Source organism: Oerskovia sp. PE-21s (assembly GCF_056158145.1).
Map to the genome: position 1 here is coordinate 563,155 of NZ_JBUXJM010000002.1, position 57,485 is coordinate 620,639.

The 57,485-nt window shown below is 72.7% G+C and carries 52 protein-coding genes (2 of these 52 only partly in view); 48 read left to right on the forward strand and 4 right to left on the reverse strand.

All coding sequences use genetic code 11. The features are described from left to right. From ACZDYF_RS05570 to ACZDYF_RS05580, 3 genes are all read left to right on the forward strand, one after another. A protein-coding gene (locus tag ACZDYF_RS05570; RefSeq protein WP_475054481.1) for a molybdopterin-dependent oxidoreductase crosses the window boundary here: on the forward strand, positions 1–744 show its final stretch. 918 nt of this gene lie to the left of the window's left edge; 744 of the gene's 1,662 nt are visible here — the last part of the coding sequence; the start codon falls outside the window, past its left edge; the stop codon is at positions 742–744. 157 nt (positions 745–901) lie between these two features. Next, positions 902–1,654, forward strand: a complete 753-nt coding sequence (locus ACZDYF_RS05575) for an SDR family oxidoreductase (RefSeq protein WP_475054485.1) — start codon at positions 902–904, stop codon at positions 1,652–1,654. A gap of 291 nt (positions 1,655–1,945) precedes the next feature. Continuing rightward, entirely contained in the window at positions 1,946–2,197 is a 252-nt protein-coding gene (locus ACZDYF_RS05580; protein WP_475054487.1) for a hypothetical protein, read from the forward strand. 56 nt (positions 2,198–2,253) lie between these two features. Here ACZDYF_RS05580 and ACZDYF_RS05585 read toward each other — a convergent pair whose 3' ends face one another. Continuing rightward, the gene (locus tag ACZDYF_RS05585; RefSeq protein WP_475054493.1) at positions 2,254–3,090 is read right to left on the reverse strand and encodes a DUF2306 domain-containing protein; all 837 of its coding nucleotides are present in this window, start codon (positions 3,088–3,090) and stop codon (positions 2,254–2,256) included. Positions 3,091–3,569: 479 nt separating this feature from the next. Between ACZDYF_RS05585 and ileS the strand changes: the two genes are divergently transcribed. From ileS to ACZDYF_RS05730, 29 genes are all read left to right on the forward strand, one after another. Beyond that, entirely contained in the window at positions 3,570–6,953 is a 3,384-nt protein-coding gene (gene ileS / locus ACZDYF_RS05590) for an isoleucine--tRNA ligase (protein WP_475054498.1), read from the forward strand. After that, a complete protein-coding gene (locus ACZDYF_RS05595) occupies positions 6,950–8,398 on the forward strand; it encodes a bifunctional folylpolyglutamate synthase/dihydrofolate synthase (RefSeq protein WP_475054501.1) in 1,449 nt (482 codons plus the stop codon). The genes ileS and ACZDYF_RS05595 overlap by 4 nt, the downstream gene beginning before the upstream one ends. A 222-nt stretch (positions 8,399–8,620) precedes the next feature. Next, entirely contained in the window at positions 8,621–9,616 is a 996-nt protein-coding gene (gene dhaK / locus ACZDYF_RS05600; protein ID WP_191790569.1) for a dihydroxyacetone kinase subunit DhaK, read from the forward strand. A gap of 85 nt (positions 9,617–9,701) precedes the next feature. Then, complete coding sequence (gene dhaL, locus ACZDYF_RS05605) at positions 9,702–10,346, forward strand: dihydroxyacetone kinase subunit DhaL (protein ID WP_364073739.1); 645 nt, start codon at positions 9,702–9,704, stop codon at positions 10,344–10,346. 7 nt (positions 10,347–10,353) lie between these two features. Next, complete coding sequence (dhaM, locus tag ACZDYF_RS05610; protein WP_475054506.1) at positions 10,354–11,115, forward strand: dihydroxyacetone kinase phosphoryl donor subunit DhaM; 762 nt, start codon at positions 10,354–10,356, stop codon at positions 11,113–11,115. A gap of 111 nt (positions 11,116–11,226) precedes the next feature. Continuing rightward, positions 11,227–11,859, forward strand: a complete 633-nt coding sequence (locus tag ACZDYF_RS05615) for a TetR/AcrR family transcriptional regulator (RefSeq protein WP_191790572.1) — start codon at positions 11,227–11,229, stop codon at positions 11,857–11,859. A gap of 93 nt (positions 11,860–11,952) precedes the next feature. Further along, positions 11,953–13,692 (forward strand): MDR family MFS transporter, encoded by a 1,740-nt coding sequence (locus ACZDYF_RS05620; RefSeq protein ID WP_475054509.1) that lies wholly within the window; start codon positions 11,953–11,955, stop codon positions 13,690–13,692. A gap of 5 nt (positions 13,693–13,697) precedes the next feature. Continuing rightward, positions 13,698–14,204, forward strand: a complete 507-nt coding sequence (locus tag ACZDYF_RS05625; RefSeq protein WP_307824042.1) for a DUF4233 domain-containing protein — start codon at positions 13,698–13,700, stop codon at positions 14,202–14,204. Positions 14,205–14,227: 23 nt separating this feature from the next. Continuing rightward, positions 14,228–14,692, forward strand: a complete 465-nt coding sequence (ndk, locus tag ACZDYF_RS05630; protein ID WP_138824817.1) for a nucleoside-diphosphate kinase — start codon at positions 14,228–14,230, stop codon at positions 14,690–14,692. A 228-nt stretch (positions 14,693–14,920) separates the two neighbouring features. Continuing rightward, a complete protein-coding gene (gene smc, locus ACZDYF_RS05635; RefSeq protein ID WP_475054513.1) occupies positions 14,921–18,505 on the forward strand; it encodes a chromosome segregation protein SMC in 3,585 nt (1,194 codons plus the stop codon). 168 nt (positions 18,506–18,673) lie between these two features. Beyond that, positions 18,674–19,093, forward strand: coding sequence for a hypothetical protein (locus tag ACZDYF_RS05640; protein ID WP_191790575.1), 420 nt, complete (start codon positions 18,674–18,676; stop codon positions 19,091–19,093). Between the two features lie 108 nt (positions 19,094–19,201). Continuing rightward, complete coding sequence (ftsY, locus tag ACZDYF_RS05645) at positions 19,202–20,371, forward strand: signal recognition particle-docking protein FtsY (protein WP_475054516.1); 1,170 nt, start codon at positions 19,202–19,204, stop codon at positions 20,369–20,371. A 193-nt stretch (positions 20,372–20,564) separates the two neighbouring features. Further along, a complete protein-coding gene (locus ACZDYF_RS05650; RefSeq protein WP_191790577.1) occupies positions 20,565–21,872 on the forward strand; it encodes an ammonium transporter in 1,308 nt (435 codons plus the stop codon). Further along, positions 21,869–22,207 carry a P-II family nitrogen regulator gene (locus tag ACZDYF_RS05655; protein ID WP_191790578.1) on the forward strand — a complete coding sequence of 113 codons (339 nt, stop codon included), beginning with the start codon at positions 21,869–21,871 and terminating at the stop codon, positions 22,205–22,207. Before ACZDYF_RS05650 ends, ACZDYF_RS05655 begins: the two co-directional genes overlap by 4 nt. A 69-nt stretch (positions 22,208–22,276) precedes the next feature. Further along, positions 22,277–24,061 (forward strand): [protein-PII] uridylyltransferase, encoded by a 1,785-nt coding sequence (locus ACZDYF_RS05660; protein ID WP_364073724.1) that lies wholly within the window; start codon positions 22,277–22,279, stop codon positions 24,059–24,061. Positions 24,062–24,119: 58 nt separating this feature from the next. After that, positions 24,120–25,742: a signal recognition particle protein gene (gene ffh, locus ACZDYF_RS05665; protein ID WP_400274836.1), complete on the forward strand. Its 1,623-nt coding sequence runs from the start codon at positions 24,120–24,122 to the stop codon at positions 25,740–25,742. 117 nt (positions 25,743–25,859) lie between these two features. After that, positions 25,860–26,978, forward strand: coding sequence for an amidohydrolase family protein (locus ACZDYF_RS05670; RefSeq protein ID WP_191790581.1), 1,119 nt, complete (start codon positions 25,860–25,862; stop codon positions 26,976–26,978). Positions 26,979–27,488: 510 nt separating this feature from the next. Further along, on the forward strand, positions 27,489–27,923 hold the full coding sequence (gene rpsP / locus ACZDYF_RS05675; RefSeq protein WP_030150614.1) for a 30S ribosomal protein S16: 435 nt from the start codon (positions 27,489–27,491) through the stop codon (positions 27,921–27,923). Continuing rightward, positions 27,923–28,162 (forward strand): RNA-binding protein, encoded by a 240-nt coding sequence (locus ACZDYF_RS05680; RefSeq protein ID WP_030150613.1) that lies wholly within the window; start codon positions 27,923–27,925, stop codon positions 28,160–28,162. The genes rpsP and ACZDYF_RS05680 overlap by 1 nt, the downstream gene beginning before the upstream one ends. A gap of 260 nt (positions 28,163–28,422) precedes the next feature. Next, on the forward strand, positions 28,423–29,037 hold the full coding sequence (rimM, locus tag ACZDYF_RS05685; protein ID WP_475054525.1) for a ribosome maturation factor RimM: 615 nt from the start codon (positions 28,423–28,425) through the stop codon (positions 29,035–29,037). A gap of 1 nt (position 29,038) precedes the next feature. Further along, the gene (trmD, locus tag ACZDYF_RS05690) at positions 29,039–29,866 is read left to right on the forward strand and encodes a tRNA (guanosine(37)-N1)-methyltransferase TrmD (protein WP_475054528.1); all 828 of its coding nucleotides are present in this window, start codon (positions 29,039–29,041) and stop codon (positions 29,864–29,866) included. A gap of 162 nt (positions 29,867–30,028) precedes the next feature. After that, a complete protein-coding gene (gene rplS / locus ACZDYF_RS05695; RefSeq protein WP_191790584.1) occupies positions 30,029–30,388 on the forward strand; it encodes a 50S ribosomal protein L19 in 360 nt (119 codons plus the stop codon). Between the two features lie 236 nt (positions 30,389–30,624). Continuing rightward, entirely contained in the window at positions 30,625–31,326 is a 702-nt protein-coding gene (gene lepB / locus ACZDYF_RS05700; protein ID WP_475054529.1) for a signal peptidase I, read from the forward strand. Next, positions 31,323–32,111, forward strand: a complete 789-nt coding sequence (locus ACZDYF_RS05705; RefSeq protein ID WP_475054530.1) for a ribonuclease HII — start codon at positions 31,323–31,325, stop codon at positions 32,109–32,111. Before lepB ends, ACZDYF_RS05705 begins: the two co-directional genes overlap by 4 nt. Positions 32,112–32,178: 67 nt before the next feature. Beyond that, positions 32,179–32,478 (forward strand): DUF2469 domain-containing protein, encoded by a 300-nt coding sequence (locus tag ACZDYF_RS05710; protein ID WP_024840525.1) that lies wholly within the window; start codon positions 32,179–32,181, stop codon positions 32,476–32,478. A 172-nt stretch (positions 32,479–32,650) separates the two neighbouring features. Continuing rightward, positions 32,651–33,007, forward strand: coding sequence for a YraN family protein (locus ACZDYF_RS05715; RefSeq protein ID WP_191790587.1), 357 nt, complete (start codon positions 32,651–32,653; stop codon positions 33,005–33,007). Beyond that, positions 33,007–34,545 (forward strand): YifB family Mg chelatase-like AAA ATPase, encoded by a 1,539-nt coding sequence (locus ACZDYF_RS05720; protein WP_475054531.1) that lies wholly within the window; start codon positions 33,007–33,009, stop codon positions 34,543–34,545. Before ACZDYF_RS05715 ends, ACZDYF_RS05720 begins: the two co-directional genes overlap by 1 nt. Then, positions 34,538–35,761: a DNA-processing protein DprA gene (gene dprA, locus ACZDYF_RS05725; protein WP_475054532.1), complete on the forward strand. Its 1,224-nt coding sequence runs from the start codon at positions 34,538–34,540 to the stop codon at positions 35,759–35,761. Before ACZDYF_RS05720 ends, dprA begins: the two co-directional genes overlap by 8 nt. Positions 35,762–35,778: 17 nt before the next feature. Next, entirely contained in the window at positions 35,779–36,720 is a 942-nt protein-coding gene (locus ACZDYF_RS05730) for a tyrosine-type recombinase/integrase (RefSeq protein WP_191790590.1), read from the forward strand. 156 nt (positions 36,721–36,876) lie between these two features. Here ACZDYF_RS05730 and ACZDYF_RS05735 read toward each other — a convergent pair whose 3' ends face one another. Beyond that, positions 36,877–37,407, reverse strand: coding sequence for a peptidoglycan DD-metalloendopeptidase family protein (locus tag ACZDYF_RS05735; RefSeq protein WP_475054535.1), 531 nt, complete (start codon positions 37,405–37,407; stop codon positions 36,877–36,879). 659 nt (positions 37,408–38,066) lie between these two features. On the opposite strand from ACZDYF_RS05735, the gene rpsB reads away from it, so the two are divergent. The 11 genes from rpsB (at position 38,067) to ACZDYF_RS05790 (ending at position 49,192) form a co-directional block, all read left to right on the forward strand. After that, positions 38,067–39,041, forward strand: coding sequence for a 30S ribosomal protein S2 (rpsB, locus tag ACZDYF_RS05740; protein WP_475054537.1), 975 nt, complete (start codon positions 38,067–38,069; stop codon positions 39,039–39,041). A 105-nt stretch (positions 39,042–39,146) separates the two neighbouring features. Continuing rightward, complete coding sequence (gene tsf, locus ACZDYF_RS05745; protein ID WP_191790592.1) at positions 39,147–39,986, forward strand: translation elongation factor Ts; 840 nt, start codon at positions 39,147–39,149, stop codon at positions 39,984–39,986. 173 nt (positions 39,987–40,159) lie between these two features. Further along, complete coding sequence (pyrH, locus tag ACZDYF_RS05750) at positions 40,160–40,894, forward strand: UMP kinase (RefSeq protein ID WP_475054538.1); 735 nt, start codon at positions 40,160–40,162, stop codon at positions 40,892–40,894. 102 nt (positions 40,895–40,996) lie between these two features. After that, positions 40,997–41,554, forward strand: coding sequence for a ribosome recycling factor (gene frr / locus ACZDYF_RS05755; protein ID WP_030150600.1), 558 nt, complete (start codon positions 40,997–40,999; stop codon positions 41,552–41,554). Between the two features lie 21 nt (positions 41,555–41,575). Beyond that, positions 41,576–42,421, forward strand: coding sequence for a phosphatidate cytidylyltransferase (locus ACZDYF_RS05760; RefSeq protein WP_191790594.1), 846 nt, complete (start codon positions 41,576–41,578; stop codon positions 42,419–42,421). 156 nt (positions 42,422–42,577) lie between these two features. Then, complete coding sequence (gene rlmN / locus ACZDYF_RS05765; RefSeq protein ID WP_475054540.1) at positions 42,578–43,714, forward strand: dual-specificity RNA methyltransferase RlmN; 1,137 nt, start codon at positions 42,578–42,580, stop codon at positions 43,712–43,714. Then, positions 43,711–44,262, forward strand: coding sequence for a DivIVA domain-containing protein (locus ACZDYF_RS05770; RefSeq protein ID WP_191790596.1), 552 nt, complete (start codon positions 43,711–43,713; stop codon positions 44,260–44,262). Before rlmN ends, ACZDYF_RS05770 begins: the two co-directional genes overlap by 4 nt. A 70-nt stretch (positions 44,263–44,332) precedes the next feature. After that, positions 44,333–45,517, forward strand: a complete 1,185-nt coding sequence (gene dxr, locus ACZDYF_RS05775; RefSeq protein ID WP_475054546.1) for a 1-deoxy-D-xylulose-5-phosphate reductoisomerase — start codon at positions 44,333–44,335, stop codon at positions 45,515–45,517. Between the two features lie 131 nt (positions 45,518–45,648). Beyond that, a complete protein-coding gene (locus ACZDYF_RS05780; RefSeq protein WP_475054548.1) occupies positions 45,649–46,959 on the forward strand; it encodes a M50 family metallopeptidase in 1,311 nt (436 codons plus the stop codon). Positions 46,960–47,088: 129 nt separating this feature from the next. After that, entirely contained in the window at positions 47,089–48,228 is a 1,140-nt protein-coding gene (gene ispG / locus ACZDYF_RS05785) for a flavodoxin-dependent (E)-4-hydroxy-3-methylbut-2-enyl-diphosphate synthase (RefSeq protein ID WP_030150594.1), read from the forward strand. Positions 48,229–48,238: 10 nt separating this feature from the next. Next, positions 48,239–49,192, forward strand: a complete 954-nt coding sequence (locus ACZDYF_RS05790) for a GNAT family N-acetyltransferase (RefSeq protein ID WP_204808500.1) — start codon at positions 48,239–48,241, stop codon at positions 49,190–49,192. A gap of 3 nt (positions 49,193–49,195) precedes the next feature. Here the strand turns inward: ACZDYF_RS05790 and ACZDYF_RS05795 are convergent, their stop codons facing one another. Then, positions 49,196–50,086, reverse strand: a complete 891-nt coding sequence (locus ACZDYF_RS05795; protein WP_475054550.1) for an Fpg/Nei family DNA glycosylase — start codon at positions 50,084–50,086, stop codon at positions 49,196–49,198. Between the two features lie 125 nt (positions 50,087–50,211). On the opposite strand from ACZDYF_RS05795, the gene ACZDYF_RS05800 reads away from it, so the two are divergent. Beyond that, a complete protein-coding gene (locus tag ACZDYF_RS05800; RefSeq protein WP_475054552.1) occupies positions 50,212–52,065 on the forward strand; it encodes a proline--tRNA ligase in 1,854 nt (617 codons plus the stop codon). Between the two features lie 105 nt (positions 52,066–52,170). Here the strand turns inward: ACZDYF_RS05800 and ACZDYF_RS05805 are convergent, their stop codons facing one another. Beyond that, positions 52,171–53,169 carry a DUF4439 domain-containing protein gene (locus tag ACZDYF_RS05805; RefSeq protein WP_475054553.1) on the reverse strand — a complete coding sequence of 333 codons (999 nt, stop codon included), beginning with the start codon at positions 53,167–53,169 and terminating at the stop codon, positions 52,171–52,173. A 222-nt stretch (positions 53,170–53,391) separates the two neighbouring features. Here ACZDYF_RS05805 and ACZDYF_RS05810 point away from each other — a divergent pair, with 222 nt between their 5' ends. From ACZDYF_RS05810 to infB, 4 genes are all read left to right on the forward strand, one after another. Further along, positions 53,392–53,940, forward strand: a complete 549-nt coding sequence (locus ACZDYF_RS05810; RefSeq protein ID WP_475054556.1) for a ribosome maturation factor RimP — start codon at positions 53,392–53,394, stop codon at positions 53,938–53,940. Between the two features lie 3 nt (positions 53,941–53,943). Continuing rightward, complete coding sequence (nusA, locus tag ACZDYF_RS05815; protein WP_475054558.1) at positions 53,944–55,050, forward strand: transcription termination factor NusA; 1,107 nt, start codon at positions 53,944–53,946, stop codon at positions 55,048–55,050. Positions 55,051–55,197: 147 nt separating this feature from the next. Further along, positions 55,198–55,395 carry a YlxR family protein gene (locus ACZDYF_RS05820; protein WP_307824288.1) on the forward strand — a complete coding sequence of 66 codons (198 nt, stop codon included), beginning with the start codon at positions 55,198–55,200 and terminating at the stop codon, positions 55,393–55,395. A 221-nt stretch (positions 55,396–55,616) separates the two neighbouring features. Continuing rightward, a protein-coding gene (gene infB / locus ACZDYF_RS05825) for a translation initiation factor IF-2 (protein ID WP_475054560.1) crosses the window boundary here: on the forward strand, positions 55,617–57,485 show its 5' portion. 1,056 nt of this gene lie beyond the right edge of the window; only the first 1,869 of its 2,925 coding nucleotides appear in the window; its start codon is at positions 55,617–55,619; its stop codon lies off the right edge, out of view.

Consider the following 57,485-nt stretch of genomic DNA (forward strand, 5'->3'; position numbering starts at 1 on the left):
CCCCTCGTGGAGCACGCCACGACCCTGACGTGCGTGTCCAACCAGGTGGGCGGGGACCTCGTCGGCAACGCGGTGTGGCTCGGCCACCCGGTGCGCGACCTGCTCGCTCGCGCCCGGCCGCACGCCGACGCCGACATGGTCCTCTCGCGCAGCGCGGACGGCTGGACGGCGAGCACGCCGCTCGACGTGCTGACGGACCCGGGCCGGGAGTCGCTGCTCGCGGTCGGCATGAACGGCGAGCCGCTGCCGCTCGCCCACGGCTTCCCCGTGCGCATGGTCGTGCCGGGCCTCTACGGGTACGTGTCGGCGACCAAGTGGGTCGTCGAGCTCAAGGTCACACGCTTCGCCGACGACGTCGCGTACTGGTCGACGCGCGGCTGGTCGCAGCGGGGACCGATCAAGATGTCGTCCCGCATCGACGTGCCGCGCTCCGGTGCGTCGGTCTCCCCGGGGGCCGACGGGGACGTGGTCGTCGCGGGAGTCGCCTGGTCGCAGCACACCGGGATCGCGGGCGTCGAGGTGCGGGTCGACGACGGGGAGTGGGAGCAGGCTGACCTCGCCGAGACGGTCTCGGCCGACACGTGGCGGCAGTGGTCCTGGAGGTGGGCGGCGCCCGAGAAGGGCCGCCACGACCTCGCGGTGCGGGCGACCGACGCGGACGGGGCCGTCCAGACGTCCGTCAAGGCCCCGCCCGCGCCCGACGGGTCGAGCGGCCTTTACTCGATCGGCGTGACCGTGGCCTGAGCGTGGCCGTCCAGCATGCGAGAGGCCGCAGGGTCGGCGCCGGCCGCGCCGTCGGGCGTGGCAAGGTAGGGGCGTGACGACCTCGCCGACCGCGCCCGTGCCCACCTCTTCGACAACCTCGTCCGCCGCTGCTGACGCACCCGCGCAGAGGCGCGCCGTGGTCACCGGTGCCTCGTCGGGTATCGGTGCGGCGGCCGTGCGCCGCCTGCGTGCGCAGGGATGGGACGTCGTCGCGTTCGCGCGGCGCGCGGCCCTGCTCGACGCCCTCGCGGTCGAGACGGGCGCGCACCCCGTGGTCGGGGACGTCACGAGCGACGACGACGTCGCGCACCTCGTGCGCGAGGCCGAGGCCCGCGGCCCGGTCCACGCGGTGCTCAACATCGCGGGCTTCGCGAGCGGCACGGACCCGATCGACGCGAGCGACCTGGACCGCTGGCGGGCGATGTTCGAGACGAACGTGCTGGGCACCGTGCGCGTGACCAAGGCGTTCCTGCCCGCGATCCGTCGCGCGGGCTTCGGCACGGTCCTCGTGCTGACGTCGACCGCGGGGCACGACGCGTACAGCGGCGGGTCCGGCTACGTCGCGACCAAGCACGCCCAGGCCGCGGTCGCCGAGACCCTGCGGCTCGAGCTCAACGGCGAGCCCGTCCGGGTCCTGGAGGTCGCGCCCGGCATGGTCCGCACCGAGGGGTTCTCCCTGACCCGGTTCGACGGCGACCAGGCCCGGGCCGACGCGGTCTACGACGGCGTCGAGGCGCCGCTGACCGCCGACGACGTGGCCGACGTCGTGACGTTCGCCGTGACCCGGCCCCAGCACGTCGCGATCGACACGCTCGTGCTGCGTCCCGTCGCGCAGTCGTCGACGACGCTGCTGGCTCGCGGCCCGCTCGTGACCCGCACCGACAGGTGATCCCGCCCAGGCTGGGACGCGCTTGTCGGCGTGGGCACGGCCTGGCATGATGACGCCCGTGATCCCTGCCGCGCACCCCCTGAGCACCTGCGTGCTCCCGGTGCGCCCGTGGGCGGTCCGTGCGTCGAGCTGTTGTTGAGGGCTCGCTGACGCTCCAGCAGCGCGCGACCTGGTGTCAGCGAGCAGTGCCACGCCCCTCCCTCTGAAGAGAGGGCGTGATGGTCACCGATCAGTTCTCCGGTACTGGTCGGTCTGCCCTCGTGAGCACCCGCCTCGACTCCAGGACCTCCCATGAACCTCGCTCTGATCTCCCACCCGTTCGCCGTGACCGGGGACGTCGACCCCCTCGGCCACCTGGTCGCCCACGACCCGTGGTTCGCCGCGGCCGCACACGGCGGCGCGCCGTCGACGTCCCCCGGCCCGACGGCGCAGCCCGGCCCGGGCAGCGCGCTCACCATCGAGTGGCTCGTCGCACGCGACATCGACACCTATCGGTCGCGGCGCGGCGAGGCCCCGCTCGGTCGGTCGGCGACCGGGCGCTGACGCGGCGGCCTCTCCCCGCGGTGTCTCGCGTCGCCCCGGGCCCTCGCGGCGCGGGCTCATGTCGCGGCGCGCACCGCGACGGGTGAGGTCATGCGCAGCCCGGGCAGGTTCCGACGGGCGATCAGCCACTCCGCGATCACGACGTTCGGCAGCCAGCACAGGAACGCGACGGGGGCGTACGCGGTCTCGAACAGTGTTCCCGGGTCGGCGTCAGGGCCGGCGAACGGCGTCTGGACGGCCACGAGGACCCCGACCCACAGGCGCAGCGTCACGGCCGCGTAGGTCAGGGCGAAGCAGCGGATCATCCACGCCTGGTGCTCGGCGACGCGCCCCGCACGGATCGCGCGGTACGCCTTCCAGCCCGTCCACGCCCACAGGACCGCGAGCGTCCCGAACCCGAAGAACCCGAGGAAGGCGACCGAGCTCGCGGTCGAGATGACGAAGCCCGTGAGCGCGCCCACCCCGACCCCGACCAGGTACACCCTGCCCAGCACGCGGTGCACGCGCGGGGCACGGCGGCGCCAGCGGGAGACGAACTGCAGCGGTCCCACCAGCAGCGCGAGCCCGGCGAACGCGATGTGCAGGTAGAACGCGAGCTGGATCGCCGGCGAGCGGTTCGCGAACGTCGAGGCGAGGCCGGTGTCGTCCTGGGCGAGCTCGTCGAGCGTCGCGCCCGTGTAGGAGGTGAGGAGGATCGCGGCCATGGCGATCGAGCTGAGCACGACCCAGACGAGGCCCGGCCGGAAGCGACGGGTGCGTCCGGTCGGTCGCTCGGGGTCGGCCGGTCGAGCGTGGCCGGCCGGCCCCGAGGGGCGGTCGGGACGGGAGGTGCTCGTGCGGCCGGGCACGGTGGTGGCGCCGGGCGAGGCCGTCGCCTCGGAGGGAGTGGGCATCGTCGCCTCGTTCTCGGGTCGGGGTGCGGGGCAGGGGGCCAGGTGGACGGGCGAGCCGTCGCCCTTCGTCTCCAGCGTCCCGTCCTGCGCGACCTCGGCGACAGGGGGGAGGCCCCCCGGAAACCTGGTGGCCCGCCCCCGGCTCGTGCGCGACCGGTCCGGTACCCCGGTCCAGCATCGGCCTCGGCGCGCTCGCGGGGGGCGGCGCGTTATCATGGGGCCACAGGCGTCGACCCGGCCATCACCGGTGAGCCTCCGGAAGAACAGGTCCCGCGGCGCGGGACCCCAGTAGAACCGGACGGGTAGGCCCGTCACAGCCGTGTCGAGCGGTCGCCGCTCGGGTGCCCACAGCGCCCGACGACGGCAAGCGGGGTGGTACCGCGGCTCGCCTTCTCCCTCGGGAACCAGGGAGGGGTGGTCGTCCTCGCACGAGCACGTCCCGGACCACCGCCTGCCACTCACGATGGAGCCACTGAGCCATGGCCTACCCTCTGCACCGCACCGACGACACCGCCCCTGACGGTCAGGGCCACCAGATCCCCGCCAGCCCCCACCTGCCCGCGCTCGAGCGTGGCGTGCTGTCGTACTGGTCCAAGGACGACACGTTCCGAGCGTCGATCGAGCACCGTGAGGCGGGCCAGGACGGCGACAACGAGTTCGTCTTCTACGACGGCCCGCCGTTCGCGAACGGCCTGCCGCACTACGGCCACCTCCTGACCGGATACGCCAAGGACGTCGTGCCGCGCTACATGACGATGCGCGGCAAGCGCGTCGAGCGCAGGTTCGGCTGGGACACGCACGGCCTGCCGGCCGAGCTCGAGGCCGAGCGCGTGCTGGGCATCACCGACAAGTCCCAGATCGAGGCCATGGGCATCGCCGCGTTCAACGAGGCCTGCCGCGAGTCCGTGCTCAAGTACACGGACGAGTGGAAGGAGTACGTGACGCGCCAGGCGCGCTGGGTCGACTTCGCGAACGACTACAAGACGCTCGACATCACCTTCATGGAGTCGGTGATCTGGGCGTTCAAGCGCCTGTACGACAAGGGGCTCGCGTACGAGGGCTACCGCGTGCTGCCGTACTGCTGGCGCGACGAGACGCCGCTGTCGAACCACGAGCTGCGCATGGACGACGACGTGTACCAGTCGCGCCAGGACCCGGCGCTCACGGTCGGGTTCCGGCTCTCCGCCGACGTCACGGACGGCGTCGCCGCAGCCGCAGCCGGTGCCCTCGTCCTCGTGTGGACCACGACCCCCTGGACGCTGCCCTCGAACCTGGCGGTCGCCGTCGGGCCGGACGTCGACTACGTCGTGGTGCGCGCCGGTGCCAGCTCGGCCGTGGCCGGTGACACGGTCGTGCTCGCGGCCGCCCGGCTGGGCGCCTACACCAAGGAGCTCGGGGAGGACGCCGAGGTCCTGGCGACCGTCAAGGGCGCCGACCTCGCCGGGCTGCGCTACACGCCGGCCTTCGACTACTTCACGGACCGTTCGGCCGAGGGCTGGCCGAACGCGCACCAGGTTCTCGTGGCCGACTTCGTGACGACCGAGGACGGCACCGGTGTGGTCCACCTGGCTCCGGCCTTCGGTGAGGACGACATGGCCGTGTGCGACGCCGCGGGCATCGTGCCCGTCGTGCCCGTCGACGCCCGGGGGCGCTTCACCAACGCGGTCCCGGACTACGCGGGCGAGCAGGTCTTCGACGCCAACCCCAAGGTCATCAAGGACCTCAAGGAGGGCACGGGCCCGCTCGCACGCGTCGCGGTCGCCTCGCGTGCCGTCGTGCTGCGCCACGAGACCTACCAGCACTCCTACCCGCACTGCTGGCGCTGCCGGAACCCCCTGATCTACAAGGCGGTCTCGAGCTGGTTCGTGCGCGTGACCGAGTTCCGCGACCGCATGGTCGAGCTCAACCAGGACATCACCTGGACGCCCGAGCACATCCGTGACGGCCAGTTCGGCAAGTGGCTCGCGGGTGCTCGCGACTGGTCCATCTCGCGCAACCGCTACTGGGGCACGCCCATCCCCGTGTGGGTCTCGGACGACGCGAACTACCCGCGCATCGACGTCTACGGCTCGCTCGCCGAGCTCGAGGCCGACTTCGGCGTGCCCGTCACGGACCTGCACCGCCCGTTCATCGACGACCTGACGCGCCCCAACCCGGACGACCCGACCGGGAAGTCCGTCATGCGCCGCATCCCCGACGTCCTGGACGTGTGGTTCGACTCGGGCTCCATGCCGTTCGCGCAGGTGCACTACCCGTTCGAGAACGCGGACTGGTTCGAGCACCACTACCCGGGCGACTTCATCGTCGAGTACATCGGCCAGACCCGCGGCTGGTTCTACACGCTGCACGTCCTGGCCACGGCCCTGTTCGACCGCCCGGCGTTCCGTTCGGCCGTCTCGCACGGGATCGTGCTCGGCTCGGACGGGCGCAAGATGAGCAAGTCGCTGCGCAACTACCCGGACGTCTCCGAGGTCCTGGACCGGGACGGCTCCGACGCGATGCGCTGGTTCCTCATGAGCTCGCCCATCCTGCGCGGCGGGAACCTCATCGTGACCGAGGAGGGCATCCGCGACTCGGTGCGCCAGGTGCTGCTGCCGCTGTGGAGCACGTACTACTTCTTCACGCTCTACTCGAACAACGCGAACGGCGGCGCGGGATACACCGCGCAGCGCGTGGCACCGGAGCGCGTCGCGGACCTCCCGGCCCTCGACCGCTACCTGCTGGCCCGCACGCACGACCTGGTCGACGCCGTGACGACCCAGCTCGACGCCTACGACATCGCGGGCGCGTGCGAGAGCGTCCGTGAGCACCTCGACGTGCTGACGAACTGGTACGTCCGCACGCAGCGCGACCGCTTCTGGGACGAGGACGCGGACGCGTTCGACACGCTGTGGACGGCCCTCGAGGTCCTCACGCGCGTCATGGCGCCGCTCGCGCCCCTGCTCTCCGAGGAGGTCTGGCGCGGGCTCACGGGCGGGCGCAGCGTGCACCTGACCGACTGGCCGAGCGTCACGGCGCAGGAGACGGCCGAGACCCCCGCCGACTCGCTCGCGGGCGTCCTGGTCGCCGACGACGCGCTCGTCGCCTCGATGGACCTGGTCCGCTCGGTGGCGTCCCTCTCGCTCGGGCTGCGCAAGGCGCACTCGCTGCGCGTGCGTCAGCCGCTGAGCACGCTGACCGTCGTGACCGAGGACCCTGCCGCGCTCACGCCCTACGCCGACCTCCTGGCTCGCGAGCTCAACGTCAAGACGGTGCGCTTCCTCGACCTGGAGTCGGGCGCGGCCGACGAGTTCGGCGTCTCGCAGAAGCTCACGGTCAACGCGCGGGCCGCCGGACCGCGCCTGGGCCGCGGTGTCCAGGCGGTCATCAAGGCCGCCAAGGCGGGTTCGTGGCGCGTGGGCGACGACGGCTTCGTCGTCGTAGATACGCCCGACGGCGACGTGCCGCTGCTCGGCTCGGAGTACGAGCTGACGACCGTCGTGCTCGCCGAGCAGGGCCACGACGAGGTCGACCCGGCGGCGCCGTCGATCGCGGCGGCCGTGCTGCCCACGGGCGGGTTCGTGGTCCTCGACCTCGAGCTGAACGACGCGCTCCTGGCCGAGGGGTACGCACGCGACATCGTGCGCGAGGTCCAGGACGCCCGCAAGGCCGCCGGCCTCGAGGTCTCCGACCGGATCGACCTGTCGCTCTCGGTGCCGGGGCCCTGGCAGGGCGCGGTCGAGGACCACCGCGAGCTCATCGCGGGCGAGACCCTCGCCGTGAGCGTCACGATCGACCTGTCGCCGACCGACGAGCGCAGCGTGCTCGTCGCCAAGGCGTCGCCCACCGCGTCGTCCGACCAGACCGACGGGGCGCAGGCATGAGCGGCCTCCGCGTGGGCCGGGGTGCCGGCGAGCGCCCCGGCGACAAGGACGCCCGGCGCCCGGGCGGCGCCGCACACCAGCGCACCGCCGAGGAGACCGCCGCGCTCGAGGACCTGGCCACGGTGTACGCGCACATCATGGACCGGGCCCCCGAGCACGACATCGACCCGACGCTCGACCGCGTGCAGCGGGTCCTCGAGCTCCTGGGCGACCCCCAGAAGGCGTACCGGACCGTCCACATCACGGGGACCAACGGCAAGACCTCGACCTCGCGCATGGTCGAGCGGCTCGTGCGCGAGCACGGCCTGCGGACCGGTCGCTTCACGAGCCCGCACCTGACGTCGGTCACCGAGCGCATCGCGATCGACGGCGAGCCCGTGAGCCCCGCGCGCTTCGTCGAGATCTGGGAGGACGTCGCGCCCTACGTCGGCGTGGTCGACCGGGAGTCGCAGGAGGCTGGCGGGCCGCGGCTGAGCTTCTTCGAGGTACTCACGGTCATGGCCTTCGCCGCGTTCGCCGACGCCCCCGTGGACGTCGCGATCGTCGAGGTGGGCATGGGCGGCAGCTGGGACTCGACCAACGTCGTGGACGGCGACGTCGCGATCGTGACCCCCATCTCGATCGACCACACGCGCTGGCTCGGCCACACGATCGAGGAGATCGCGACCGAGAAGGCCGGGATCGTCAAGGAGGGCGCGGTCGTCGTGCTCGCCGAGCAGAGCGACGTGGCCGAGGCCATCGTGATCGAGAGGGCCGCCGCCAAGGACGCCCGCGTCCTGCGCGAGGGGCAGGACATCGCGGTCGCGGGACGGACACCGGCGGTCGGGGGACAGGTCGTCGACCTGCGCACCCCGGCGGGTCTGTACACACAGATCTTCATGCCCATGATCGGCGAGCACCAGGCGCACAACGCCCTGCTCGCGCTGTCCGCGACCGAGGCGCTGCTCTCGGGCGGCCGTGCGCTCGACGGAGGGGTTGTCGAGGCCGCGTTCGGCGACGTGTCGTCGCCCGGTCGGCTCGAGGTCCTGCGGTCGAGCCCGACCGTGATCGTCGACGCGGCCCACAACCCTGCAGGGGCCGAGGCGCTCGTCGCGGCCGTCGACGAGGCGTTCGAGTTCGAGCGCCTCATCGGGGTCGTCGCGATCATGGGGGACAAGGACTCCGAGCAGATCCTCTCGGTGCTCGAGCCCGTCCTCGCCGAGATCGTCGTCACGCGCAACTCGGCCGAACGGTCGGCCGACCCGACCGACCTCGCCGAGATCGCGATCGACGTCTTCGGCGAGGACCGCGTCCACACCGCGGAGCGCCTCGACGAGGCGCTCGCGATCGCGGTCGACCTGGCCGAGCGCGACGACTCGGTCGGCGTGGGCGTCGGGACAGGGGTCCTCGTGACCGGGTCCGTGATCACCGCGGCCGACGTGCGGATCCTGCTCGGGCGCGGCTGAGGTCTTCTGCACGACCACCGCGCAGGGCGCCCCTCGAGCGAGGGGCGCCCTGCGTCGTCGGGAGACCGGAGGCACCCGGGACCACGGGACGCCCCGCCCTGCGTGCCGGGCGCCGCGCGGAGGTGTTTGATGGGGGGACGGGCACCGGGGGCACGCGTCACCGGTGCGCGAGCAGTGCACGCGGCCGCCCGGTGCCGCAGCAGTCCGACGAAGGGATGCGCCATGAAGAAGCTGCTCAACGACCCGCAGGACGCGGTCACGGAGTCGCTCGACGGGTTCGAGCTGGCTCACGCCGACCTGGTCGAGGTCCACCGCGCGCCGCTGTACGTCTCGCGCGCGGGTGGTGCGGTGCCCGGCAAGGTCGGCCTCGTCAGCGGGGGCGGCGCAGGGCACGAACCCCTGCACGCGGGCTTCGTGGGCGCCGGGATGCTCGACGCCGCCGTGCCCGGCGCGGTGTTCACCTCGCCCACGCCGGACCAGATCGTGCCCGCGATCCTGGGGGCGGACTCGGGGGCGGGCGTGCTCGCGATCGTCAAGAACTACACGGGCGACGTGCTCAACTTCGAGACCGCGCTCGAGCTCGTCGAGGCCGAGGGAACGCAGGCAGCGAGCATCCTCGTCAACGACGACGTCGCCGTCGAGGACTCGCTCTACACGGCCGGGCGGCGCGGGGTGGCCGGGACCGTCGCGGTCGAGAAGATCGCCGGGGCCGCCGCGGACCGCGGTGACGACCTGGGCAAGGTCACCGAGATCGCCGGCCGGGTCGTCGCGAACGTCCGGTCCATGGGGGTCGCGCTGAGCGCCTGCACCGTGCCGCACGTGGGCAAGCCCAGCTTCGACCTCGGTGACGACGAGATCGAGATCGGGATCGGGATCCACGGTGAACCGGGCAGACACCGCATCCCTCTGGCCTCCGCGGACGAGATCACGGGCATGCTCGTCGACGCCGTGGCGGAGGACCTGCGGCTCGAGGGCGGCGAGCGAGTGTTGCTGTTCGTTAACGGTATGGGTGGTACGCCCCAGTCCGAGCTCTACGTCGTCTATCGTCAGGCGAGGAGGCTGCTCGAGGCGCGCGGCGTGGCGGTCACCCGCTCGCTCGTGGGCAACTACGTCACCTCGCTGGAGATGCAGGGGGCCTCGGTCACCGTGCTCCGGCTGGACGACGAGCTGACCGCGCTCTGGGACGCGCCCGTGCACACCGCCGCTCTGCGGTGGTGACTCCGGCCGACCCCCGAGAGCCGGGGGACGGCGCCCCGGGGCGATTCTCGCGAACCGCCCCGGGCCAGTAGGGAAAGGGCGATTGATGACGCTGGACGTTGCGTGGGCTGTGCGCTGGATGAGGGACGCTGCGACGATGATCGTGTCGGCGCGGGACGAGCTCACCGAGCTGGACCGTCAGATCGGCGACGGCGACCACGGCGAGAACCTGAACCGGGGGTTCCAGGCGGTCGTCGCCAAGCTCGACGGGCTGGAGGCCGAGCCGGCGCAGATCGGTGACGTGCTCAAGCTCGTGGCGACGACGCTCATGTCCTCGGTCGGCGGCGCGTCGGGGCCGCTCTACGGCACCGCCTTCCTGCGCGCGGCCAAGGTCACGGGGCTGGCGGAGCTCGACTCCTCGGCCGTCGTCGCCCTGCTCGAGGGGGCGCTCGAGGGCATCACGGCGCGCGGCAAGGCCGCGCCCGGGGAGAAGACCATGGTCGACGCCTGGCAGCCCGCGGTCGACGCCGCGGTCGCCGCCGCGGACTCCGGAGCGGATCCCGTCGGCGTCCTCGAGGCGGCGCTCGCCGCAGCCGAGGCGGGGGCTCTCGCGACGGTCCCCCTGCTCGCGACCAAGGGGCGCGCGAGCTACCTGGGCGAACGCAGCATCGGGCACCAGGACCCGGGTGCGACGTCGACCGTCGTGATCCTGCGGGCTGCGGTCGCGGCGGCCACCGCTCCCGGTGAATGATTGCCCGATGACTACCCCACAGGTCGGCGATCGCGCACGGATCGCCCTGGTGCTCGTGTCCCACTCGGCCCGTCTCGCACAGGGAGCCGCCGAGCTCGCGGCCCAGATGGCTCCCGGCGTGCTGCTCCTGCCCGCAGGCGGCACGGACGACGGCAGCCTGGGCACGAGCTACGACGTGGTGGCGACCGCGGTCGGTGAAGGCCTCGTGGGGACCGAGGGGGTCGTGGTGCTCGCCGACCTGGGGTCGGCGGTCATGACGATCGAGTCGGTCATCGAGCTCGACGACACTCTCGACGGTCGGGTCGTCCTCGCGGACGCCCCGTTCGTCGAGGGGGCCGTCGCCGCGGCCGTGACGGCGCACGGCGGAGGCAGTCTCGCCGAGGTGCTCGCCTCGGCCGAGGCCGCTGGGAGCACGTTCGCACAGAGCGCGCCCGGAGCCGGGGGGCAGTTCGTCCCGGCCGCCGGGCCGGCCGACCAGCTCGCGGGCGCTGCGGGAATCGAGGACGACTCGCCGGGCGCCCCGCGGGCGGTCACCCTGCGCAACCCGCTCGGCCTGCACGCCCGTCCGGCGGCGATCCTCGCCCGGCTCGTCGCGGGCTACGACGCGAAGGTCACCATCAACGGTGTCAACGCCGCGAGCGTGCTCGAGATGATGAAGCTGGGTGCGACCGGCGGACGGGAGCTCGTGATCGCGGCCGAGGGTCCGCAGGCGAACGAGGCCCGGGACGCGGCCCTCGCCGCGGTCGAGGGGGGCTTCGGCGAGGTCTGACGCCCCGGTTCGTCCCTCGCCCGGTCGTGGGTCAGGAGCGCCCCGTCCGTGACCGGCGTCACGCAAATACTGCATTGCCTGCAAAGTTGCACGACGTGTAACGTTTCGGCTGTGCAGAACCTTGTCGAGCCCTCCGCGGTCCCCACCGGGCTGCGTGAGCGCAAGAAGCGCGAGCGCCGCGAGGCGCTCATCGACGCCGCCCAGACCCTCGTGCTCGAGCGGGGCCTGGACGAGGTCACGGTCGAGGACGTCTGCACCTCGATCGGCGTCTCGACACGGACCTTCTTCAACTACTTCGCGTCGAAGGACGACGCGGTGCTCGGGGTCGAGGACTTCTCCCCGTCCCCCGACGCCGTCGCCGCCTTCGTCGCGGGCGGCCCCACGGGGGACCTGCTGGACGACCTCCAGGCGCTCGTCACCGACCTGCTCGCCCACCAGGTCATGTCCCTCGACCGGGTGCACCGGGCGATCACGCTCGTCGAGCGCGAGCCCCGGCTCCTCGCCCGCCACATGTGGTGGATCGAGAACCTGCGCACGGGCCTCATCGACGTGTTCGACCGCCGCCGTGCCGACCACCCGTTCGTCCCCGAGCCCGAGCTTCTCGCCATGGTCGTGATGAGCCTCCTGCGCACCACGACCCTCGAGTGGGAGCGCCTCGGGCGCACGGGCGAACCGGTCGACCACCTCGGCTCGGTCGTCGCCCAGCTCCGCGCGCTCGTCTGCCCGGGGTCCGCTCCGGGCTGACGCGCGCGCACCTCGCACGACCCCTCTCGCTCTCCTTCGCACCCGCGGTCCGCGTCCGCCGGGTGACTGTCCACCGACCTGAACGGATACCTCATGTCCTCCTCCCGCTCCACGACGCCGGCCCCGCCGGCCGGGGCCGGCGCGTCTCCCGCGGAGAGCGGCAAGCCGCTCATCGTGCTGACGCAGCGCACCGTCTGGCTCATCTTCGGTGCGCTCATGGCCTCGATGTTCCTGTCCTCGCTCGACCAGTCGATCGTCGGCACCGCGATGCCGACCATCGTCGGTGAGCTGCACGGGGTCGAGCACCAGGGCTGGGTCATCACGGCCTACATCCTGGCCATCGCGATCGTCATGCCGCTCTACGGCAAGTTCGGCGACCTGTGGGGTCGTCGCTGGCCGTTCCTCGTCGCGATCGGCCTGTTCACCGTCGCGTCCGCGGGTGCGGGCTTCGCGCAGACCTTCCCGGAGCTCGTCGCGTGGCGCGCCGTCCAGGGCCTGGGCGGCGGTGGCCTCATGATCCTGTCGCAGGCGATCATCGCCGACATCGTCCCCGCCAAGGACCGCGGGAAGTACATGGGCCCCATGGGAGCCCTGTTCGGCATCGCGGCCGTCATCGGCCCGCTCCTGGGTGGATGGTTCACCGAGGGACCCGGCTGGCGCTGGGCCTTCTGGATCAACGTCCCGATCGGCATCGCGGCGTTCCTGGTCGCATGGTTCACGCTCAAGCTCCCGAGCCACCGTTCGGGGCGCAAGATCGACGTCGCCGGCATCTTCTTCCTCGTCGTCGGTACGTCCGGGATCGTCCTGCTCACGAGCTGGGAGTCGCTCACCACGAGCACGGGCTACGACTGGTCCGACCCCAAGCTCCTGGGCATGGTCGTCGCGACGCTCGCGTCGATCGCGCTGTTCGTCGTGGTCGAGAACCGCGCGCAGGAGCCGCTGCTCCCGCTGCACCTGTTCAAGAACCGCACGTTCACGATCGCGACCCTCATCGGCCTCGTGCTCGGGATGGGCATGTTCTCCGCGCTCGCGTTCCTGCCGACGTTCCTGCAGATGTCGACCGGCGCCGGAGTGACCGAGTCCGGCTTCCTCATGCTGCCCATGATGGTCGGTGTCATGATCACCGCGATCGGTTCAGGTTTCGCGATCACCAAGACCGGGCGCTACAAGATCTACCCCGTCGCCGGGCTCGCCATCACGACCGCGGGCATCATCTGGCTCACCACCATCACGGGTGACATGTCCATGGTGCTGTTCGGCGCCATGATCTTCGTCATGGGTGCCGGCATGGGGCTGGTCATGCAGACGATCGTGCTGGCCGTCCAGAACTCCGTGGACCCCCACGAGATCGGGACCGCGACGAGCGCGAACAACTTCTTCCGCGAGATCGGCGCGGCCGTCGGTACGGCCCTGTTCAGCACGATCTTCACGACCCGGCTGTCGGCGAACCTCGCCGACGTCATCCCCGGTGGTGCGGCCACGGGCGGGGGAGAGGCCTCGAGCCTGACCCCCGCCGCCGTCCAGGCGCTCCCGGAGCCGGTCAAGACGGGCGTCATCGACGCGTTCACGAACGCTCTCGCCCCGGCGTTCTGGTACCTGGTCCCGCTCGTCGTCGTGGGCTTCGTGCTCGCGCTGTTCCTCAAGGAGGTCAAGCTCTCGGGCGAGGCCGGCATGGTCGCTCGTGGCGAGGCGATCGCGGACCCGAAGGGCGGGCCCGCCGACGAGGCGCAGGACGCCCCGGTGCGTGACGCCGTCGGGCCGGACGGGGCGAGCATCCCGCCGGGAGAGGACCCGACGGGCGCCCCCGGCCGGCAGGGCGCCCCGGTAAACTGAAGCGCGTGAGCTCCAGCATCGAACCGGCCGACAAGCCGGCAGAGCAGGCCCGGCCCGCCGCGTCCTCCGCCCCCTCGGGCGAGGACGCGGCGGCCCCGCCCCGCATCAAGGCCAAGAAGTCCGCGAAGGTCCAGTTCACGTCGACGACGCTGCTGCTGGAGGCGTTCCTCGTGCTGTTCGCGACCCTCGTCGCGTACGGCCTGCGGACCGTGCCCTACGCGTGGCCGGACCGGATGCAGGTGCCCTCGGGCCCGGCGATCTGGATCGTGGGCGGGACGCTCATGGTCGTGCTGATCCTCCTCAGCCGCATGGTCGGCGGGCCGGGCGGGTACGTCGCGGGCTCGGTCGTGCAGCTCCCCGTGATCGCGTGCGGCTTCGCGGTGCCGCTGATGTTCCTGGTCGGGGGCATCTTCGTGGTCCTGTGGATCGTGTCGCTGCGGCTCGGCGGACGGATCGACCGCGAGCGTGCGGCCTACGACGCCGAGCACCCGGAGACCGCACCGAACATGTGAGGACGCCCGGTAGGGTCGTGCGCATGACTGATGTTGCAGCCCCCGTCGTCGCCGACGCGCTCTCCGAGACCATCGAGCGCACCCTCGTCCTCGTCAAGCCCGACGGCGTCCGTCGCGGCCTGTCGGGAGAGATCCTCCGCCGCGTCGAGGCCAAGGGGTACACCCTGGCCGCCGTCCAGCTCCTGGACGCCACCCCCGAGCTCCTCGCGGCGCACTACGCCGAGCACGAGGGCAAGCCGTTCTTCGCCCCGCTCGTCGACTTCATGCTCTCCGGCCCGATCCTCGCGGTCGTGGCCGAGGGGCAGGGCGTCATCCCGGGCTTCCGCTCGCTCGCCGGCACGACCGACCCCACCGCGGCCGCCCCCGGCACCATCCGTGGTGACCTGGGTCGCGACTGGGGCCTGAAGGTCCAGCAGAACCTGGTCCACGGCTCGGACTCCCCGGAGTCCGCGGCCCGCGAGATCGCGCTCTGGTTCCCCGGTCTCTGAGCCCCCTCGCACCGCTCGCAGGCGCCCCCGTCGACGGACGGGGGCGCCTGTCTTCGTCGGCGTGGAGCGCGGGGAGGGACGAGGGTGGGGGCGCGGGTCGTGGCGGGCCTGGCGGGAGGTCGCGAGGGACGAGCGGTCGGGTGGAAGAACCGCGGCCCCACCCCCGTCCTCGCCCTCAGCACCACCGCCTCCCCGTCTCACCCGCAGATCCGCACTAGGCTCTGACCCGTGCACCTCAAGACCCTGACCCTCCGCGGGTTCAAGTCGTTCGCGTCGGCGACGACCCTGCGCTTCGAGCCCGGGGTGACGTGCGTCGTCGGGCCGAACGGTTCGGGCAAGTCGAACGTGGTCGACGCCCTGTCCTGGGTCATGGGGGAGCAGGGCGCCAAGTCCCTGCGTGGCGGCAAGATGGAGGACGTCATCTTCGCGGGCACGGCGGGGCGCCCGCCGCTCGGCCGCGCCGAGGTGTCGCTGACGATCGACAACACGGACGGCGCGCTGCCGATCGACTACTCCGAGGTGACGATCTCTCGGACGCTGTTCCGCAACGGCGGGTCGGAGTACGCGATCAACGGCTCGTCGTGCCGGCTGCTGGACATCCAGGAGCTCCTCTCGGACTCTGGCATCGGGCGAGAGATGCACGTGATCGTGGGGCAGGGGCAGCTCGACGCGGTGCTGCGTGCGACGCCCGAGGAGCGACGCGGCTTCATCGAGGAGGCCGCCGGGGTCCTCAAGCACCGCAAGCGCAAGGAGAAGGCGCTGCGCAAGCTCGACGCGATGCAGGCGAACCTCACGCGGCTCGGGGACCTGACGGCGGAGATCCGGCGTCAGCTCGGGCCGCTCGGACGCCAGGCGCAGATCGCGCGCAAGGCGCAGGTCGTGCAGCGGGACCTGCGCGACGCGCGGGCGCGGCTGCTCGCGGACGACCTCGCGCAGCTCACGGCGACCCTCGAGCAGGAGATCGCGGACGAGTCGGCGCTGCGGGCGCGGCAGGCCGAGGTCGAGCGATCGCTCGCCACGGCACGCGAGGCGCTGGGAACGCTCGAGGCGCAGGCCGCGGCGGCGGCCCCGGCCCTGGCCCGGGCGAGCGACGTCTGGTACCGGTTGTCGTCGCTCCAGGAGCGCCTGGGCGGGACCCGGACGCTCGCGGCGGAGCGGCTGCGCTTGCTGGGGCGGCCGGAGACCGTCCAGCGAGGCCAGGACCCGAACGACCTCGACGCCCAGGCGGCGCGAGCGCGGGCCGCGGAGCAGGAGCTCGAGTCGGAGGTCGCCGTCGCACGGGCGACGCTCGAGTCGGCCGTGGCCGAGCGGACCGCGGTCGAGGCGCAGGCGCAGACGGCGGAGCGGGCGCTCGCGACGCTGCTGCGCGGTGCGGCGGACCGTCGCGAGGGACTGGCCCGGCTGGCCGGCCAGGTCGCGGCGCGCCGGTCCCGCGTCGAGGCGACCGAGGCCGAGATCGGGCGTCTGCGGGAGAGCCTCGCGGAGACCGAGCGACGCGGGAACCAAGCGAACCTCGAGTTCGCGTCCCTCGAGACGCAGGTCGTGGGCGTCGAGGAGGGCGAGGAGGGCCTGGACGCCGAGCACGAGGAGGCGGCCGACGCCGTCGAGCGGACCGCGGCCGTGGTCACGGGGCTGCGTGCCGAGGAGCAGACCGCCGACCGTGACCGGGCGACGTGGAGCGCGCGCGTCGAGGCGCTCGAGATGAGCCTGGTCCGCAAGGACGGGGCGGGCGCGCTGCTGGCGGCAGACGGTGTGGCCGCGCTCGGGTCGTTGGCGGCGCTGCTGAGCATCGACGCGGGGTACGAGGACGCGATCGCGGCGGCGCTCGGCCCGGCCGCGGACGCGGTCGCGGTCGAGAGCCTCGAGGCGGCGGTCGACGCGCTGCGTCACCTGCGGCAGGAGGACGCGGGGCGGGCGAGCCTCGTGGTCGGCGGGGGAGCGGGCCCTGCGTCGGCGGCGAGGAGCGGCGCGGCCGCGACGAGCCTGCCCGACGGCGCCGCGTGGGCCGCGCAGGTGGTGACGCCCGCGCGCTCGGTCGCCGTGGCGGTCGAGCTCCTGCTCGACGGGGTGGTCGTCGTCGAGGACCTGGCCCAGGCACGTGCTCTCGTGGCGGTGTCGCCCGAGGTCACGGCGGTCACGAAGAGCGGGGACCTGCTCGGCGCGCACGGCGCGTGGGGCGGCTCGGCGACCGCGCCGAGCGTGCTGCACCTGCAGTCGGCCCTGGACGAGGCCCAGGCGGCCCGCGACGACGCGATCGCTCGCGGTGAGCGGACACGGTTCGCGCTCGTGGGGGCGCTCGAGGACGCCGAGGAGGCGCAGCAGCGCTACGACGCGACCCTGGAACGGCTCAACGAGTCCGATGCAGCGCTCGCCGCGGTCGCCGAGCAGCTCGGGCACCTGGGAGCCACGGCCCGTGCGGCCGCTGCCGAGTCGGCCCGGGTCCGGGCGAACCTCGAGAAGGCCCAGGTCACGCTCGTGGCCGAGCAGGCCGAGCTCGAGACCCTGGTCGCTCGGCACGACGAGGCCGAGGCGGCACCGGAGCAGACCGAGGAGTCGGTCGCGGCGGCGACCGCCGCCCGGGACGAGGCCAACGGCCTGGCGACCGCCGCACGCGCGGCCGAGACCGAGGCACGCCTCGCGCTGCGTACGAGCGAGGAGCGGGCCCGTGCACTGACCGGGCGGGCTCAGTCACTGGCCCGGGCGGCGGCGACCGAGCGGGCAGCGCGCGAGCGGGCCGCGGCGCGCGAGGCCGCCCGGGTGCGTCAGGCGGCCCGTGCGGAGGCCGTGCGCGACGGAGCCGAGACGGCGCTGGCGGCGATCGAGCGGTCGCTCGCACGCGCTCGTGACGAGCGGGACGCTGCCGAGGTCGCCCGGGGAGAGCTCGACGCGGCAGTGACCGCCCGTCGCTCCGAGGTCGACGTGCTCGCGGCACAGCTACGGGAGCTGACCGACGTCGCGCACCGCGACGAGGTGGCCCGGACGCAGCAGCAGCTGCGGATCGAGCAGCTCCAGGAGCGCAGCGTCACCGAACTCGGCCTGGACCCGGAGGTCCTGCTCGACGAGTTCGGTCCCGACCGGCCCGTCCCCGTCCTCGCGGAGGACGGCACCGTGCGCGAGGACGAGGACGGCGAGCCCGTGAGCGAGCCCTACGTCCGGGCGGCGCAGGAGAAGCGCCTGCGCTCGGCCGAGCGTGCCCTCGGGCAGCTCGGGAAGGTCAACCCCCTCGCGCTCGAGGAGTTCGCCGCGCTCGAGGAGCGTCACACGTTCCTCACGACCCAGCTCGCGGACCTCAAGAAGTCCCGGGCCGACCTGCTGGAGATCGTCCGCGAGATCGACGAGCGCGTCGAGCAGGTCTTCACCGAGGCCTACCACGACACCGCGGAGCAGTTCGTGCACGTCTTCGGGCGGATGTTCCCCGGGGGCGAGGGGCGCCTGGTGCTGACCGACCCCGCGAACATGCTCACGACCGGCATCGAGGTCGAGGCCCGCCCGGCGGGAAAGAAGGTCAAGCGGCTGTCGCTGCTGTCCGGCGGCGAGCGCTCGTTGACCGCGGTCGCGCTCCTCGTCGCGATCTTCAAGGCCCGCCCGAGCCCGTTCTACGTCATGGACGAGGTCGAGGCCGCGCTCGACGACGTCAACCTGGGGCGTCTGCTCGAGATCTTCCGTGAGCTCCAGGAGGACTCGCAGCTCATCGTCATCACGCACCAGAAGCGGACCATGGAGATCGCGGACGCGCTGTACGGGGTCACGATGCGAGGCGACGGCGTCACGACCGTCATCAGCCAACGGCTGCGCGACGAGGTCGGCGTGTGACCGACGTCTCGGGTGGCCCGGCGCTCGGCCCCCGTGCCGACCGCTCGGGGCCCACGATTCGTGAACCGCACGATCTCGCGGGTCCTGCGGTGTGAAGATGCTGTATCGATCATCGGACTCGCCGGGCTCGGTCGGTGCTCACCCGGTCGTCCCGGTGATACTTGACGGATGCTCTGGATGTTCGTGTTCCTCGGGATCGCGCTCGTGGCGGCCGTCGTGGTCTTCCTGTTCGCGAGCGTCGTCACGCGCATCGACGACCGCAACGAGCGCCAGGGACCTCCGGTCGGCATCAAGGGGTTCTGGCGCGACTTCCGCTCGGGGCTGTCGAGCTGGCGCCGACGGTCGGACGAGGACCGCGAGGCAGCCTCGGCGACACCCGTCGACACCGGCATGGAAGAGTTCTTCGCCGCGACCGAGGTCGTCGACCCGGCCTACATGGACGCCGACGAGATCACCGACGCACTGCACCGGGCTCGTGAGCGGGCCACGCACACGCTCCACGTGGCCACCGTCCGGCGTCCGCACACCGGCGCCGTGCGTTCGGTCCCTGCGACGCCCCCTCCGGGACCGGCCGCTCCCCAGGACTGAGCGTGCCACCCGGGCGCGGTGAACGCTCGGCCCGCCGTCCGGCGCCGCCGCCCGACTCCGCTGACCCCGCCGCCCGCACGTCGCGCTCGGATTTGAGAGACTGCGACGGTGAACGATCTCCTCTGGCTCTGGATCACCCTCGCCGTCCTCGTCGTCGCCTCGGTCGGCTTCGTCGGATTCCGCCGTCGCCCAGGTGCGCGCGCCACCCTTCCGCCCCCCACGCCGGGCAGCAGCCCCGACGAGCTCCCTACGACCGAGGGAGAGCCCCTGCCAGGGGCCGTGGCCACGGTCGAGGCACCGGCCGACCTGGAGGCCCCGCCCGCGGTCGAGGTCCCCGAGGCAGTCGGGGGCCGGCTCGCCCGGCTGCGCGGCCGCCTGGCCCGGTCGGGTTCGCCGCTCGGCTCCAAGCTGCTCGCGGTGCTCTCGCGCGACCACCTGACCGAGGACGACTGGGACGAGCTCGAGGAGACGCTGCTGCTGGCCGACGTCGGGGCCGGCCCGGCGGGAGAGCTCATCGAGTCTCTGCGCACGCGCGTGCGGGTCCTGGGCGTCCGTGACCCCGCGAGCGTCCGCGCGCTGCTGCGCGAGGAGCTCGTCGCCCTCGTCGACCCGAGCCTGGACCGCTCGCTCGCCACGGACCCGCAGACGGCCGACGACGGTTCCCGGCTCCCCGCCGTCGTGCTCGTCGTCGGGGTCAACGGCACGGGCAAGACGACGACCGTGGGCAAGCTCGCCCGCGTCCTGGTGGCGGAGGACCGCACGGTCGTGCTCGGCGCGGCCGACACGTTCCGCGCTGCGGCCGCCGACCAGCTCGAGACGTGGGGCGCCCGCGTCGGCGTGCGCACGGTGCGCTCCGACCGCGACGGGGCGGACCCGGCCGCGGTCGCGTTCGACGCGGTCCGCACGGGCCGGTCAGAGGGAGTCGACGTCGTGCTCGTCGACACGGCCGGCCGCCTCCAGAACAAGGCGGGTCTCATGGACGAGCTCGGCAAGATCCGGCGCGTGATCACCAAGGAGGCACCGCTCTCCGAGGTCCTGCTGGTCCTGGACGCCACGACGGGCCAGAACGGCCTCAACCAGGCACGGGTCTTCGGCGAGATCGCGGGCGTCACGGGCATCGTGCTGACCAAGCTCGACGGCACGGCCAAGGGCGGCATCGTCGTCGCGGTCCAGCGTGAGCTGGGCGTGCCGGTCAAGCTCGTGGGCCTGGGGGAGGGCCCGGACGACCTGGCGCCGTTCGACCCGCAGGAGTTCATCGACGGGCTGCTGGGCGACTGACGTCGCCCGTGGCGACCACGTCCCGGGGGCGGGCGGCCCCCGGGACGGCCCCGGACCCGCCGGGAAACGCAACGTTTACACACGAGTGCTCCCCGTTACACCTCCGTCACCCCGCGCGCGTCGCGGGGAAACCCCGCTGTCCGAGTCTTGACCTGTCCGGCCGCCCGGCTGGCGAGGTGAGAGGCGACAGCGCATGCCCTTCGAACTTGACACTGGAAACACGGCCTGGCTCCTGACGTCGGCCGCCCTGGTGCTGCTGATGACCCCGGCCCTGGCGTTCTTCTACGGCGGCATGGTCCGCGGCAAGAGCGTCCTGAACATGATGATGATGAGCTTCGGCGCGATCGCCGTCGTCGGGATCATCTGGGTGCTGTGGGGCTACTCGATGACCTTCGGGTCCGACGTGGCGGGGGTCTTCGGCAACCCGACGGAGTTCTTCGGACTGGCCCCCCTGACAGACGACGCGAACAGCCTCCTGGCGGGCAGCGGCGTCCCGGCCCTCGTGGCGGCGGGGTTCCAGGCCACCTTCGCGATCATCACGGTCGCTCTGATCAGCGGTGCGATCGCCGACCGCGCCCGCTTCGGCGCCTGGCTCGTCTTCGCGGGCGTCTGGGTGACCCTGGTCTACTTCCCGCTCGCCCACATGGTGTGGGGCGGCGGCCTCCTCGGTGCCGGCGAGAACGGCATCGCGGCGGCGATCTACGGCGTGACCGACGGGATCGCCAACGTGGCCCCCATCGACTTCGCCGGTGGCACGGTCGTCCACATCAACGCCGGTGTCGCGGGCCTGGTGCTCGCGCTGATCATCGGCAAGCGCAAGGGCTTCGGCAAGGAGCCCATGCGTCCGCACAACCTCCCGTTCGTGATGCTGGGCGCAGCGCTCCTGTGGTTCGGCTGGTTCGGGTTCAACGCCGGCTCCGCAGGTGCCGCCAACGAGGTCGCCGGCCTGGCCTGGGTCAACACGACGGTCGCGACGTGCGCGGCGATGGGGGCCTGGCTCGTCACCGAGCGCCTGCGTGACGGGCACGCCACGAGCCTGGGTGCCGCGTCGGGCGTCGTCGCGGGCCTGGTCGCCATCACGCCGGCCGCCGCCGCGGTCAACCCGATCGGTGCGATCGCCCTGGGTGCCGTCGCCGGTGTCCTGTGCGCCCTCGCGGTCGGCCTCAAGTACCGCTTCGGCTACGACGACTCGCTCGACGTCGTCGGGGTCCACCTGGTCGGTGGCCTGGTCGGTACCGTCCTGATCGGCCTGCTGGGCACCGACACGGGCCTGCTCTACGGCGGCGGGATCGACCAGCTGGTGATCCAGGTCGTCATCGCGCTGGCCGCCGTGATCTTCTCCGGTGCGCTCACGTTCGTCATCGGGTTCGTCATCAAGGTGACGATGGGCTGGCGGATCAGCGAGGAGGCCGAGGTCGGCGGCATCGACCTGGCTGAGCACGGAGAGACCGCATACGAGACCATCGCACAGGGTCGTGTCATCCAGGAGGTCAGGGCATGAAGCTCGTCACAGGAATCATCCAGCCGCACCGTCTCGACGACGTGAAGTCGGCGCTCGAGGCAGCAGGGGTCCGCGGCATGACGGTCAGCGAGGCCAGCGGCTACGGCCGGCAGAAGGGGCACACCGAGGTCTACCGCGGTGCCGAGTACACCGTGGACCTGGTCCCGAAGGTCCGCGTCGAGATCCTCGTGGACGACGAGGACGCCTCGACGGTCACCGAGGTCGTCGTCAAGGCGGCTCAGACCGGTCGCATCGGTGACGGGAAGGTCTGGACCGTCACGGTCGACGACGTCGCACGTGTCCGCACCGGCGAGCACGGACCGGGTGCCCTGTAGGGCGACCGGTCGGGCCGGGCGGCACGAACAGCGACGACGGGGCACGGCGGGGGCGACGGAAGGGTCGAGATGACCGGGACGACGAAGGCAGGAACCCCGCGCGACGCCGAGGAGCCGACGCAGGCCCCGCACCCCCCCGGGGTGCGGGGCCTGCGGGCCGAGATGCTCGCGGTCGCTCGGAACCTGAGCGGGCCAGGGAGCTCGGGGGTCGCGCGTCGCTCTGCGGTCTGCACGCTCGTGACCGACCGGCTCACGGCGCTGTGGGACGAGGCGACGGCGGGGGAGAGCACCGAGGGGATCGCGCTCGCCGCGGTGGGGAGCCTCGGCCGGGCCGACATGGGGCCGGTGAGCGACCTGGACCTCGTGCTCGTGCACGACGGTCGCAGCCACTCGCCCGAGCAGGTCGCGGCGGTCGCCGAGCGGCTCTGGTACCCCCTGTGGGACGCCGGGGTGGACCTCGACCACGCGGTGCGCTCGTTGTCGCAGTGCCGCCAGGTCGCGTCCAAGGACGTGCCTGCGGCCGTGGGCTGGCTCGACGTGCGTGCGGTCGCAGGGGATCCGCTCGTGGTCCACCGGGCCGCGTCGGCGGTCCTCACGGACTGGCGCTCGGCGTCGCGCCGTCGACTGCCTGAGCTGTTGTCGTCGATCAAGGACCGGGCCGAGCGGTCGGGTGAGCTCGCCTACCTGATCGAGCCCGACCTCAAGGACGCGCGCGGCGGTATCCGGGACGCCGTGGTCCTGTCGGCGTTGGCCGCGACGTGGCTCACGGACCGTCCCCACGGGACCGTCGACCGCGCGTACGCGCACCTGCTCGACGTGCGCGACGCGGTCCAGGTCGTCACGGGTCGCCACACGAACAGGCTCCTGCTCGCGGACCTCGACGAGGTCGCGGCCCTGAGCGGCTACGACGACCCCGACGAGCTCCTGGCGAGCCTCGCCGAGGCGGGCCGGGAGATCTCCTACGCGCTCGACACCACCGTCCGGCGTGCACGCCAGGCGCTCCAGCGTCCGAGCGTGGCCCGGCGTCCGGTCCTCGTGCGGGGTCGGCGGGCCGCGCCGCGGCTGCGGTCGGTCGGGGACGGACTCGTCGAGCACGACGGCGAGCTGGTCCTCGCGATCGACGCCCACCCCGAGACCGACCCTCTGCTCGCGCTGCGCGCCGCGGCGACCGCGGCCCGCACGGGGCTGACCCTGTCGCCGGTGTCCGTGAGCAGCCTCGCGCACTGCCCGCCCCTGCCCGAGCCGTGGCCTGCGCTGGCGCGGTCGGCCTTCCTCTCGCTCCTGGGGAGCGGGCCCGCGCAGGTCGCGGTGTGGGAGGCGCTCGACCTCGTGGGGGTCGTGACGACGTGGATCCCCGAGTGGGCGGGGGTGCGCAACCGGCCTCAGCGGGCGGCGGTCCACCGGCACACGGTCGACCGTCACCTGGTCGAGACGGTCGCGCGTGCGGCGCGTGACCGCAGGGCGGTCGAGCGGGGCGACCTGCTGCTGCTCTCGGCGCTGTTCCACGACATCGGCAAGCGCTCCGGTGCGCAGGACCACTCCGAGGAGGGTGCGCGCCTCGTCCCGGGCATCCTGCGCCGCATGGGCTTCGGGGACGGGGTGCCCGACGACGTCGCGCGCCTCGTGCGCCACCACCTCACCCTGTCGCGGCTCGCGCTCTCGGCGGACCCGGACGACCCGGCGACCGTCGCCGAGCTCGCCGACGCCGTCGGGCAGCGACGAGACCTCCTGGACGTGCTGCGCGCGCTGACCGAGGCCGACTCCTCGTCGCTCGGTCCGGCGGGCTGGACCGCCTGGCGCGCGCGCCTCGTGGACGACCTCACGGCCGCGACCCGCGCGACCCTGCCCGAGTGACCGTCCCCGACCGGTAGGCTGGGGACTTCCCTGATTCACGAGCGGTAAGGATGACGCGGTGTTCGCCACGCTGTCAGATCGATTGTCGTCGACCTTCAAGAACCTGCGGAGCAAGGGCCGTCTCTCCGAGGCGGACATCGACGCCACGATCCGTGAGATCCGGCGCGCGCTCCTCGACGCGGACGTCGCCGTGCCCGTCGTCAAGGACTTCACCGGTGCCATCCGGTCCAGGGCCTTGTCGGCCGAGGTCTCCGGCGCGCTCAACCCTGCCCAGCAGGTCGTCAAGATCGTCAACGAGGAGCTCGTCGCGATCCTCGGCGGCGAGAGCCGTGGGCTGCGCCTGGCGAAGAACCCGCCGACCGTCATCATGCTTGCGGGCCTCCAGGGCGCCGGCAAGACGACCCTGGCCGGCAAGCTCGCGCTGCACCTGCGCGAGCAGGGGCACACGCCGCTGCTCGTGGCGGCGGACCTGCAGCGCCCCAACGCGGTCAACCAGCTCTCCGTGGTGGGCGAGCGTGCCGGCGTGCCGGTCTACGCTCCGCTGCCCGGCAACCAGGGTTCCGAGGGGGAGTCGGGCACGAGCGTCGGCGACCCGGTCCAGGTCGCCCGCGACGGTGTCGAGACCGCGCGCCAGCGCCAGCACGACGTCGTGATCGTCGATACCGCGGGCCGCCTCGGCGTCGACGCCGAGCTCATGCGCCAGGCCGCGGACATCCGCGACGCCGTGAACCCGGACGAGATCCTGTTCGTCATCGACGCGATGATCGGTCAGGACGCGGTCGCGACGGCCAAGGCCTTCGAGGAGGGCGTCGACTTCACGGGCGTCGTCCTGTCGAAGCTCGACGGCGACGCGCGCGGTGGCGCGGCGCTGTCGGTCGCACGCGTCACGGGTCGGCCCATCCTGTTCGCCTCGACCGGTGAGAAGCTCACGGACTTCGAGCCGTTCCACCCGGACCGCATGGCGTCGCGCATCCTCGACATGGGTGACGTGCTCACGCTCATCGAGCAGGCCGAGAAGGCGTTCGACGCCGACGAGGCCGCGAAGATGGCCGAGAAGGTCGCGAGCGGTCAGGACTTCACGCTGGCGGACTTCCTCGTCCAGATGCAGCAGATGAAGAACATGGGCTCCATGAAGAAGATGCTCGGCATGCTGCCGGGCATGGGGCAGATGCGTGAGGCGCTCGACAACTTCGACGAGCGAGAGGTCGACCGCATCGAGGCGATCATCCGCTCGATGACGCCGGGCGAGCGCGACAACCCCAAGATCATCAACGGGTCGCGACGTGCGCGCATCGCGCGAGGGTCGGGCGTCACGACGAGCGACGTCAACCAGCTCCTCGACCGGTTCGCGGGCGCGCAGAAGATGATGCGTCAGATGAGCCGTGGCGGCGGCATGCCCGGTATGCCCGGCATGGGAAACCTGCCCGGCATGGGCGGCAAGAAGGCTCGTGGGCGCGTCGCGCCGCCGCCCAAGGGGCGCAAGGCGAAGTCGGGCAACCCGGCCAAGCGCGCCGCGGAGGAGGCGGCCCGCCAGGCTCGCGCCCTCGGCGGACCCGCCACGCCCCCCGCGGCGCCGGGCGCGGCGTTCGGCGCTCTGGGCGGTGCCAAGAGCGCGCAGAAGTCGCCGGACCCGGCCGACCTCCAGCTCCCGCCCGACCTGGAGAAGTTCCTGGGGCGCTAGCGCGCTAGGTTATGTCCTGCAGGTCACGGTGGCCCTCACCGTGACCCCCGTCCGTCCCGCCCGGCCCCGGTCCTCGACAGGTCGGGCGAGCCCGACCGCCCGAGAACTGGGAGTCCGATGTCCGCGCTCGAAGGCCCCTCGCTGCACCTGCGGGGGCACATCCTCCTGGGAGACGACCGTGAGGTGTCCGACCTCTGGGTCAAGGACGGTCACGTCACGCTGACGCGTCCCTCGGCGCAGGGCACCAACATGGTGGCGCTCGAGGGCTGGGTCCTGCCCGGCCTCGTGGACGTCCACTGCCACGTGGGCCTCGGCAAGGACGGTGCGGTCGACAACGCCACGGCCCAGGCGCAGGCGATCGCCGACCGCGACAGCGGGGCGCTCCTCCTGCGCGACGCCGGTTCCCCCCTGGACACCCGGTGGGTCAGGTCGCGGCGCGACCTGCCGCGCCTGGTGCGTGCAGGGCGCCACATCGCCCGCCCCAAGCGCTACCTGCGCGGCTACGGCCTCGAGCTCGACGACGTCGCGCAGCTCCCCGAGGCCGTGCGCCAGGAGGCGCGCGCCGGGGACGGCTGGGTCAAGCTCGTGGGCGACTGGATCGACCGGGACCTGGGCGCCGACGGCGACCTGCGCCCCCTGTGGCCCCAGGACGTGCTGACCGAGGCCGTCGCCGTCGCGCACGCCGAGGCCGCGCGCGTCACGGTGCACGCCTTCTCGAGCGAGGTCGTCCCGTCGCTGCTCGCGGCCGGGGTCGACTGCATCGAGCACGGCACCGGGATCCACCCCGACGACATGTACACCCTGTCCGAGCGCGGTATCGCCGTGACGCCCACGCTCCTGCAGATCAGCGAGTTCGAGAACATCGCCCGCCAGGCCGACGCGAAGTACCCGCTCTTCGCGGCGCGTCTGCGCGACCTGCACGAGCGCCGCTACGAGCAGGTCCGTCAGCTCCACGAGGCGGGCATCCAGCTCCTCGTCGGGACGGACGCGGGCGGGACCATCGGTCACGGCCGGATCGCCGACGAGTGCGCCGAGATGGTGGCCGCAGGCGTCCCGGTCGCCGACGTGGTCGCGGCCGCGAGCTGGCAGGGACGCGAGTTCCTGGGCTACGGCGGGCTCGTCGAGGGATCGAGCGCGGACCTGATCGTGTACCCGGCAGACCCGCGCGAGAACATCGAGGTGCTGCGGCACCCGACGGCGGTGATCTTGCGCGGGGAGATCGTGGCGCCGCTCTGAGCGGTGTGTCGCCTGCGTCGACGTGCGCTGGGCGTGGTCGCGTGGGGGTCGTGGCGCCGTTCTGAGCGGTGTGTCGCCTGTGTCGACGTGCGCTGGGCGTGGTCGCGTGGGGGTCGTGGCGCCGTTCTGAGCGGTGTGTCGCCTGTGTCGACGTGCGCTGGGCGTGGTCGCGTGAGGGTTGTGGCGCCGTTCTGAGCGGTGTGTCGCCTGTGTCGACGTGCGCTGGGCGTGGTCGCGTGAGGGTTGTGGCGCCGTTCTGAGCGGTGTGTCGCCTGTGTCGACGTGCGCTGGGCGTGGTCGCGTGAGGGTCGTGGCGCCGCTCTGAGCGGTGCGTCGGCTCGGCTGCGACGCGATGTTGGTCGCCGGGTGCTGCATCTGGCACAATAGCCGGGTACTCGGCGTGCCCGGCCCCTCTCTCCGCGCACCGCCGTGTCCCGACATCGTGCTCACCTGGTCCCCACCGGGAGGACGCACGGGTCACCTCACCCAGAACCAGGAGAGACCACCACAGTGGCCACCAAGATTCGTTTGAAGCGTCTCGGCAAGATCCGTGCGCCGTACTACCGTGTCGTCGTCGCGGACTCGCGCACCAAGCGTGACGGTCGTGTCATCGAGGAGATCGGCAAGTACCACCCGACCGAGGAGCCGTCGCTCATCGACATCTCCTCCGAGCGTGCGCAGTACTGGCTGAGCGTCGGCGCGCAGCCGACCGAGCAGGTTCTCGTGCTCCTCAAGATCACGGGTGACTGGCAGAAGTTCAAGGGCCTGCCGGGCGCCGAGGGCACCCTGCGCGTCAAGGGCGAGAAGGTCGACCCGGCCGCCGCCATCGAGGCTGCCGCCAAGGATGCCGAGAAGGTCAAGGCGAAGGCTGCCGAGAAGAAGGCTGCTGCGCCGGTCGAGACCGAGTCCGCTGACGCGGCTGAGGCAGCCGAAGAGCAGGCCTGATGCTCGGCGAGGCGCTCGAGCACCTGGTGCGCGGGATCGTGGACAACCCGGACGCCGTCCGGGTCAACGCGAAGCCGCTGCGCCGGGGCGAGCTGCTCGAGGTCCGGGTGCACCCCGAGGACCTCGGTCGCGTCATCGGCCGCGGTGGGCGCACGGCCCGTGCCTTGCGCACGGTGATCGGTGCCCTGTCGGTCGACGGTCCGGTCCGTGTCGACGTCGTCGACGTCGACCGCCGCTGACGACGGCTGAGCGCAAGCCGATACACAGCACGACGTGACGGTTCCGACCGCACGCTGACGAGGCCCGGTCCCCCTCAGGGTGGACCGGGCCTCGTCGTCTGCCCATCACCTGCCGCCGCCGTCGCCGCCCGTCCGACGCCCGCCCGCGTGGTGTGGTCAGGACGTGCGCGCGCACCGCACGGGTGACACGGTGGGAGCGCCCGGCCGCTGGGCAGTTCCCACGCACGACGAGCACGTAACACGACGAGAAGGAGCACACGATGCAGCTCACGGTGGCCCGTATCGGCCGCGCCCACGGACTGCGCGGCGAGGTCGCGCTGGACATGCGCACCGACAACCCCGAGGCGCGTCTCGTCGTCGGGTCCACGATCGACACCGAGCCCGCCGAGGCAGGACCGCTGACGATCGAGCGCGCGCGCCTGCACCAGGGCAAGTGGCTCGTGACGTTCGCGGGCGTGACCGACCGCTCGGCGGCCGAGCGCATGCGCGGCATCACGCTCGTCGTCGAGGCCGACGTCTCCGACGAGGAGGACGCCTGGTACCCGCACGAGCTCGTGGGGCTGCGCGCCGAGCTCGAGGACGGGACCGTCGTGGGCGAGGTCCAGGGGCTCGAGCACCTGCCGGCGCACGACCTGCTCGTGCTCAAGGAGACCGACGGCACGCGCACGCTCGTGCCGTTCGTGCACGCGATCGTCCCCGTGGTGGACGTGCCGGGCGGGCGGGTCGTGCTCGACCCTCCGGGCGGCCTCCTCGCACGCGACGCCGACCTGCTCGAGGTCGCCGAGCCGACGCCCGGCTCGGCTGCCGAGGAGGGTGTCGACACGTCCGACGACGACGGCGCGGACGACCGCACGACCGACGGGGCCAACGACTGACGTGCGCATCGACATCGTCTCGATCTTCCCCGAGTACCTCGCGGCCCTCGACCTCTCGCTCGTCGGGAAGGCGCGCGTCGCGGGCCTGCTCGACCTGCGCGTGCACGACCTGCGCGACTGGACCACCGACCGCCACCGGACCGTCGACGACACGCCCTTCGGCGGGGGAGCGGGCATGGTCATGCGCCCCGACGTCTGGGGGCAGGCCGTCGACGAGCTGACCGCGACCGGACCCGCGCACCTGGTGGTGCCGACGCCGTCGGGCACGACGTTCACCCAGCGCACCGCGGAAGCACTGGCGACCGAGGACCAGCTCGTCTTCGCGTGCGGGCGCTACGAGGGCATCGACGCCCGCGTGGCCGAGCACTACCGTGCGGCCGGGCACCGCGTGAGCGAGCTCTCGATCGGCGACTACGTGCTCAACGGGGGAGAGGTCGCCTCGCTCGTCATGGTCGAGGCCGTCGCCCGCCTGCTGCCCGGGGTGATCGGCAACCCGGAGTCGCTCGTCGAGGAGTCCCACGGCGCTGCCGGGCTGCTGGAGTACCCCGTCTACACCAAGCCGCCCCTCTGGTCGGGCCTCGAGGTGCCCGACGTGCTGCTCTCGGGGCACCACGCCAAGATCCGCCGCTGGCGACGCGACCGGGCGCTCGAGAAGACCTCCGTTCGCCGACCCGACCTGATCGCGGCCCTCGACACGAGCACCCTGGACAAGCACGACCGGGCGTTCCTCGCCTCGCTGGGCTGGGAGGTGCGCGGGGGAGCCCTGCACCGGGCCCCGGGCAGCGCCGGACCCGCCTCCGGTGCCACCGCCGGCGGTGTGGCAGAATAGACCCTTGGTGTGCGCCGGTCGGGCCTCTGCCACAGGGGAAGCCCACCGCACGTCCGCGTGCGCGACCGATCACATGCGAGCACCACCCACGTACTGAACCGGACCCGCCTCGCGGTGGGCCACGAGAACGCGTCTGACCTGTGGCAGGGCGGGGAGAGATCAATGCACACGCTGGACAGCGTCGACGCAGCATCGCTGCGTAGCGACATCCCGGAGTTCCGGGCCGGAGACACCGTCAAGGTCAACGTCAAGGTCGTCGAGGGCAACCGCTCTCGTGTCCAGGCGTTCCAGGGCGTCGTCATCGGCCGCCAGGGTGGCGGCGTCCGCGAGACCTTCACGGTCCGCAAGATCAGCTTCAGCGTCGGCGTGGAGCGTACCTTCCCGGTGCACTCCCCGACCCTCGAGTCGATCGAGCTCGTCACGCGCGGTGACGTCCGTCGCGCCAAGCTGTACTACCTGCGCAAGCTGCGCGGCAAGAAGGCGAAGATCAAGGAGAAGCGCGACGCGCTCCCCTCGAAGTGACCCGAGCCTGACCTCACGTCAGCCTCGTCGCACGCCCACGGGCGGCCACCTCACGGTGGCCGCCCGTCGGCGTTCCGGCGCCTGTCGGCCGGCCCACGGCAGCAGCCGCCGGTTTCGCCCGACGGCCCGCGCAGTGGCACAGTGATCGCGTGACAGACAGCGCCGCACCGGCAGCAGCCCGACCCGAACCCGTCCCCGGCGCGACGCCGTCGGCGCGGACGGACGCCAGGAGCCAGATGGAAGCGGGGTCTGCCCCGGCGCGGCCCGCGCCCCGTCGCGGCTCGCTCCTGCGCGAGACCGTCATCATCCTCCTCAGCGCGCTGGTGCTGTCGTGGTTGATCAAGACGTTCCTCGTGCAGGCGTTCTTCATCCCGAGCGCCTCGATGGAGGACACCCTGGTCGAGGGGGACCGGGTCATGGTCTCGCGCCTCGTCCCCGACGCGTTCGACGTGCACCGTGGCGACGTCGTGGTCTTCAAGGATCCGGGAGGCTGGCTCCCGCCGTACGTGGCCCCGGACCGCGGGACCGTCGGCAACGCCGTGACGTCGGCCATGACGTTCGTGGGGCTGCTCCCGCAGGACACGGGGGAGCACCTCATCAAGCGCGTCATCGGGACCCCGGGCGACCGGGTCGTGTGCTGCGACGCGCAGGGACGCGTGAGCGTCAACGGCCAGCCGGTCGACGAGACCTACATCAAGCCGGGGTCCGTCCCGAGCCAGGACCCTTTCGACGTGGTCGTCCCGGAGGGCATGCTGTTCGTCATGGGTGACAACCGGCAGCACTCGGCCGACTCGCGGTACAACACCGGCAAGCCGGGCGGCGGGTTCGTGCCGATCAGCAACGTCGTCGGGACCGCGTTCGTCAAGGTGTGGCCGCTGAGCGACTTCACGCTGATGCGCAACCCGGGCGACGTGTTCGCGGAGGTGCCGGAGCCATGACGACCGACCTCGGTGCGCCGCTCGTCGCGGGAGAGCCGGACGTCGCGCCGACCCGACGCGCGCCCCGCAAGGCCCCCGCGAAGCGGTCGACCGGGCCCAAGCCGCCGACGCTGCGCCACGAGCGCGCGATCCTCGACTCGGGCGCGCGGCTCGTCGCGGGCATGGACGAGGTGGGGCGCGGGGCCCTGGCGGGGCCGGTGAGCGTGGGTGTCGTCGTGGTGGACCTGAGCACGGGCGCGTTCCCGAAGGGCCTGACCGACTCCAAGATGCTGACCCCCGCGGCCCGCGAGGCCATGCTGCCCGCGGTCCGGGACTGGGGGCTCGTGTGGGCCGTGGGGCACGCCGGACCGGCGGAGATCGACGCGCACGGCATCGTCGTGGCGCTGCGGCTCGCAGGCCGCCGCGCGCTGGCCCAGGTGCGACGCTCGCTCGGCCCGGTCGACGCGGTCCTGCTCGACGGCAAGCACGACTGGCTGACCCGACCGAGCGCGGACCTCTTCGAGGCGTTCGACCTCGACCCCGAGGACGACCTCGCCCTGCCGGACCCGGCCGTGCGCACACTCGTCAAGGCCGACCTCCAGTGCGCGTCGGTCGCGGCGGCGAGCGTCCTGGCGAAGTGCGAGCGCGACGGCCTCATGACGGGTCTGGCGCGTCAGTACCCGGCCTACGGGTGGGACGGCAACAAGGGGTACGGGGCAGCCGTGCACGTCGAGGCACTCAAGGCCCACGGCCCGACGCCGCAGCACCGGCGGAGCTGGCGGCTCCCCGAGCGCGACGAGGCCTGAGGGTCGGGGCGCGCCGCGCTCGACGCCCGATCCCGGCTTGTGGCACGCGATGGTCCATGATGGTGCAGTGAGCGCCGAAGACCTCGAGAACTATGAGACCGAGATGGAACTGGCCCTCTACCGCGAGTATCGCGATGTGGTGGGCCTGTTCTCCTACGTGGTCGAGACAGAGCGACGTTTCTACCTGGCGAACCAGGTGGACCTCCAGGTCAGGTCGGCCGCAGGCGAGGTGTACTTCGAGCTGCGGCTCGCCGACGCCTGGGTGTGGGACGTGTACCGTTCCGCGCGCTTCGTGAAGTCGGTGCGCGTGGTCACGTTCAAGGACGTCAACGTCGAGGAGCTGGCCAAGGCCGAGCTCCAGCTCTAGCTCGCTCCAGCAGCAGTCCTGCGGCCCCCCGGACCGGGTGGCCGCAGGACTGTCGTGCTCCTGCGCAGGCGAACCGTGCACAGGTGACCTTCTCGAGCCTTCCTCCACAACCGGGGCCGCCGCAGCCCCGCTGCAGCCGCCGATCGGCCACGGTGTGTGCCGGAGGTGGGACATGAGAGCGAAAGACGCTGTCGGTCGGTACGGGGAGAAGGTCGCCGCAAGGTACCTGGTCGACGCCGGGTGGGTGGTCCTCGACCGCAACTGGCGGGGCACCCGGGGCGAGCTGGACCTCGTCGCGCGCGACGGGGACGTGCTGGTGGCCGTCGAGGTCAAGACCCGGCGCGGGACCGCCTACGGGCACCCTGCGGAGGCCGTGACCCCTGACAAGCTGGCCCGTCTTCGCCGGCTGACCGGGGAGTGGGTCGCGACGCACCCGGTCCGCCCCGCGTCGATACGCATCGACGTCGTCGCCGTGATCCTGCCCGCCGCCGGGGCCGCGCACGTCGAGCATCTCGTGGGGGTCAGCTGATGTCGCTCGGGACGACGTTCGCGGTCTCGCTCGTCGGTCTCTCGGGACACCTCGTGGAGGTGCAGGCCCACCTCGCCGCCTCGGTCCCGGGGTTCACGCTCGTCGGGCTGCCCGACGCGGCCCTGTCCGAGTCGAGGGACCGCGTGCGCGCCGCGATCGCCTCGTCGGGCATCGAGTGGCCCCAGCGCAAGATCACCGTCAACCTGTCACCGGCCTCGCTGCCCAAGGCAGGGTCGGGCTTCGACCTCGCCATCGCCGTCGCGATGCTCGCCGGAGCGCGCAAGATCTCCGTCGCGGACCCCGAGCGCGTCGTGCACCTCGGTGAGCTCGGGCTCGACGGTCGGCTCCAGTCGGTGCGGGGCGTGCTCCCTGCGGTGGCCGCCGCCGTCGCGGCCGGGCTGCGTGACGTCGTCGTGCCCGTGCAGGACGCGGACGAGGCCCGGCTCGTCCCGGGGGCACGCGTCGTGGGCGTCGCGAGCCTGGCGGAGATCGCCGCCCTGTACGGCGCCGAGCTGCCCGGGATCGTGACCCCGAGCGCCGCCGCCCGCCCGGGCCGCACAGCCGGACCGCGGCGGGCCGAGGGGGACCTGCGCGACGTCCTGGGCCAGGAGCAGGCGCGGCGCGCGCTCGAGGTCTCGGCGGCGGGCGGTCACCACCTGCTCCTGGTCGGGCCACCAGGGGCCGGCAAGACCATGCTCGCCTCCCGGATCACCGGCATCCTGCCGGACCTCGACGAGGCGGAGGCGGTCGAGGTCACGGCCGTCCACTCGGTCGCGGGGGTCTTCGACCCGGGACAGGGCCTGATCCGCCGCCCGCCCTACGAGGACCCGCACCACACCGCGACCCCGGCATCGATCGTCGGCGGGGGCAGCGGGCTGCCACGGCCCGGGGCGGCGTCCCGGGCGCACCGCGGCGTGCTGTTCCTCGACGAGGCGCCGGAGTTCGGCTCGCGGGTCCTGCAGACCCTGCGCCAGCCGCTCGAGCACGGCGAGCTCGTCATCCACCGCGCCGCCGGGAGCGCGCGCTACCCGGCCCGCTTCCAGCTCGTGCTCGCCGCCAACCCGTGCCCGTGCGGGCTCGGGATCGGCAAAGGGCTCGAGTGCTCGTGCAGCCCGCTGGTCCGGCGCCGGTACTTCGCCCGCCTGTCGGGGCCGCTGCTCGACCGCGTCGACGTCCAGGTCGAGGTGCGTCCCGTGTCGCGGGTCGACCGGGCGGGCGGGGCCGACGTCGAGTCGAGCGCGACGGTCGCGGAACGGGTCGCCGCGGCCCGTTCCGCGGCCAGGGCCCGGCTCGCGGGGACGCCGTGGAGCACGAACGCCGAGGTGCCGGGGACCTGGCTGCGCGAACGGCTGGGGCCGGACCCGCGGCTGCTTGCGGGGATCGACACGGCCCTCGACCGGGGAACCCTCTCGCTGCGGGGAGCCGACCGGGTGCTGCGGCTCGCCTGGACCGTGGCCGACCTGGCCGGTCGCGCCGCGCCGAACGCCGGGGACGTGGGGCAGGGGCTCGCGCTCCGGACGCGAGGTCACCATGGCTGAGGCCCGGCCGACCTTCGACGTCGACGACCCGCTGCTCGCCCGGGCCGCCTGGAGCCGGATCGCGGAACCGGGGGACCAGGTCGCCGGTGCGATCGTCGCGCACCTGGGCGCCGGGGACGCGCTCGCATGGCTCCACGAGGTGGCGTCCGGTGCGGGTCCGCTCGTGCCGGAGGCCCTCGCGTCGCAGGGCGAGCGGCCGTCGGTCGACCGTCTGCTGCGCGCCGTGGAGCGGTGGCGCGGCAGGCTGGCGACCCTCGACCCCTCTCGCGAGCTCCGAGCTCTCGACCGGCTGGGCGGGGCGCTCCTGGTCCCCGGCGACCCGCGATGGCCGACGGCGGTCGACGACCTGGGCGAGGCCGCGCCCCTCGCGCTGTGGGTCCGTGGCGAGAGCGACCTCGCAGGTCTGTCGCGACGCTCGCTCGCGCTCGTGGGAGCTCGCGCGTGCACCGAGTACGGACGCCACGTCGCGGCGGACCTCGCCTCGGGTCTGGTGGACCGGCGCTTCACGGTCGTCTCCGGCGGTGCGTACGGGATCGACGCCGCCGCGCACCGCGGCGCGATCGCCGCACGGGGCCGGACCGTCGCCTTCCTCGCGGGAGGGGTCGACCGCCTCTACCCGGCGGGCAACACCGACCTCCTGCGGGCGGTCCTGGACGAGGGGAGCCTCGTCAGCGAGACCCCACCGGGGTCCGTCCCGAGCAGGGTCCGCTTCCTGCAGCGCAACCGTCTCATCGCGGCCTTCTCCCGGGCGACCGTCGTCGTCGAGGCGGCCTGGCGGTCCGGCGCGCTGAGCACCGCGACACACGCGAGCGCGCTGCTGCGGCCCGTGGGGGCGGTCCCCGGGCCCGTGACCTCGATGGCCTCCGGTGGGTGCCACCAGCTCCTGCGGGACGCCCGGGCCGTGTGCGTGACCGACGCCGACGAGGCCGCCGAGCTGGCCGGGCACGTCGGGGCGGACGCGTCGACCCCGCGCACCGGGCGCTCCGCACCCCAGGACGACCTCGACGAGCTGGGCACCAGGCTGTGGGACGCCCTGCCGTTGCGCGCGCACGCCGCCGTGGACTCCGTGGCGCGGACCGCCGGCCTCGGTGTCGACGAGACCCTCGGCGGCCTCGGCCATCTGGAGCTCGTCGGGCTCGCCGAGCAGTCCGGAGGCCGGTGGCGACGGGCGCCCCGTGCGTCCCAGGGCGTGGGCTCCACGACGCGGAGGCGGTGAGCGGCGACACTGGGACGATGAGCGACAGCGAGCGGCACGGCGAGACGCACCTTCCTCCTGCCCTTGCCGCGGCCGTCGCCGAGTTCGAGCTGCACCTCGACGTCCAACGAGGGCTCTCGGCCCACACGGTGCGCGCCTACGCGGGCGACGTCCGGTCGCTGCTGGCGCGCGCCGTGGCGACGGGCGTGCGGGGGCTCGACGACGTCGACATCGCGGTCCTGCGCGACTGGCTCGCCGATCTCGGGGCGCGTGACCTCGCCCGGACCACGATGGCCCGACGAGGAGCGGCGGCCCGCGCCTTCTTCGCCTGGACGACGAGCACGGGCCGTACGGCGCACAACCCCGCCCTGCGGCTCGCGAGCCCCAAGGTCGCCCGTCACCTCCCGACCGTCCTCGCCGTCGACGCCGCCACCCACCTCATGGAGACCGCCCGCGACGCGGCCGCGGACGGCGACCCGGCGCGCCTGCGCGAGTGGGTCGCGGTCGAGGTGCTCTACGCCTCGGGCCTTCGCGTCGCCGAGCTCGTCGGTGCCGACGTCGACGACGTGGACCTGGGGGAGCGGACCCTGCGCGTGGTCGGCAAGGGCGACAAGGAGCGGGTCGTGCCGTTCGGCGTCCCTGCGGGCCGAGCGCTGCGCCGCTGGCTCGACGTGGGGCGGCCCGCGCTGGTGGTGGCGGACTCCGGCCCCGCGCTCCTGCTCGGGGACCGCGGACACCGGTGGGGGCAGCGACAGGCGCGCGAGACGGTGCACAGGCTCGCTGCGCTCGCAGGCGTCGACGACGTGGCGCCCCACGACCTGCGGCACAGCGCCGCGACCCACCTGCTCCAGGGCGGCTCCGACCTGCGCAGCGTCCAGGAGGTGCTCGGCCACGCCACGCTCTCCACGACCCAGCGGTACACGCACGTCAGCGCCGACCGCCTGCGTGCCTCGTTCGAGCAGGCCTTCCCGCGGGCGTGAGGTGGGTGCTGCCGGGCGCGGGAACCTCCGGTCGCCGAGAGGGACCGCTCGTGCCCTGGAACCTCGGGCCGTCGAGATGCGGCCAAGCGGGGTCGGGACGGCGCACGAACCCCTGATGGCCGCCTCTCGCGGCGAGCAGAAGGTCCCAGGACGCCGCTAGCGCAGCGGGAGCAGCACGATCGGTTCGCGCGGCCCGAGCAGCGCGAGGGGGTCGACGTACGTGTCGCCGCGACGAACGCCCCAGTGCAGGCACGACACCGGCAGACAGTGTCCGGCGCCCGTGGTGCCGGTCCCTCCGGAACCGCCGGCCCCGTCGCCCGCGACCTGGACCGACCCCACGACCTGCCCGCGCCCGACCTTCGTCCCCACGGCAGCGGAGCCGTCGACCGGTTCCAGCGAGCTGCGCAGCCCGCCGTCGTGCAGCACGACCACGACCCCGCGGTCCACCACGGTCCCGGAGAACGTCACGACCCCGGCCTCGGGCGCCACGACGGCGCTCCCAGGAGGTGCCTCGAGGTCGACGCCCCGGTGCCCGGCCAGCCAGTCCTGGTCAGGCGGTAGGAACCCGCGGAGCACCACGAGGTCACCAGGGACGGGGGACGCCCACCCCGCCCCCGCGGCATCGGGTGACTCGACACCGTGGGCGGGAAGGGCGGTCAGGAGCCGCACAGCCAGCACAGCCAGCATGGCCAACACGGCCACGACGGCCAGGAGCGCCGGCGCGAGCGGGGCCGGGGGCTTCCGTCGGGGCGCGCCAGACAGGCGGACCCGTGGCACGTTCACGGCCCGGCCGAGCCCCGCGGACGGGGACGCGGGTACGAGACCTGCGCGGCGTCGTCGGGCCGGGGGAGCAGGAGAGGCGGGACGGTGAGACGTGAGCACGGGCCGAGCCTCGCGCACGGCGGGTCGGCGCGGGCGGGGCCCGCCGCCACCTGTGGAGAAGGCCGCGTTCGTCCGTGCTGTGCACGGGTCCGGCTGCGGCCCGCGATCAGGTAGACTTAACGCCGCGATCGGCACGTTCACTCGGACGGGCTCCTAGCGCTCCCGACGGTCACCCCAGAGGTCACCGGCAGGGGACCTGGAACCCCCCGCTGCGCGCCGTCGACTTCGCGCGTCACGTCCCCGACTCCCGGCCTTCGCAGGCCGCCGTCAGGGGCCATCCCGACAACGGTCCGGACCCTCGTTCGCCAGGGCCCGGCGTCGGACCATGGTGTGGCGCCAGGGGTGCAGGGCCAATCCCGGCCGGCACCGACAACCGGAATGCACCGACCGGACGCACTGCGACCGGTCGGACGAATGAGCGTGAGCAGCGGGAGGATCCCGCGTCACGCCTGAAAGGAAGTGCCATGGCCGTCGTGACCATGCGCCAGCTCCTCGACAGCGGAGTCCACTTCGGACACCAGACCCGCCGCTGGAACCCGAAGATGAAGCGCTTCATCTTCACGGAGCGCAACGGCATCTACATCGTCGACCTGCAGCAGTCGCTGTCCTACATCGACCGCGCGTACGAGTTCGTCAAGGAGACCGTCGCCCACGGTGGCACGATCCTCTTCGTCGGCACGAAGAAGCAGGCGCAGGAGCCCGTCGCCGAGCAGGCCGCTCGCGTCGGCATGCCCTACGTGAACCACCGCTGGCTCGGTGGCATGCTCACCAACTTCACCACGGTGCACAAGCGTCTGCAGCGCATGAAGGAGCTCGAGGAGATCGACTTCGACGACGTCGCAGGCTCCGGGCTCACCAAGAAGGAGCTGCTCGTCCTCCGTCGCGAGAAGGACAAGCTGACCCGCACCCTGGGCGGCATCCGCGACATGGCGAAGGTCCCCTCCGCCGTGTGGATCGTCGACACCAACAAGGAGCACCTGGCCGTCGACGAGGCGCGCAAGCTGCGCATCCCGATCGTCGCGATCCTGGACACCAACTGCGACCCCGACGTCGTGGACTACAAGATCCCGGGCAACGACGACGCGATCCGCGCCGTCACGCTGCTGACCCGCGTGATCGCCGACGCCGCGGCCGAGGGCCTGCTCCAGCGCCACTCGGGCAACCGCACCGGCGCCGAGGCCGGCTCGGCCACCGAGGCAGAGCCGCTCGCCGAGTGGGAGCGCGAGCTCCTGGCCGGTGCCGAGGCGGAGACCGCCGTGGAGACCGCAGCCGCCGCTGAGGTCGTCGCCGAGGGCGCAGCCGAGACCGCCGTTGAGGCCGAGGTCGTCGCCGAGGCAGCAGCCGAGGTCGCCGTCGAGGCCGAGGTCGAGGCAGAGGCGGCCGTCGAGGCAGCCGCTGAGGCCGAGGCCCCCGCCGAAGAGGCCGACGAGTCCAAGTGACGACGTGGTGCGCGCCCCTCTTCGGAGGGGCGCGCACCCGCCGCACCGCCCGCTCCACGTTCTCCCCGGGGAGCCCCGGGACCCCAGACAGGTAAGGACACCACCATGGCGAACTACACCGCAGCCGACATCAAGGCGCTGCGCGAGCGCACCGGCGCCGGCATGCTCGACGTCAAGAAGGCGCTCGACGAGGCCGACGGCGACTCCGAGAAGGCGCTCGAGATCATCCGCGTCAAGGGTCTGAAGGGCGTCGCCAAGCGCGAGGGCCGCTCGACCTCCGAGGGCCTCGTGGCCGTCGACGTCTCCGAGACCGAGGGTGGCCAGGTCGCCACGCTCATCGAGCTCAACTCCGAGACGGACTTCGTCGCGAAGAACGAGAACTTCCTCAACCTCGCGGCCCGCGTCCTGACGGCCGTCGCCGCCTCGGGTGCTGCCGACGTCGACGCCGCGCTCGCTGCCGACGCCGACGGTGAGTCCGTCCAGCTCGTCATCGACAACACCGCCGCGTCGCTCGGCGAGAAGGTCGTCCTGCGTCGCACCACGCGCGTCGCGGGTGAGCGCGTCACCGCGTACCTGCACCGCACCGCCAAGGACCTGCCGCCGTCGATCGGTGTCGTCGTCGCGACCGACGTCGCCGGTGCGGCCGTCGCCAAGGAGATCGCGCAGCACATCGCCGCGATGTCCCCGACGTACCTGACCCGCGAGGACGTCCCCGAGGACGTCGTCGCGAGCGAGCGTCGTATCGCCGAGGAGACCTCGCGCAACGAGGGCAAGCCCGAGGCCGCGCTCCCGAAGATCATCGAGGGCCGCCTGAACGGCTTCTTCAAGGACGTCGTGCTGCTCGACCAGCCGCTCGCGAAGGACCCGAAGAAGACCGTCGGCCAGGTTCTCGCCGAGGTCGGTGGCACGGTCACCGAGTTCGTGCGGTACCGCGTCGGCGCCTGACGCACTCCTCCGGTGGCCCGGTCCGCGCTCGCGCGGACCGGGCCACCGCGCACCGGGACCCGGTGGGTCCCGGTGCACACGCACCACCCGGGGACGACGAGCACGACCGTCCCCGGTACGTCCTGGGGCAGACCCCGGGAGATCGGAACGACGAAGGACAGGTGGCTCGGCACATGGGCGACAAGATCGAGACCAAGGCCCCCGCACGTCGGGTGCTGCTCAAGCTCTCCGGGGAGACCTTCGGGGGCGGACAGATCGGCCTCGCGCCGGACGTCGTGCAGCGGGTGGCCGGCGAGATCGCCGATGCCGTCCGTCAGGGCGTCGAGGTCGCCATCGTCGTCGGTGGCGGCAACTTCTTCCGCGGCGCCGAGCTCTCCCAGCGCGGCCTCGACCGCGCCCGCGCCGACTACATGGGCATGCTGGGCACGGTCATGAACTGCCTCGCGCTCCAGGACTTCCTCGAGCAGGCCGGGGTCGACACCCGCGTGCAGACCGCGATCACCATGGGGCAGGTCGCCGAGCCGTACATCCCGCTGCGCGCGATCCGCCACCTGGAGAAGGGCCGTGTCGTGATCTTCGGCGCGGGAGCGGGCATGCCGTACTTCTCGACCGACACCGTCTCCGCCCAGCGCGCCCTCGAGACGCACTGCCAGGAGGTCCTCATGGGCAAGAACGGTGTCGACGGTGTCTACACCGCGGACCCGCGCACGAACCCGGACGCCGTGAAGCTCGACCACCTGACGTACACCGACGCGCTCGTCAAGGACCTGGCGGTCATGGATGCCACCGCCCTGAGCCTGTGCCGCGACAACGACGTGACGATGCGGGTCTTCGGGATGAGCGAGCCGGGCAACGTGACCCGCGCGCTGCTGGGGGACAATATCGGGACACTGGTCACGACGAACTGACCGGACGACCGACGAACGACCCGGACCGCGCCGCGAACCCGGGTGCGCCGCCCCGTGCGGCGCAGGACGGCTAGCCCAGCAACGCACGACGAAGGAGCACTGGTGATCGACGAGACCCTCCTCGAGGCCGAAGAGAAGATGGACAAGGCGATCGAGGTCGCCAAGGAGGACTTCGCGAACATTCGCACGGGACGTGCGAGCGGCGCGATGTTCAACAAGATCACGGTCGAGTACTACGGCGCTCCGACGCCGCTCCAGCAGCTCGCCTCGTTCAACACGCCCGAGGCCCGCACGATCGTGATCTCGCCCTTCGACAAGACCGCGCTCAGCGCGATCGAGAAGGCCATCCGGGACTCGGACCTCGGGGTGAACCCCAGCAACGACGGCAACATCATCCGGGTCGTGCTCCCCGTGCTCACGGAGGAGCGTCGCCGCGACTACGTGAAGCTCGCCAAGGGCAAGGCCGAGGACGCCCGCGTCTCGGTGCGCAACGTGCGCCGCCGTGCCAAGGAGCAGCTCGACCGCATCGTCAAGGACGGCGAGGCGGGCGAGGACGAGGGCACGCGCGCCGAGAAGGAGCTCGAGGCACTCACGAAGAGCCACGTCGACACGATCGACGCGCTCCTCGCCGGCAAGGAGAGCGAGCTCCTCGAGGTCTGATGCAGAAGTCCGAACGCACCGATGACAAGTGATGCGGTCGCGTCCCGGCCCCGGCGCACGCCGAAGGCCGGACGCGACCTGCCCAAGGCGATCTCCGTCGGGGTCGGGCTCCTCGTCCTGGTGGGGGCCTCGCTGGCCTTCCGCCCGGAGCCGTTCGTGCTGCTGGCGACCGCCGCGGTGGGGGCTGCGCTGTGGGAGCTGAAGCAGGCGTTCCTGCGCCGCGACATCCACCTGCCGCTCCTGCCGCTCCTGGTGGGGGCTGCGGGAATCCTGATCTCGTCGTACTACTCGGGCCCCGAGGCCCTCATGGTCTCGTTCGTGCTGACCGTGGCGGGCGTCGTGGTCTGGCGGGTCATCGACGGCTCGGGCACGGCCGCGGTGCGCGACGCGGCCGCGGGGACCTTCGCGACGGCCTACCTGCCGTTCATGGCGGGGTTCGTCATGATGATGCTCGCGAACCCGGACAACGGCCGGATCCAGGTCCTGCTGTTCATCCTGCTGGCGGTGTCGAACGACGTCGGCGGGTACGTGGCCGGGGTCCTGTTCGGCCGTCATCCGCTGGCTCCCTCGATCAGCCCCAAGAAGAGCTGGGAGGGCCTGGCGGGCTCGTTCGTCCTGGCGACGGCGATCGGTGTCGTGGGCGCGGTCTACGGGCTCGGTGCGAGCCCCGTGATCGGTGTCGCGCTCGGCATCATGGTGCCGCTCACGGCGACCGTGGGAGACCTGGCCGAGTCGATGATCAAGCGCGACCTAGAATTGAAGGACATGGGGTCCCTCCTGCCGGGGCACGGCGGCGTCCTCGACCGCCTGGACTCCATGCTCCTGACCGCTCCGTTCGTGTACCTGCTGCTCTCCGTCTCGCTCTGAGGCGCGGCCCGCGAGGGCCAGGGCAGGGCGCGGGCGCACGCGCGCGTGCCGGACCGCGTGAGAACGCACCGGCACGCTCGCACGAGCGCACCTGACGCGTCGACCCGGCGCGGTGCGCTGACCTGCTCCACCCGCTCCAACCTCTGGATCCTTCTCATGTCTGTTCGCCCGTCCGTCGAATCGAAGCCGCTGCCGCTCGTCATGTCGGCACCTCGTCGCGGGAAGCCCCCGCGCCACTTCGCCGACCTCTCTCCGGAGGAGCGCACGGCCGCGGTCGTCGAGCTGGGGGAGAAGCCCTTCCGCGCCAAGCAGCTCGCGACGCACTACTACGCGCACTACACGAACGACGCCGAGGACATGACCGACCTCCCCCAGGCGACGCGGAAGCTGCTCGTGGAGAACCTCATGCCGCCGCTCCTCACCCCGGCGCGCGTCATGCAGGCCGACGGCGGGACGACCGTCAAGACGCTCTGGAAGCTCTTCGACGCAGCCAAGGTCGAGTCGGTGCTTATGCGCTACCCGAACCGGTCGACGCTGTGCGTCTCGAGCCAGGCGGGCTGCGGCATGGCCTGCCCGTTCTGCGCGACGGGCCAGCTCGGCCTGACGCGCAACCTGTCGACCGCGGAGATCGTCGAGCAGGTGCGCTCGGCCGCGAAGTCGCTCGCCGACGGCGACGTCCCCGGCGGCCCGGCCCGGCTCAACAACCTGGTCTTCATGGGCATGGGCGAGCCCATGGCCAACTACAAGGCCGTCATGGGCACGATCCGACAGCTCGTCGCGCCCGCCCCCGAGGGCCTGGGCATGTCGGCGCGCAACATCACGGTCTCGACCGTGGGGCTGGTCCCGGCGATGAACAAGCTGTCGGCCGAGGGCATCCCGGTCACGCTCGCGCTCTCGCTGCACGCCCCCGACGACGACCTGCGCAGCGAGCTGGTCCCGATCAACACCCGGTGGTCGGTCGACGAGACCCTGGACGCCGCTCGCAACTACTTCGAGGTCACGGGCCGGCGCGTCAGCATCGAGTACGCGCTCATCAAGGACATGAACGACCACGCGTGGCGTGCGGACCTGCTGGGCGAGAAGCTCACGGCTCGTGGCTCGGGCTGGGTGCACGTGAACCCCATCCCGCTGAACCCGACGCCGGGCTCGATCTGGACGGCGAGCGAGCGCGAGGTGGAGGACGAGTTCGTGGCTCGCTTGCGCGGGCACGGGATTCCGACCACTATTCGTGACACACGCGGCAGTGACATCGATGGTGCGTGCGGGCAGCTGGCAGCTGAGGAGGAAGAGTGAGTGCGTTGTTCAGCACCGTCTCGAAGGTGCGCAACGGGTACGACCCGGAAGAGGTTGACGAGTTCTTCGACCACGCACGTCAGGTCTACGAGGGCAAGAAGCCGGAGCGCCTGACGAGCACGGACATCCAGGTCTCGATGTTCGACCTGGTCCGCGGCGGGTACGACACCCACGAGGTCGACGCGGCCCTCGATCGCCTGGAGGGGGCTTTCATCGCCCGTCAGCGTGCCGAGTACGTCGCGGTCAACGGCCAGCAGGCCTGGATGAACGCCCTGGCCGAGCGGGCGCGCAGCCTGTACGGCCGTCTGGGGCGTCCTGACGGCGAGCGCTTCGCGCCTGCGGCTCGCGGCGAGTGGGGCTACGACATGGACGACGTCGACGACCTGTGCGACCGTCTCGTGGCGTACTTCGACCGCCAGGAGCCCATCACGGCCGCCGAGATCCGCAACTCGACGTTCGCTCGCCGTCGCGGCAAGGACGGCTACGCCGAGGGGCCCGTGGACGCATTCTTCGCCCGGGCCATCGAGGTGCTGCTCGGCGTCGAGTGACGCCCTCGGTGCGGCCTGCCCGACGACGCAGCGCGCCTCGGGCGCTCCGCGCACCTGGGAGGATGTCCCCATGAGTCTGCGCAGCGTGACCCTCCTCGGGTCGACCGGATCCATCGGCACCCAGGCGATCGACGTGATCGCACGTCACCCCGACCGGTTCCGGGTGGACGCGATCTCGGCCGGTGGCGCGAACGCCGAGCTCCTCGCCCAGCAGGCGGTCGCGCTCGGTGTGCGACGTGTCGGGGTCGCGGACCCTGCTTGGGCCGTGGAGGTCGAGGCCGCGCTGGCCGCGAGGGCCTCGCGCGCCGGCGCTCCGGCGGTCGAGGTGCTGGTCGGCCCGGACGCGGCGACCGAGCTCGCGGGGGCTGGTTCCGACGTCGTGCTCAACGGCATCACGGGGTCGGTGGGCCTCGGCCCCACGCTCGCCGCGCTCGGCGCGGGCTCGACGCTCGCGCTGGCCAACAAGGAGTCGCTCGTCGTGGGGGGCGTGCTCGTCCAGGACGCGAGGCAGCGTCCGGACCAGATCGTCCCGGTCGACTCGGAGCACTCGGCGATCGCGCAGGCCCTGCGCTCAGGGCGCCGCGAGGAGGTGCGCCGGCTCGTGCTGACGGCGTCGGGCGGCCCGTTCCGCGGCTGGGCACGTGACGACGTCAAGGCCGTCTCCCCGCAGCAGGCGCTCGCGCACCCGACGTGGGCCATGGGGCCGGTCGTCACGATCAACTCGGCGACGCTCATGAACAAGGGCCTGGAGCTCATCGAGGCGCACCTGCTGTTCGACGTGCCGACCGACGAGATCGCCGTCGTGGTGCATCCGCAGTCCGTCGTGCACTCGATGGTCGAGTTCGTGGACGGCTCGACCATCGCGCAGGCGTCCCCGCCGGACATGCGCCTGCCGATCGCGCTCGGCCTGAGCTGGCCGGACCGCCTGGGGGAGGTCGCCGCGGGCTGCGACTGGTCGAGCGCCACGGCGTGGACGTTCGAACCGCTCGACGAGGCGCTCTTCCCGGCCGTCGGGCTTGCCCGCGTGGCGGCGTCGGCCTCCGCGACGCACCCTGCGGTGTACAACGCGGCCAACGAGGAGTGCGTCGCGGCGTTCCTGGAGGGCCGGATCGGCTTCCTGGACATCGTCGCGACGGTCGAGCGCGTCCTCGGAGAGCACCGGGGAACCTCGCGGGCGGCGGTCACGTTGGACGACGTGACGGCGGCGGAGACGTGGGCCCGGGCGCGGGCCCACGAGATCCTCGCCCGCCGCTGAGCCCGGGGCCCTGGTGGCGTCCCACGGGCCCCCCGCCGCTGACGGTCCTCAGGCCGCCCGCAGGAAGCGGCGGTAGGTTCGGGCACTCAGCACTGGTCTTCTTCTCGCAGCACCCCTGAACGGAGCTCCTCATGGCCGCGGTGATCGGCATCCTCGTCGTGCTGGTCGGCATCCTCGTGTCGATCGCCCTGCACGAGGTCGGGCACATGGTCCCGGCGAAGAAGTTCGGGGTCCGGGTGAGCCACTACTTCGTCGGCTTCGGGCCCACCCTCTGGTCGCGGACCAGGGGCGAGACCGAGTACGGGCTCAAGGCGATCCCGCTCGGTGGTTACGTGCGCCTCGTGGGCATGTACCCGCCCGCGCCTCCCGGCGCGAAGCAGTCGGACGGCTTCTTCGGCCGCATGGTGCAGGACGCCCGCGAGATGAGCGCCGAGGAGATCCTTCCCGGGCAGGAGCCGCGCGCGTTCTACAACCTCTCGGTGCCCAAGAAGGTCGTCGTGATGTTCGGTGGACCGTTCATGAACCTCGTGATCGCGTTCGTGCTCATGACCGTCGTCCTGGTCGGGATCGGTTCGCCGCAGGCGACCACGACGGTCGCGACGGTGCCTGCGTGCGTGACGCCCGCCGCGGCACCGGCGGACTACGAGTGCACGACGGCCGACCCTGCGACCCCCGCCGCGGAGGCGGGGATCGAGCCGGGAGACACGGTCGTGTCGTTCGACGGCGAACCGGTCACGTCCTGGGACTCGCTGGTCGGCAAGATCACGGGCGCGGCGGGGCAGACGGTCCCGGTCGTGGTCGAGCGCGCGGGGGAGCGTGTCACGCTCGAGATCACGCCGACCGAGGTCGACCGTCCGGTCGTCGGGGACGACGGGCAGTACGTGACGGACGACGACGGCGAGCCCGTGCTCAAGCCCGCGGGCTACGTCGGGATCGCCCCGACCCAGGAACGGGTCTCGGAGCCGCTCAGCGCGGTGCCGGAGGCCATCTGGGCGCAGGTCTCGGGGACGGCAGCGGTCATCGTCGAGCTGCCGGCCAAGCTGGTCGACGTGGTGCAGTCCACGTTCGGCGGCGAGGAGCGTGACCCTGCCTCCGTCATGGGGCCGGTGGGCGTGGGGCGGATCGCGGTCGACGTGGTGGGCGCGGACCAGGTCGACGTGGTCGACCGGGTGGCGACCATGCTGAGCCTCCTGGCGGCGCTCAACATCGCCCTCTTCGCGTTCAACCTCATCCCGCTGCCCCCCCTCGACGGCGGGCACATCGCGGGCGCGCTGTACGAGGGGGCCAAGCGGCAGGCCGCCACGGTCCGCGGCCGTCCGCGCCCCGCGCACGCGGACGTCGCGAAGCTCGTCCCCCTGGGGCTGGCGATGTGGGTCGTCCTGCTCGGCATGGGGGTGCTGCTGATCTACGCGGACATCGTCAACCCGATCCGCATCACCTGACCTGCGCCTGCGGTCCCGTGAAGATCTCGCGAAGAGTCGTGTGCGGAGCGGGGCGGGGAACGGCGTCGGGCGCGGCCGGGGGGTCGGACGGGGGATACTAGGTGCGTGAGCGTACCCATCAGCCTCGGCATGCCAGCAGCACCTCCGCCGGTCCTCGCGCCGCGCCGCAAGACGCGCAAGATCAAGGTCGGCAAGGTCGACGTCGGCGGCGACGCCCCCGTGAGCGTCCAGTCGATGACCACGACCCCGACCACGGACATCAACGCGACCCTCCAGCAGATCGCCGAGCTGACCGCGTCCGGCTGCGACATCGTGCGGGTCGCGGTGCCGAGCCAGGACGACGCGCTCGCGCTGCCGGCGATCGCGAGGAAGTCCCAGATCCCCGTCATCGCCGACATCCACTTCCAGCCGAAGTACGTGTTCGCGGCGATCGACGCGGGCTGCGCCGCGGTGCGCGTGAACCCGGGCAACATCCGCAAGTTCGACGACCAGGTCAAGGAGATCGCCCGCGCCGCCGCGGACGCGGGCACCTCGATCCGCATCGGCGTGAACGCGGGCTCGCTCGACCCCCGCCTGCTCGCGAAGTACGGCAAGGCCACGCCGGAGGCGCTCGTCGAGTCGGCGGTCTGGGAGGCGTCGCTGTTCGAGGAGCACGGCTTCCACGACTTCAAGATCTCGGTCAAGCACAACGATCCCGTGGTCATGGTGCGGGCCTACGAGCTGCTCTCCGAGCGCGGCGACTGGCCCCTGCACCTCGGCGTGACCGAGGCGGGCCCCGCGTTCCAGGGCACCATCAAGTCGGCCACGGCCTTCGGCGCGCTGCTGAGCAAGGGCATCGGCGACACGATCCGTGTCTCGCTCTCGGCTCCGCCGGTCGAGGAGGTCAAGGTCGGCATCCAGATCCTGCAGTCGCTCAACCTGCGACCGCGCAAGCTGGAGATCGTCTCGTGCCCGTCGTGCGGCCGTGCCCAGGTGGACGTCTACACGCTCGCCGAGAAGGTCACCGCGGGACTCGAGGGCATGGAGGTCCCGCTGCGCGTCGCGGTCATGGGCTGTGTCGTGAACGGCCCGGGTGAGGCCCGTGAGGCGGACCTCGGCGTCGCGTCGGGCAACGGCAAGGGGCAGATCTTCGTCAAGGGCGAGGTCGTCAAGACCGTGCCCGAGTCGATGATCGTCGAGACGCTCATCGAAGAGGCGATGCGGATCGCCGAGACCATGACGCCGGAGAACGACGCACAGGCCGGTCCGCCCGTCGTCACCGTCGGCTGAGTCGACGGCCATGGCGCGCTGGCATCCTCCGGGGCCGTGGTCCCGGCCGCAGGCTGCCCGGGTCCTGGGCGATGCGGACGTCGCGGAGGCGCTGCGGGTGTGCGCCCTGGACCCTGTGGGGTCGGTGCTCGCGGCCTCTCGCATCGTCGAGGCAGCCCGGCTCTCGCAGAGCGGGGGTCAGGTCTGGGGCTTTCCTGTCCAGGGGCCTCTCGTGGCGATCTGCTGGGCGGGGGCCAACCTGGTGCCGGTCGTCCCGTCGGAGGGGGACCGGGCGGAGGCGCTCGACGCCTTCGCCGCGCTCGCGCGCCGGTTCGGGCGTCGTGCGTCGTCGATCGTGGGCGAGCGGTCGGCGGCCCTGGGCCTGTGGGACCGCCTGGCGGAGCACTGGCCGGCGGCCCGGGACGTCCGGGACGACCAGCCGTCCCTCATGATCGACCGGGCGCCCGACGTCGAGCCGGACCCGTCGGTCCGCCGGTCGGTGCCGGCCGAGCTGCCGCTGGTCCTGCCGGCGTGCGTGCGCATGTTCGTCGAGGAGGTCGGGTACTCGCCGGTCGCCGCGGGCGGCAACGCGTACGCGGACCGTGTGCGGGGCCTGATCACGTCGGGGCGCTCGTTCGTGCGGGTCGACGGTGGTGCGGCGGCCTCCCCGCCGCCCCCCGGGTCGGGGGCTCCGCTCGCGCACGACCCGCTGGCCGGTCTCGCGCCCGAGCGCGTCGTGGTGTTCAAGGCCGAGCTCGGGGCGGTCACGCCCGAGGTCGCGCAGGTGCAGGGCGTCTGGGTCGACCCCCGGTTCCGGGGTCGGCGCCTGTCCGAGTCGGGCATGGCCGCGGTCGTGGAGATCACGCGCCGCGAGATCGCGCCGATCGTCTCGCTCTACGTCAACGCGTACAACGAGCGTGCGCTCGCGACGTACCGGCGCGTCGGGTTCGAGCAGGTCGGGACGTTCGCGACCGTCCTGTTCTGAGGCCTACTTCAGGAGCTTCGACATGCGCCGGTCCGCGAGGACCTGGCCACCGGTCTGGCAGGTAGCGCAGTACTGCAGGCTCCGGTCGGCGAACGACACCTCGCGTACGACGTCCCCGCACACCGGGCAGGGCTCGCCCGTGCGCCCGTGCACGCGCATGCCGCGCCGCTTGGCGTCCTTGAGCTCGGCCGCCGGCCTGCCCGACGACGTCGCGACGGCCTCGGTGAGCACGCCCCGGACCGCGTCGTGCAGGTGGGCCACGTCGTCGGCGTCGAGGCTGCGGGTCAGGCGGAACGGGCTGGTCCGGGCGGCGTGCAGGATCTCGTCGGAGTAGGCGTTCCCGATCCCGGCGATCAGGCGCTGGTCGCGCAGCAGTCCCTTGATCTGCTGGTTGCGGGCGCCCAGCAGCTCGGCCAGCCGCTCGCGCGTGAAGTCGGGTCCCAGGGGCTCGACGCCCAGGGTCGCGATCGCGGGCACCTCGGTCGGGTCGTGGACCAGGTGGACCGCGAGCCGCTTGCGGGTGCCGGCCTCGGTGAGGTCGAACCCCGACCCGTCGTCGAGACGGATCCGCAGCGCGAGCACGGCTCGCACGCCACCGCGGCTCGACGTGGGGCGCACGGGCGTCGTCGGCGCGTCCTCGGACCAGCGCAACCACCCCGCCCGGGCGAGGTGGAAGACCAGGTGGAGCTCGTCGTCGGGCACCGTGACCGCGAGGTCGAGCCACTTGCCGTGGCGCGCGGCCCCCGTGACCGTGCCGCCCACCAGGGCGGACAGCGGGGGAGAGAACGTCTTGAGGGCCACGATCGAGGCCAGGTCCGCCGCCACGACGACGCGACCCGTCGCGCGCTCGTCGAGGAATCGGACGAGCGCCTCGACCTCGGGCAGCTCGGGCACGGTTCCATGGTGCCCGTTCGTGCGCCGGTACGCACCGGCGGCGTCCCGTGGGCGACGGGGTCCCGCGAGCGGGCAGGGCACAGACCCTGCGGGGGAGCGGTGCCCGCGACGGTAGGATCGGGCCCATGTCTTCAGCCTCCAGCCGGGTGGTCGGTCCCCCCGTCAAGCCCCTCAAGATGACCTCCCTGTTCCTGCGGACGCTGCGCGAGGACCCGGTCGACGCCGAGGTCGCGAGCCACAAGCTCCTCGTGCGCGCCGGCTACATCCGTCGTGCCGCCCCCGGCATCTACACCTGGCTCCCGCTGGGTCTGCGCGTGCTCGCCAAGGTCGAGGCGATCGTCCGCGAGGAGATGGAGGACGCGGGCGGCCAGGAGGTGCACTTCCCGGCGCTGCTGCCGCGCGAGCCCTACGAGGCCACGGGCCGCTGGGACGAGTACGGGGCGAACCTGTTCCGCCTCACGGACCGCAAGGACGGCGACTACCTGCTCGCGCCCACGCACGAGGAGATGTTCACGCTCCTCGTCAAGGACATGTACTCGTCCTACAAGGAGCTGCCGCTCACGCTGTTCCAGATCCAGACGAAGTACCGCGACGAGGCGCGCCCGCGCGCGGGCCTCATCCGTGGCCGCGAGTTCATCATGAAGGACGCGTACTCGTTCGACGTGACCGAGGAGGGGCTCGAGGCCTCGTACCAGAACCAGCGCGCCGCCTACCAGCGGATCTTCACGCGCCTGGGCCTCGAGTACGTGATCGTGGCCGCGACGTCCGGGGCCATGGGCGGCTCGCGCAGCGAGGAGTTCCTCAACCCGACCGCGATCGGCGAGGACACGTTCGTGCGCTCGCCCGGCGGCTACGCGGCCAACGTCGAGGCCGTCGTCACGCCCGTGCCCGAGGCCCTGCCCTTCGACGACGCGCCCGCGGCGCACGTCGAGGACACGCCGGACACCCCGACGATCGACTCGCTCGTCGCGCTCGCCAACGCGCGCTTCCCGCGCCCCGACCGCGAGTGGACGGCGGCCGACACGCTCAAGAACGTCGTGCTCGCGCTCACGCACCCGGACGGGCGCCGCGAGGTGCTCGTCGTGGGCCTGCCCGGTGACCGCGAGGTCGACCTCAAGCGTCTCGAGGCGTCGGTCGAGCCCGCCGAGGTCGAGCCCGCGGGCGAGGCGGACTTCGCCGCGCACCCCGAGCTCGTCAAGGGCTACATCGGCCCCGAGGTGCTCGGCCCGCAGGGCCCCCAGGTGACCGTGCCGGCCGAGGGCAAGACGCCTGAGACGTCGCACTCGGCCGTGCGCTACCTCCTGGACCCGCGCGTCGTCGAGGGCACCCGCTGGATCACGGGCGCCAACCAGCACGGCAAGCACGTGTTCGACCTGGTCGCCGGGCGTGACTTCACGGCCGACGGCACGATCGAGGCCGCCGAGGTCCGTGCGGGCGACCCCGCGCCCGACGGCTCGGGCCCGCTCGAGCTCGCGCGCGGCATCGAGATCGGCCACATCTTCGCGCTCGGACGCAAGTACGCGCAGGCCCTGGGCCTGACGGTCCTCGACGAGAACGGCAAGCAGGTCGTCGTGACCATGGGCTCGTACGGGATCGGCGTGACGCGCGCGCTCGCCGCCCTGGCCGAGGCCAACCACGACGAGGCAGGCCTCGCGTGGCCCGCGCACGTCGCCCCGATGCACGTCCAGGTGGTCGCCACGGGCAAGGACCAGGCGGTCTTCGAGGCCGCCGCTTCGCTCACGGCCGAGCTCTCGGCGCGCGGCGTGGAGGTCCTGTACGACGACCGCCCCAAGGTCTCGCCCGGCGTGAAGTTCAAGGACGCCGAGCTCCTGGGCGCCCCGCTCGTCGTGGTCGTGGGCCGTGGGCTCGCGGACGGCGTCGTCGAGGTGCGCCCGCGCCAGGGCGGCGAGGCCGTGCAGGTGCCGGTCGCCGACGTGGTCGACCTCGTGACCGACCAGGTCGCCGAGCTGCTCGCGTAACCGCGCGGCAGACGAGACGGGCCGGGCCCGGGAGCGTTCGTCGCTCCCGGGCCCGGCCCGTCTCGTGCTGTGCGGCGCGTGCCCCGGCGCTGGTGGTGCCGACCGTCAGCCGGCCGCGGGCGTCCGGCCTTCCTGCTCGGGCAGGCCGGGGAACGCGCTCACGGGGGCGCCCCACCCGATCGCGGCGAGGTTCGCCTCGACCAGCAGGTCGACGAGCGGAAGACGCGTCCCGGTGCCCGCCTCGCCCGTGAGCGCGGCGTACGACTGCGCGAGCGAGGTCTCGAGCTGCGCGGCGAGCTCCGGCGTCGGGACGTCGGGCGGGACCGCGTAGGCGACCCGGCGGGGGTCCTGAGGCCCGCCCGCCGTGCCCGCGGCCTGGGCCCATGCCTCGGCCCTGGCGCGGTGCAGCACCGCGCGCCCGAGCGCGGCGTCGCGCAGCTCGCCGTCGGCGAGGGCCGCCCGGACCTCGAACGCGTACCCCGCCGCGTCCTCGGCCTCGATGATCGTGGACAGGTCGGTCGCGCTCAGGCCCGACGGCGCGGCCTCCGGGACGAGCAGGCCCGCCGGGGTGACGAGCGGGTCGGGCAGGGCGGTGCCCGTCGTCGCGGCCACCTGTCGCGCCGAGGCGTCCTGCGACGCCGCGACCGAGGCGACCAGACGCGCGAACGCACCGTCCTCGGACTGGTCGGCCGTCCCGCGCAGCGCGGTCGCCGAGGTCGCGAGGGCGTCGACGACCTCTGCGGGGGTCGCGGTCGTGGGGCCCGTCGGTGCGTCCGTCGCCCCCGACGTCGGCGCGTCGCCGTCCTGGTCGGGCTCGGGGAGCCCCGAGTCGTAGACGCCGCCCAGCTGGGTCACGTGCTCGTCGGCGGAGGTGCTCGTGCTCGTGAGGGCGTCGAGCGCCGCCTGGCCGAGGCCCGACGACGTCGCGGCCGCCGCGTCGGCGAGGTCGCCCACGAGCAGCGCGCCCTCGACGGCGACCCGGCGCAGGGTCTCCTGGGCGTCCGGGACCGGCTCGGTCGGGGGCGGGGTCTCGAGCCGCAGGCCGCATCCGGCGACCACGAGCAGCGCGAGCGACGTGACGATCGCCACCACACCGCGGCGCACGGACGGGCCCCCCGCGGCGCTCCGCCGCGGAAAACGTGACGAAGAGGACGCTGGGGCGGTGTCCGGGGGGCTCGAGCGGTGCGGGCGCGGAGCAGGTTCGGCAGTCATCGAGGGTGATGATGTCACGTTCCAGCCGGGTGAGTCGTTAGGCTGATCCCGTACAACAACACACCGGTCGAATCCTTGCCCGGTGGGCAGTGGGAGCCGACGGGAGACCGAGAGATGAACAAGGCGAAGCACGCCGGGGCGGACAGGGTCCGCCGGGTCGTGGAACCGGTCGTACAGGCCGCAGACCTGTACCTGGAGGACGTGATCGTCACCCTGGCCGGAAGCCGCTCGGTCGTCCGCATCACGCTGGACCTCCCCGAGGACGCCCTGGGCAACCTCGACCTGGACCGCGTCGCCGAGGTCTCGCGCGACATCAACACCGCGCTCGACGCGTCGAACGCCTTCCCGGGCGCCTACACGCTCGAGATCTCGACCCCCGGCACCTCCCGCCCGCTGACCGAGCTGCGCCACTTCAAGCGCGCCCGCGGGCGCGTCGTGCGCCTCGCGCTGCAGGACGGCGGGACCGTCGAAGGCCGTCTGCGGGACGTCGAGGACGGGAACCTGCTGCTCACCGACGCCCCCGTGGAGTCCGTCGCGCTCGCCGACGTGGTCCGTGGGGCGATCCAGGTCGAGCTCAAGCGCGCCCTCGAGGTGGACCTCGGCCCGGAGATGGCTGTTGACGCGAACCCCGGGGCCGACGCCCCGAACGACGAGGAGGTCTGATCGATGGACATCGACATGAGCGCGCTGCGCCTGCTGGAGCGCGAGAAGGACATCAGCCTCGACATCCTGGTGGCGGCGATCGAGCAGGCGCTGCTCTCCGCCTACCACCGGACGCCCGACGCCTACGCGCGGGCACGGGTCGAGCTCGAGCGCCGCACGGGCCACGTCACGGTCTGGGCCCGCGAGGAGCTCCCGGCCGAGGAGGACGACGAGCCCGAGCTCGACGAGGACGGCCAGCCGGTCCGGCGCTACCGGGCTCCGGTGTTCGGGCCCGAGTTCGACCACACGCCCAAGGACTTCGGCCGCATCGCGACCGCGACCGCGCGCCAGGTGATCGTGCAGCGGCTGCGCGACGCCGAGGACGACCAGATCCTCGGCACGTTCCGCGGCAAGGAGGGTGAGGTCCTGGCGGGCGTCATCCAGCAGGGCAACGACCCGCGCATGGTCCTCGTGGACGTGGGCGGCACCGAGGCGCTCCTGCCGCCGCACGAGCAGGTGCCGACCGAGGACTACGTCCACGGCGAGCGCCTGCGCGCCTACGTCCTGGACGTGGCGCGCGGCATGAAGGGCCCCCAGATCACGCTGAGCCGGACCCACCCGAACCTCGTGCGCAAGCTGTTCGAGCTCGAGGTGCCCGAGGTCGCGGACGGTTCGGTCGAGATCATGGCGATCGCCCGCGAGGCCGGCCACCGGTCCAAGGTCGCGGTGCGCTCGCGCGTCGCGGGGCTCAACGCCAAGGGCGCCTGCATCGGCCCCATGGGCGCACGCGTCCGCGCCGTCATGGCCGAGCTCCACGGCGAGAAGATCGACATCGTCGACTTCAGCGACGACCCGGCCGCGTTCGTGGCCAGCGCCCTGTCCCCGGCCCGTGTGACGTCCGTCACCGTCGTGGACGCCGAGGCTCGTGCCGCCCGCGTGGTCGTGCCGGACTTCCAGCTCTCCCTCGCGATCGGCAAGGAAGGGCAGAATGCCCGGCTCGCCGCGAAGCTCACGGGGTGGCGCATCGACATCCGCTCGGACGAGGGCGACCACGCCGGAGCGACGAGCGGCCGCGCCGTCGAGACCTCCGACGAGGGGGAGGAGCCGGGCACCGGTGGCGGAAACGGGTAACACCAGGTGAGCGGGCGCGCTAGACTGTCCTTGACTGGGCCACGAGTCCGGACACCGTCACACGACCCTTCAGGCGCTCATGCGCCCGTTCGAACGTGCGTCGGTTGCCGGGAGCGTGACCTGCGGTCTGTTCTTCTCCGCCTCGTGGTGGACCAGGCCGACGTCCCGGAGCCTCGGCTCGTCGTCGACGTCGGCCGGTCGCTCCCGGGGCGCGGCGCCTGGCTCCACGATGCTCGGCGTTGCCTCGAGCTGGCCGAGCGTCGACGAGCCTTCCCCCGGGCCCTGCGTCTCGCAGGTCCCGTGGACCTCGCCGGAGCCCGAGCCCATCTCGACAGGGAAGACTGACCCGTCGTCAGTCATCGCCAGTCATCGTCAGTCGGCGGTCCCGGCCTGCGGCGCACCACGCGCCGCGACGGCCGAACCGCGCCAGTACCGCACGAACACCGCACGAATCGTCGACAAGGAAGCGGGTTAGAAGCCGATGGGCACCCGATGAGTACCCAGCGATGAGCACCCAGCACTAAAGACGGTCCTCCCTGTTTCGGGTGGGCCGAGACAGGAGAGTTGTGGCAAAGGTCCGCGTCTACGAGCTCGCTAAGGAGCTCGGGGTGGAGAGCAAGACCATCATGACCAAGCTGACGGAACTCGGTGAGTTCGTCCGCTCGGCATCCTCGACCATCGAACCGCCGGTCGTCCGTAAGCTGCGAGACACCTTCCCGGCCGGTGGCACGGAGAGCGCAAGCGCTCCCGCCAAGCCCGCGCCGGCTCGCCCGGCAGCACCCAAGCCTGCGCCCGCAGCAGAGGCCGCCCCGGCGCCTGCTGCTCCGGCACCGGCTGCCCCCGCAGCCCCGGCGCCCGCCGCACCCAAGGCTCCCGCACCGGCCCCCGCCAAGGAGGCCCCCGCGAGCCCTGCTTTCGTCGAGCCCGCTGCCGAGGCCAAGAAGCCCGCAGCGCCGGCGCCCGCGCCTGCCGCGGAGCGCAAGCCGTCGGCGTCGCCCAAGCCGGCCGGTGGCGGCAACGCCCCCGCGCCCGGCCCTCGCCCCGCAGCAGCCCGCCCCGGCGGCTCCGGCGGTGGCGCACGTCCTGGCGCCCCGCGCCCGGGCAACAACCCGTTCGCCTCGAGCCAGGGCATGCCGCGTTCCGGCGCCCCGCGCCCGGGCAACAACCCGTTCGCCTCGAGCCAGGGCATGCCCCGGCCCGGCGCGCGTCCGGAGCGTGCCGCGGACCCCGCGGCCAACGCGAACCCCGCAGCAGGCAGCGCCGAGCGTTCCGGTGGACCCCGTCCCGGTGGTCCCCGTCCCGCGCCGCGTCCTGGTGCACCTCGCCCCAACCCGGGCATGATGCCGGGTCGCACCTCGATCGGTCGCCCCGGTGACCGTCCTGCTCCCGGCGGTCGTCCGGGCGGTGGCGGCGGTGCAGGTGGCGGTCGCGGCGGCTTCGCCGGTCGTCCCGGCGGCGCCGGTGGCGGCCCCGGCGGCGGTGGCGCTCCCGGTGGTGGCGGCGGCTTCGCCGGTCGCCCCGGTGGTGGCGGTCGTGGTGGTGCCGGTCGCGGCAGCACGCAGGGTGCGTTCGGTCGTGCCGGAGGGCGCCCCGTCCGTGGGCGCAAGTCGAAGCGGGCGAAGCGCCAGGAGTTCGAGCAGATGCAGGCCCCCTCGCTGGGTGGCGTGCAGGTTCCCCGTGGGAACGGCTCGACCGTGGTGCGCCTGCGTCACGGCTCCTCGCTCAACGACTTCGCCGACAAGATCGACGCGAACCCCGCGAGCCTCGTGACGGTGCTGTTCCACCTCGGTGAGATGGCGACCGCCACGCAGTCCCTCGACGAGGACACGTTCGGCTCGCTCGCGGCAGAGCTCGGCTACGTCATCGAGATGGTCTCGGCGGAGGAAGAGGACCGCGAGCTCCTCGGTGCCTTCGACATCGACCTCGATGCCGAGCTCGAGGGCGAGGGCGACGACGAGCTCCAGGCTCGTCCGCCCGTCGTCACCGTCATGGGTCACGTCGACCACGGTAAGACGCGACTGCTCGACGCGATCCGTCAGACCGACGTCATCTCTGGCGAGGCCGGCGGCATCACGCAGCACATCGGTGCCTACCAGGTCCGTCACGAGCACGAGGGCGTCGAGCGTCCCATCACGTTCATCGACACCCCGGGTCACGAGGCCTTCACCGCCATGCGTGCTCGTGGTGCCCAGGTCACCGACATCGCGATCCTCGTGGTCGCGGCCGACGACGGCGTCATGCCGCAGACGGTCGAGGCGCTCAACCACGCGCAGTCGGCCGGCGTGCCGATCGTCGTCGCGGTGAACAAGGTGGACAAGGAGTCGGCGAACCCGGCCAAGATCCGCCAGCAGCTCACCGAGTACAACCTGGTGGCCGAGGAGTACGGCGGCGACACCATGTTCGTCGACGTGTCCGCGAAGCAGAACATGGGCATC

Coding starts and splice junctions, on each gene's coding strand:
- ACZDYF_RS05705 (WP_475054530.1), top strand. CDS start 31,323: ATGACGACCGACCTCGGTGCGCCGCTCGTCGCGGGAGAGCCGGACGTC.
- rpsB (WP_475054537.1), top strand. CDS start 38,067: ATGGCCGTCGTGACCATGCGCCAGCTCCTCGACAGCGGAGTCCACTTC.
- dhaM (WP_475054506.1), top strand. CDS start 10,354: ATGACTACCCCACAGGTCGGCGATCGCGCACGGATCGCCCTGGTGCTC.
- ACZDYF_RS05760 (WP_191790594.1), top strand. CDS start 41,576: ATGACAAGTGATGCGGTCGCGTCCCGGCCCCGGCGCACGCCGAAGGCC.
- nusA (WP_475054558.1), top strand. CDS start 53,944: ATGGACATCGACATGAGCGCGCTGCGCCTGCTGGAGCGCGAGAAGGAC.
- rimM (WP_475054525.1), top strand. CDS start 28,423: ATGCAGCTCACGGTGGCCCGTATCGGCCGCGCCCACGGACTGCGCGGC.
- ACZDYF_RS05780 (WP_475054548.1), top strand. CDS start 45,649: ATGGCCGCGGTGATCGGCATCCTCGTCGTGCTGGTCGGCATCCTCGTG.
- rlmN (WP_475054540.1), top strand. CDS start 42,578: ATGTCTGTTCGCCCGTCCGTCGAATCGAAGCCGCTGCCGCTCGTCATG.
- dhaK (WP_191790569.1), top strand. CDS start 8,621: ATGAAGAAGCTGCTCAACGACCCGCAGGACGCGGTCACGGAGTCGCTC.
- dprA (WP_475054532.1), top strand. CDS start 34,538: ATGGCTGAGGCCCGGCCGACCTTCGACGTCGACGACCCGCTGCTCGCC.
- ndk (WP_138824817.1), top strand. CDS start 14,228: ATGACTGATGTTGCAGCCCCCGTCGTCGCCGACGCGCTCTCCGAGACC.
- ispG (WP_030150594.1), top strand. CDS start 47,089: ATGCCAGCAGCACCTCCGCCGGTCCTCGCGCCGCGCCGCAAGACGCGC.
- ACZDYF_RS05585 (WP_475054493.1), bottom strand. CDS start 3,090: ATGCCCACTCCCTCCGAGGCGACGGCCTCGCCCGGCGCCACCACCGTG.
- ACZDYF_RS05715 (WP_191790587.1), top strand. CDS start 32,651: ATGAGAGCGAAAGACGCTGTCGGTCGGTACGGGGAGAAGGTCGCCGCA.
- ACZDYF_RS05790 (WP_204808500.1), top strand. CDS start 48,239: ATGGCGCGCTGGCATCCTCCGGGGCCGTGGTCCCGGCCGCAGGCTGCC.
- ACZDYF_RS05640 (WP_191790575.1), top strand. CDS start 18,674: ATGCTCTGGATGTTCGTGTTCCTCGGGATCGCGCTCGTGGCGGCCGTC.
- dhaL (WP_364073739.1), top strand. CDS start 9,702: ATGACGCTGGACGTTGCGTGGGCTGTGCGCTGGATGAGGGACGCTGCG.
- ACZDYF_RS05595 (WP_475054501.1), top strand. CDS start 6,950: ATGAGCGGCCTCCGCGTGGGCCGGGGTGCCGGCGAGCGCCCCGGCGAC.
- ACZDYF_RS05800 (WP_475054552.1), top strand. CDS start 50,212: ATGTCTTCAGCCTCCAGCCGGGTGGTCGGTCCCCCCGTCAAGCCCCTC.
- ACZDYF_RS05735 (WP_475054535.1), bottom strand. CDS start 37,407: ATGCTGGCTGTGCTGGCTGTGCGGCTCCTGACCGCCCTTCCCGCCCAC.
- ileS (WP_475054498.1), top strand. CDS start 3,570: ATGGCCTACCCTCTGCACCGCACCGACGACACCGCCCCTGACGGTCAG.
- ACZDYF_RS05650 (WP_191790577.1), top strand. CDS start 20,565: ATGCCCTTCGAACTTGACACTGGAAACACGGCCTGGCTCCTGACGTCG.
- ACZDYF_RS05580 (WP_475054487.1), top strand. CDS start 1,946: ATGAACCTCGCTCTGATCTCCCACCCGTTCGCCGTGACCGGGGACGTC.
- pyrH (WP_475054538.1), top strand. CDS start 40,160: ATGGGCGACAAGATCGAGACCAAGGCCCCCGCACGTCGGGTGCTGCTC.
- dxr (WP_475054546.1), top strand. CDS start 44,333: ATGAGTCTGCGCAGCGTGACCCTCCTCGGGTCGACCGGATCCATCGGC.
- ACZDYF_RS05655 (WP_191790578.1), top strand. CDS start 21,869: ATGAAGCTCGTCACAGGAATCATCCAGCCGCACCGTCTCGACGACGTG.
- ACZDYF_RS05620 (WP_475054509.1), top strand. CDS start 11,953: ATGTCCTCCTCCCGCTCCACGACGCCGGCCCCGCCGGCCGGGGCCGGC.
- lepB (WP_475054529.1), top strand. CDS start 30,625: ATGGAAGCGGGGTCTGCCCCGGCGCGGCCCGCGCCCCGTCGCGGCTCG.
- ACZDYF_RS05720 (WP_475054531.1), top strand. CDS start 33,007: ATGTCGCTCGGGACGACGTTCGCGGTCTCGCTCGTCGGTCTCTCGGGA.
- ACZDYF_RS05670 (WP_191790581.1), top strand. CDS start 25,860: ATGTCCGCGCTCGAAGGCCCCTCGCTGCACCTGCGGGGGCACATCCTC.
- ACZDYF_RS05810 (WP_475054556.1), top strand. CDS start 53,392: ATGAACAAGGCGAAGCACGCCGGGGCGGACAGGGTCCGCCGGGTCGTG.
- ACZDYF_RS05660 (WP_364073724.1), top strand. CDS start 22,277: ATGACCGGGACGACGAAGGCAGGAACCCCGCGCGACGCCGAGGAGCCG.
- rplS (WP_191790584.1), top strand. CDS start 30,029: ATGCACACGCTGGACAGCGTCGACGCAGCATCGCTGCGTAGCGACATC.
- ACZDYF_RS05730 (WP_191790590.1), top strand. CDS start 35,779: ATGAGCGACAGCGAGCGGCACGGCGAGACGCACCTTCCTCCTGCCCTT.
- ACZDYF_RS05680 (WP_030150613.1), top strand. CDS start 27,923: ATGCTCGGCGAGGCGCTCGAGCACCTGGTGCGCGGGATCGTGGACAAC.
- tsf (WP_191790592.1), top strand. CDS start 39,147: ATGGCGAACTACACCGCAGCCGACATCAAGGCGCTGCGCGAGCGCACC.